Source organism: Roseovarius sp., assembly GCF_040219995.1.
Classification (GTDB): Bacteria; Pseudomonadota; Alphaproteobacteria; order Rhodobacterales; family Rhodobacteraceae; genus Roseovarius.
The window spans coordinates 1-57,671 of sequence record NZ_JAVJUC010000046.1; the positions used below are offsets into that span (position 1 = coordinate 1).

At 58.8% G+C, this 57,671-nt stretch carries 53 protein-coding genes and 5 pseudogenes (1 of these 58 running past the window's edge); 30 read left to right on the top strand and 28 right to left on the bottom strand.

Annotated elements, in window-relative coordinates:
• Positions 1-338: 338 nt before the first annotated feature.
• The gene (locus RID11_RS19815) at positions 339-1,178 is read left to right on the top strand and encodes a hypothetical protein (protein ID WP_350142024.1); all 840 of its coding nucleotides are present in this window, start codon (positions 339-341) and stop codon (positions 1,176-1,178) included.
• Here RID11_RS19815 and RID11_RS19820 read toward each other — a convergent pair.
• Complete coding sequence (locus RID11_RS19820; protein ID WP_350142025.1) at positions 1,128-2,441, bottom strand: DNA cytosine methyltransferase; 1,314 nt, start codon at positions 2,439-2,441, stop codon at positions 1,128-1,130. The two genes, RID11_RS19815 and RID11_RS19820, sit on opposite strands and share 51 nt — an antisense overlap.
• 359 nt (positions 2,442-2,800) lie before the next feature.
• Entirely contained in the window at positions 2,801-3,277 is a 477-nt protein-coding gene (locus tag RID11_RS19825) for a very short patch repair endonuclease (protein ID WP_350142026.1), read from the bottom strand.
• A 67-nt stretch (positions 3,278-3,344) separates the two neighbouring features.
• Between RID11_RS19825 and RID11_RS19830 the strand changes: the two genes are divergently transcribed.
• Complete coding sequence (locus RID11_RS19830) at positions 3,345-4,892, top strand: DNA cytosine methyltransferase (protein WP_350142027.1); 1,548 nt, start codon at positions 3,345-3,347, stop codon at positions 4,890-4,892.
• A 71-nt stretch (positions 4,893-4,963) separates the two neighbouring features.
• On the opposite strand, the gene RID11_RS19835 is transcribed toward RID11_RS19830, so the two are convergent.
• From RID11_RS19835 to RID11_RS19845, 3 genes are read right to left on the bottom strand one after another with little or no spacing between them, the layout of a single operon-like run.
• Positions 4,964-5,725: a DUF6339 family protein gene (locus RID11_RS19835; protein WP_350142028.1), complete on the bottom strand. Its 762-nt coding sequence runs from the start codon at positions 5,723-5,725 to the stop codon at positions 4,964-4,966.
• Entirely contained in the window at positions 5,722-6,558 is an 837-nt protein-coding gene (locus tag RID11_RS19840) for a hypothetical protein (protein WP_350142029.1), read from the bottom strand. The genes RID11_RS19835 and RID11_RS19840 overlap by 4 nt, the downstream gene beginning before the upstream one ends.
• Positions 6,555-8,564, bottom strand: a complete 2,010-nt coding sequence (locus tag RID11_RS19845) for a hypothetical protein (protein ID WP_350142030.1) — start codon at positions 8,562-8,564, stop codon at positions 6,555-6,557. Before RID11_RS19845 ends, RID11_RS19840 begins: the two co-directional genes overlap by 4 nt.
• 360 nt (positions 8,565-8,924) lie before the next feature.
• On the opposite strand from RID11_RS19845, the pseudogene RID11_RS19850 reads away from it, so the two are divergent.
• From RID11_RS19850 to RID11_RS19860, 3 genes and pseudogenes are all read left to right on the top strand, one after another.
• A pseudogene (locus tag RID11_RS19850) lies at positions 8,925-9,077 on the top strand (IS6 family transposase); the annotation flags it as partial.
• Positions 9,078-9,141: 64 nt separating this feature from the next.
• Positions 9,142-9,273, top strand: a pseudogene (locus tag RID11_RS19855) (IS6 family transposase); the annotation flags it as partial.
• Entirely contained in the window at positions 9,257-9,394 is a 138-nt protein-coding gene (locus RID11_RS19860) for a hypothetical protein (protein WP_350142212.1), read from the top strand. The pseudogene RID11_RS19855 and the gene RID11_RS19860, both read left to right, overlap by 17 nt.
• Positions 9,395-9,608: 214 nt before the next feature.
• Here RID11_RS19860 and tcuB read toward each other — a convergent pair whose 3' ends face one another.
• Together tcuB and tcuA are read right to left on the bottom strand one after the other, a co-directional pair.
• Positions 9,609-10,670, bottom strand: a complete 1,062-nt coding sequence (gene tcuB / locus RID11_RS19865; RefSeq protein ID WP_350142031.1) for a tricarballylate utilization 4Fe-4S protein TcuB — start codon at positions 10,668-10,670, stop codon at positions 9,609-9,611.
• Positions 10,660-12,054 carry an FAD-dependent tricarballylate dehydrogenase TcuA gene (gene tcuA / locus RID11_RS19870; RefSeq protein WP_350142032.1) on the bottom strand — a complete coding sequence of 465 codons (1,395 nt, stop codon included), beginning with the start codon at positions 12,052-12,054 and terminating at the stop codon, positions 10,660-10,662. The genes tcuB and tcuA overlap by 11 nt, the downstream gene beginning before the upstream one ends.
• An 85-nt stretch (positions 12,055-12,139) precedes the next feature.
• Here tcuA and RID11_RS19875 point away from each other — a divergent pair, with 85 nt between their 5' ends.
• Positions 12,140-13,063, top strand: a complete 924-nt coding sequence (locus RID11_RS19875) for a LysR family transcriptional regulator (protein ID WP_350142033.1) — start codon at positions 12,140-12,142, stop codon at positions 13,061-13,063.
• 164 nt (positions 13,064-13,227) lie between these two features.
• On the opposite strand, the gene RID11_RS19880 is transcribed toward RID11_RS19875, so the two are convergent.
• The 6 genes from RID11_RS19880 to RID11_RS19905 form a co-directional block, all read right to left on the bottom strand.
• A complete protein-coding gene (locus tag RID11_RS19880) occupies positions 13,228-14,094 on the bottom strand; it encodes an MBL fold metallo-hydrolase (RefSeq protein ID WP_350142034.1) in 867 nt (288 codons plus the stop codon).
• 73 nt (positions 14,095-14,167) lie between these two features.
• On the bottom strand, positions 14,168-14,500 hold the full coding sequence (locus RID11_RS19885; protein ID WP_350142035.1) for a hypothetical protein: 333 nt from the start codon (positions 14,498-14,500) through the stop codon (positions 14,168-14,170).
• A 69-nt stretch (positions 14,501-14,569) separates the two neighbouring features.
• Positions 14,570-15,880, bottom strand: coding sequence for a TRAP transporter large permease (locus tag RID11_RS19890; RefSeq protein ID WP_350142036.1), 1,311 nt, complete (start codon positions 15,878-15,880; stop codon positions 14,570-14,572).
• Positions 15,880-16,386, bottom strand: coding sequence for a TRAP transporter small permease (locus tag RID11_RS19895; protein WP_350142037.1), 507 nt, complete (start codon positions 16,384-16,386; stop codon positions 15,880-15,882). The genes RID11_RS19890 and RID11_RS19895 overlap by 1 nt, the downstream gene beginning before the upstream one ends.
• Before the next feature lie 122 nt (positions 16,387-16,508).
• Entirely contained in the window at positions 16,509-17,537 is a 1,029-nt protein-coding gene (locus tag RID11_RS19900) for a C4-dicarboxylate TRAP transporter substrate-binding protein (protein ID WP_350142038.1), read from the bottom strand.
• Between the two features lie 148 nt (positions 17,538-17,685).
• Positions 17,686-19,164, bottom strand: coding sequence for an aldehyde dehydrogenase (locus RID11_RS19905; protein WP_350142039.1), 1,479 nt, complete (start codon positions 19,162-19,164; stop codon positions 17,686-17,688).
• Between the two features lie 662 nt (positions 19,165-19,826).
• On the opposite strand from RID11_RS19905, the gene RID11_RS19910 reads away from it, so the two are divergent.
• The 7 genes and pseudogenes from RID11_RS19910 to RID11_RS20850 all read left to right on the top strand — a co-directional run.
• Positions 19,827-20,654, top strand: a complete 828-nt coding sequence (locus RID11_RS19910; RefSeq protein ID WP_350142040.1) for an N-acyl homoserine lactonase family protein — start codon at positions 19,827-19,829, stop codon at positions 20,652-20,654.
• A 16-nt stretch (positions 20,655-20,670) separates the two neighbouring features.
• The gene (locus RID11_RS19915; RefSeq protein WP_350142041.1) at positions 20,671-22,098 is read left to right on the top strand and encodes an aldehyde dehydrogenase family protein; all 1,428 of its coding nucleotides are present in this window, start codon (positions 20,671-20,673) and stop codon (positions 22,096-22,098) included.
• A gap of 72 nt (positions 22,099-22,170) precedes the next feature.
• Complete coding sequence (locus RID11_RS19920; protein WP_350142042.1) at positions 22,171-23,331, top strand: iron-containing alcohol dehydrogenase; 1,161 nt, start codon at positions 22,171-22,173, stop codon at positions 23,329-23,331.
• A gap of 64 nt (positions 23,332-23,395) precedes the next feature.
• A complete protein-coding gene (locus RID11_RS19925) occupies positions 23,396-24,487 on the top strand; it encodes an NADH:flavin oxidoreductase/NADH oxidase (protein WP_350142043.1) in 1,092 nt (363 codons plus the stop codon).
• Between the two features lie 24 nt (positions 24,488-24,511).
• Entirely contained in the window at positions 24,512-25,660 is a 1,149-nt protein-coding gene (locus tag RID11_RS19930) for an NADH:flavin oxidoreductase/NADH oxidase (protein ID WP_350142044.1), read from the top strand.
• A gap of 93 nt (positions 25,661-25,753) precedes the next feature.
• The gene (locus RID11_RS19935; RefSeq protein ID WP_350142045.1) at positions 25,754-26,809 is read left to right on the top strand and encodes a LacI family DNA-binding transcriptional regulator; all 1,056 of its coding nucleotides are present in this window, start codon (positions 25,754-25,756) and stop codon (positions 26,807-26,809) included.
• Positions 26,810-26,979: 170 nt separating this feature from the next.
• Positions 26,980-27,133 (top strand): annotated as a pseudogene (locus tag RID11_RS20850) (IS6 family transposase); the annotation flags it as partial.
• A 70-nt stretch (positions 27,134-27,203) separates the two neighbouring features.
• Here RID11_RS20850 and RID11_RS20855 read toward each other — a convergent pair.
• The 4 genes from RID11_RS20855 to RID11_RS19950 form a co-directional block, all read right to left on the bottom strand.
• Positions 27,204-27,407, bottom strand: coding sequence for a hypothetical protein (locus RID11_RS20855; RefSeq protein ID WP_502949368.1), 204 nt, complete (start codon positions 27,405-27,407; stop codon positions 27,204-27,206).
• A gap of 200 nt (positions 27,408-27,607) precedes the next feature.
• Positions 27,608-27,715: a hypothetical protein gene (locus RID11_RS20860; RefSeq protein WP_502949369.1), complete on the bottom strand. Its 108-nt coding sequence runs from the start codon at positions 27,713-27,715 to the stop codon at positions 27,608-27,610.
• 388 nt (positions 27,716-28,103) lie between these two features.
• A complete protein-coding gene (locus tag RID11_RS19945) occupies positions 28,104-28,610 on the bottom strand; it encodes a LeuD/DmdB family oxidoreductase small subunit (protein ID WP_350142046.1) in 507 nt (168 codons plus the stop codon).
• 12 nt (positions 28,611-28,622) lie between these two features.
• Positions 28,623-29,915: a 3-isopropylmalate dehydratase large subunit gene (locus RID11_RS19950; RefSeq protein ID WP_350142047.1), complete on the bottom strand. Its 1,293-nt coding sequence runs from the start codon at positions 29,913-29,915 to the stop codon at positions 28,623-28,625.
• 101 nt (positions 29,916-30,016) lie between these two features.
• On the opposite strand from RID11_RS19950, the gene RID11_RS19955 reads away from it, so the two are divergent.
• Positions 30,017-30,727: an IclR family transcriptional regulator gene (locus RID11_RS19955; RefSeq protein WP_350142048.1), complete on the top strand. Its 711-nt coding sequence runs from the start codon at positions 30,017-30,019 to the stop codon at positions 30,725-30,727.
• Positions 30,728-30,746: 19 nt separating this feature from the next.
• Here the strand turns inward: RID11_RS19955 and RID11_RS19960 are convergent, their stop codons facing one another.
• The 7 genes and pseudogenes from RID11_RS19960 to RID11_RS19990 all read right to left on the bottom strand — a co-directional run.
• A complete protein-coding gene (locus tag RID11_RS19960) occupies positions 30,747-32,399 on the bottom strand; it encodes a thiamine pyrophosphate-binding protein (RefSeq protein WP_350142050.1) in 1,653 nt (550 codons plus the stop codon).
• A 32-nt stretch (positions 32,400-32,431) separates the two neighbouring features.
• Positions 32,432-33,946, bottom strand: a complete 1,515-nt coding sequence (locus RID11_RS19965; RefSeq protein WP_350142051.1) for a tripartite tricarboxylate transporter permease — start codon at positions 33,944-33,946, stop codon at positions 32,432-32,434.
• Positions 33,947-33,949: 3 nt separating this feature from the next.
• The gene (locus tag RID11_RS19970; RefSeq protein WP_350142052.1) at positions 33,950-34,435 is read right to left on the bottom strand and encodes a tripartite tricarboxylate transporter TctB family protein; all 486 of its coding nucleotides are present in this window, start codon (positions 34,433-34,435) and stop codon (positions 33,950-33,952) included.
• A 7-nt stretch (positions 34,436-34,442) separates the two neighbouring features.
• Entirely contained in the window at positions 34,443-35,396 is a 954-nt protein-coding gene (locus RID11_RS19975; RefSeq protein WP_350142053.1) for a tripartite tricarboxylate transporter substrate binding protein, read from the bottom strand.
• 28 nt (positions 35,397-35,424) lie between these two features.
• Complete coding sequence (locus tag RID11_RS19980; RefSeq protein ID WP_350142054.1) at positions 35,425-36,105, bottom strand: RraA family protein; 681 nt, start codon at positions 36,103-36,105, stop codon at positions 35,425-35,427.
• 13 nt (positions 36,106-36,118) lie between these two features.
• Complete coding sequence (locus RID11_RS19985) at positions 36,119-37,372, bottom strand: pyridoxal phosphate-dependent aminotransferase (protein ID WP_350142055.1); 1,254 nt, start codon at positions 37,370-37,372, stop codon at positions 36,119-36,121.
• A 188-nt stretch (positions 37,373-37,560) separates the two neighbouring features.
• Positions 37,561-37,734, bottom strand: a pseudogene (locus tag RID11_RS19990) (AbrB family transcriptional regulator); the annotation flags it as partial.
• A 56-nt stretch (positions 37,735-37,790) separates the two neighbouring features.
• Here RID11_RS19990 and RID11_RS19995 point away from each other — a divergent pair.
• Positions 37,791-38,498 (top strand): annotated as a pseudogene (locus RID11_RS19995) (IS6 family transposase).
• Positions 38,499-38,565: 67 nt separating this feature from the next.
• On the opposite strand, the gene RID11_RS20000 reads toward RID11_RS19995, so the two are convergent.
• A complete protein-coding gene (locus tag RID11_RS20000) occupies positions 38,566-39,492 on the bottom strand; it encodes an SMP-30/gluconolactonase/LRE family protein (RefSeq protein WP_350142056.1) in 927 nt (308 codons plus the stop codon).
• Between the two features lie 2 nt (positions 39,493-39,494).
• Positions 39,495-40,298, bottom strand: a complete 804-nt coding sequence (locus RID11_RS20005; protein WP_350142057.1) for a GntR family transcriptional regulator — start codon at positions 40,296-40,298, stop codon at positions 39,495-39,497.
• 159 nt (positions 40,299-40,457) lie between these two features.
• On the opposite strand from RID11_RS20005, the gene RID11_RS20010 reads away from it, so the two are divergent.
• The 12 genes from RID11_RS20010 to RID11_RS20065 all read left to right on the top strand — a co-directional run bounded on the left by RID11_RS20010 (position 40,458) and on the right by RID11_RS20065 (position 50,513).
• Entirely contained in the window at positions 40,458-41,819 is a 1,362-nt protein-coding gene (locus RID11_RS20010) for an acyclic terpene utilization AtuA family protein (RefSeq protein ID WP_350142058.1), read from the top strand.
• A gap of 4 nt (positions 41,820-41,823) precedes the next feature.
• A complete protein-coding gene (locus tag RID11_RS20015) occupies positions 41,824-42,135 on the top strand; it encodes a DUF4387 domain-containing protein (RefSeq protein WP_350142059.1) in 312 nt (103 codons plus the stop codon).
• A gap of 4 nt (positions 42,136-42,139) precedes the next feature.
• Positions 42,140-42,955: an ABC transporter permease gene (locus RID11_RS20020; RefSeq protein WP_350142060.1), complete on the top strand. Its 816-nt coding sequence runs from the start codon at positions 42,140-42,142 to the stop codon at positions 42,953-42,955.
• Complete coding sequence (locus RID11_RS20025; RefSeq protein ID WP_350142061.1) at positions 42,952-43,707, top strand: ABC transporter permease; 756 nt, start codon at positions 42,952-42,954, stop codon at positions 43,705-43,707. The genes RID11_RS20020 and RID11_RS20025 overlap by 4 nt, the downstream gene beginning before the upstream one ends.
• 24 nt (positions 43,708-43,731) lie before the next feature.
• On the top strand, positions 43,732-44,775 hold the full coding sequence (locus RID11_RS20030; RefSeq protein WP_350142062.1) for an ABC transporter substrate-binding protein: 1,044 nt from the start codon (positions 43,732-43,734) through the stop codon (positions 44,773-44,775).
• Positions 44,772-45,545, top strand: a complete 774-nt coding sequence (locus tag RID11_RS20035; RefSeq protein ID WP_350142063.1) for an ABC transporter ATP-binding protein — start codon at positions 44,772-44,774, stop codon at positions 45,543-45,545. The genes RID11_RS20030 and RID11_RS20035 overlap by 4 nt, the downstream gene beginning before the upstream one ends.
• Positions 45,546-45,556: 11 nt before the next feature.
• On the top strand, positions 45,557-46,651 hold the full coding sequence (locus RID11_RS20040; protein ID WP_350142064.1) for an Ldh family oxidoreductase: 1,095 nt from the start codon (positions 45,557-45,559) through the stop codon (positions 46,649-46,651).
• Complete coding sequence (locus RID11_RS20045; protein WP_350142065.1) at positions 46,651-47,412, top strand: SDR family NAD(P)-dependent oxidoreductase; 762 nt, start codon at positions 46,651-46,653, stop codon at positions 47,410-47,412. Before RID11_RS20040 ends, RID11_RS20045 begins: the two co-directional genes overlap by 1 nt.
• Before the next feature lie 10 nt (positions 47,413-47,422).
• Positions 47,423-47,767: a putative quinol monooxygenase gene (locus RID11_RS20050; RefSeq protein WP_350142066.1), complete on the top strand. Its 345-nt coding sequence runs from the start codon at positions 47,423-47,425 to the stop codon at positions 47,765-47,767.
• A 67-nt stretch (positions 47,768-47,834) separates the two neighbouring features.
• Complete coding sequence (locus RID11_RS20055) at positions 47,835-48,158, top strand: cupin domain-containing protein (protein ID WP_350142067.1); 324 nt, start codon at positions 47,835-47,837, stop codon at positions 48,156-48,158.
• Between the two features lie 139 nt (positions 48,159-48,297).
• Positions 48,298-49,377, top strand: a complete 1,080-nt coding sequence (locus RID11_RS20060) for an AbrB family transcriptional regulator (protein WP_350142068.1) — start codon at positions 48,298-48,300, stop codon at positions 49,375-49,377.
• A 428-nt stretch (positions 49,378-49,805) separates the two neighbouring features.
• Positions 49,806-50,513 (top strand): IS6 family transposase, encoded by a 708-nt coding sequence (locus tag RID11_RS20065; RefSeq protein WP_350142069.1) that lies wholly within the window; start codon positions 49,806-49,808, stop codon positions 50,511-50,513.
• 213 nt (positions 50,514-50,726) lie between these two features.
• Here RID11_RS20065 and RID11_RS20070 read toward each other — a convergent pair whose 3' ends face one another.
• Entirely contained in the window at positions 50,727-52,163 is a 1,437-nt protein-coding gene (locus tag RID11_RS20070; protein WP_350142071.1) for an FAD-binding oxidoreductase, read from the bottom strand.
• A gap of 158 nt (positions 52,164-52,321) precedes the next feature.
• On the opposite strand from RID11_RS20070, the gene RID11_RS20075 reads away from it, so the two are divergent.
• Positions 52,322-52,690, top strand: coding sequence for a hypothetical protein (locus RID11_RS20075; RefSeq protein ID WP_350142073.1), 369 nt, complete (start codon positions 52,322-52,324; stop codon positions 52,688-52,690).
• A gap of 263 nt (positions 52,691-52,953) precedes the next feature.
• On the opposite strand, the gene RID11_RS20080 is transcribed toward RID11_RS20075, so the two are convergent.
• Complete coding sequence (locus RID11_RS20080; RefSeq protein ID WP_350142075.1) at positions 52,954-53,754, bottom strand: cyclic nucleotide-binding domain-containing protein; 801 nt, start codon at positions 53,752-53,754, stop codon at positions 52,954-52,956.
• A 306-nt stretch (positions 53,755-54,060) separates the two neighbouring features.
• Here RID11_RS20080 and RID11_RS20085 point away from each other — a divergent pair, with 306 nt between their 5' ends.
• Both RID11_RS20085 and RID11_RS20090 read left to right on the top strand, forming a co-directional pair.
• Positions 54,061-57,369, top strand: a complete 3,309-nt coding sequence (locus RID11_RS20085) for an AAA family ATPase (RefSeq protein WP_350142076.1) — start codon at positions 54,061-54,063, stop codon at positions 57,367-57,369.
• Between the two features lie 38 nt (positions 57,370-57,407).
• Positions 57,408-57,671, top strand: partial view of a flavoprotein gene (locus RID11_RS20090; RefSeq protein ID WP_350142077.1) — the beginning only. 3,342 nt of this gene lie beyond the right edge of the window; 264 of the gene's 3,606 nt are visible here — the first part of the coding sequence; the start codon lies at positions 57,408-57,410; its stop codon lies beyond the right edge, outside the window.

Below are 57,671 nucleotides of genomic sequence, written 5' to 3' on the forward strand. Positions count from 1 at the left end.
AACACCTCACCACCGCAACCGACACCCGCGCTGCGCCATCTGAAAGCTCCGCACGGATGTCGGTTGCTCCACCTGCGCCAATCGGCGTATCAAACCAAAGGGCTCCGGTTCCGGCTGGATGAAAGTTCAGTGGCAGGTCAGCCGCCCATGAGCCTTGCAGCGGATCCAAAAGCCTGCTCGCATCATGCTGGCAATGACGGAAAAGGCACGATAGTAAGGTTTCTCCGGTGCATAGGCGTACGTATCGCTATAGACAAGATCGATGCGAAAGTTATTGTTTGGTTGTGCAATGATGGACGGTGGAAGTTCAGGTCTCATCATAACGGAGACGATGAACAATGGCGTCACAGAAGACCAAGATCATCGAACACCTGTTCATGAAGCATTGGAACGCTTCAAATGGCAAGCTCGATAGAAGCCTCATGAGCCTCGACGACGTCGCGCAGGCTATCCGTGAGTGCAATGACGTCCATGGAACCACTCTGAGCGACAGGAACCCAGCCAATTTCATGAAGGATCTTCTGCGCGGCGCAAACGCGTCGAAAAACTGGCCTTCTTTCGTGGCAGCGAAGCGTTTCACAGGCATTCAAAGGACAAGCGATGGAGAGTGTTTCGAGTTCATTCCCTATCGCCAGGGCCAAACAGAGCCGTTTCCCGATGCGTTCAAGGTTCGCTCGGAAGCTCCAGACTTTCCCGTTCAGTCGATTAGTATTCCTCTTGTCACCAAGACTCTAGGACGCTCCGACGAAACTTGGTTGATCCAGACAGCTATCAATTTACGCGTCGTCGAAACGCATTTCGCAGTGGCACCGGCGTACCCATTATTGGAGCTAACCCATCTCCAAATGGGCATCAAGCTTCGCTCGACTGAAATCGACGCGCTGTTTCTTGGTAAGACCGGTGATGTGAAGAACCCTGAATCGGTTTTAGTGACTTGCGAGGCGAAACAGGACAAGGATCCGCTAATCCCAAGCCAGATCATCAATCAAGTACAAGCGGCCTTTGCGGAAGCTGAGGTCGAGACGGTAATTCCGATAGGATTACGCACCATCAAGGGGGTTGGATTCTATCTGACAGAATTCCAAGCTGTGAAACGCGCAGATGCTTCAAGATTGGAGGATCTAATACTAGCCAGTGACGCCATCTACAAGCTGTATCCCGCCGTGAAGGGTATCTGAGGCCTCTATCTCTGCCTGCTTGCGTTTCTTGGCGTTGCTTTTCATATTTCTCCGCCCGATAGGATTTCTTACCTTGAAGTACGCCGCTGCCTCCATATTGCCCATTGAGAGCAGCGCTTCGTCGCCGAGATCGATGGCCCCTGTTGGCCGCGTGCGGCGAACGCCGAGAGCCTTAATGACGGAAGTTGCGACGGCCCTAGCCAGCGGCGGTGGAACGGCGTTTCCGATCTGCCTTGCCCCATGCCATTTTGTTGCGTTTAGGCGGAACCAGTCTGGAAATCCATGAAGGCGGGCCATCTCGCGAACCGTTATGCAGCGGGCATAGGCATAATGGATCGGACGCGGGCTGGTAAACGCTCCGCGAGCAGAATCTGTCCCTGCACGTAGGGTGTTGGACACCCCATCTGATGGTAGCCTAAAAAAGCGCGAGATCGGTTCCACCCTTCCTTGCTCCGTTTCGCGAAACCGCCGGCGGGAAATATCAGTGTGTTCAGTCCTTGCGCTCGACGACAGTAAATTCGGGTTCCAGTTGCGCGGGTAGCCATATCCCCAAGCGTCATTTCCGATGCCTCTCAGCGGCTGTGCATACGCGCTTGGCTCACCGAAGGCGGTTGTCTCTACTGCATCGGACAAACGCAATTCATCGAATGTCTCAGCGTCAGGCAGGTCGCCCAAGGCGTCCTCGCAAGTTGGTCGCTTCGAGATTACTTGCGGGTAAATAGGAACTGTTCGGCCTTTCTTGGCTCCCATCAGGATCAAACGTTGCCTGTCTTGTGGAACGCCATAATCGGCGGCATTAAGAACGCGCCAGTCCTTCTGAATGTCGTAGCCTAGAGCCTCAAATTCTTCGATCAACTCGAAAAGAAACTTTCGGTGTTTTCCGACAGTCAGGCCTTTTACGTTCTCGAATACGAAGTAGGCAGCGTCCAATTCTTTGACGATACGCACAAAATCCTTGACCAGAGAGTTTCGAGGGTCGTCTAGGGCGCGCTGCCCGATAAGCGAAAAACCTTGGCAAGGAGCACCGCCAAATACGACGTCTACCGGCCGGTCGCCGATCTGCGCCGCCGCACGGATATCGTGTCCGGACACGTCCGTGACGGACTGCGGGATTACAGCACAGAGCGGGAAGTTGTACTTATGAACCGCGGCATGGACCGGGTCGAGCTCGATCGCCGCGATCACGTCGAACCCTGCTTGTTCAAAGCCGAGACTCATTCCGCCCGCGCCGGAAAATAGATCGACTCCAATCGGTCTTGACATGTCTTGCCCCCTGTCGTTTTTACACAACATATCGATGCATGTCCGATTTGACCAGCGAAACCTGGTGTTTAAGGAGCACTTCGACGAGACAAACCGCGCCGTCGATATCCCGTAAGTCGCACTGCCCACGGGCGTACGGATCCGTCGTGTTCCGCAAGAAGCTGTTGTGGCCCCAGTTGGCGCGATACACGGCGGAGAAACCACCGTGCCCCGTGGCGATGGAGGCCTGAGACGGCACGGCACTGATCAGTTGGACGTCAGTCGCGTCTGTGCCGGAATGTCTGACGACGGACACTTCGACTCCAGTCTCCTTCGGCAACTTGGAACTGGGATCGGAATTTCAATCAGCTTGAAGCACCTCATTCTGCATTTTCGCCGGCGATCACATCTGCATTCCCGATTTGGATTTCAGCTGCACTGCTTCGGAGCCAGACGGCCAAGAGATTGGCTGCGAATTCAGTCTGCTCCGGTCTCCTGAGCGCGCACTCCCAGACCGTTGCCACACGCCAGCCAGCATCAAGCAGCTGATCGTGCACCGACCTGTCCCGCGCGACATTCGCGTCGAACTTCGCCTGCCAGAACTCTGGACGCGTCGATGGAGTGGTTGTGTAGCGACACCCCTCATGGCGATGCCAGAAGCAGCCATGCACGAAGACGATAGCCCGATGTTTTGAAAGCACGAGGTCAGGCCGCCCGGGGACCGTCTTCGAATGCAGCCTGTAACGGAAGCCGCGCGCATGAAGTGCCCGCCGCAGCACCAGTTCGGGCTTCGTGTCCTTCCCCTTGATCCCGGCCATCATCCGGGAGCGGGTCTGTTTGTCTACGATATCGGTCACGTGCACCCTGGTCTTCGATCTGCAACCTAGTATACACCGACCGAACACGTTTCGTCAGGAGTCTGATTTGTCAGCCACTTTCGGCATTGTCGATCTTTTCGCCGGTCCAGGCGGACTTGGCGAGGGCTTTGCCTCCCTCGTCGAGGATGGACATGCGCCGTTCCGGATCGCCATCTCGGTCGAGAAGGAGGCATCGGCCCATCGCACCTTGACGCTGCGCGCGTTCATGCGTGAATACCACGCGCGGCACGGTTCCTTGCCTGATCAGTTCATCGATTTCCATGCGGGGCTTGTCCCCGAGCCTGATTGGTCAGCAGTCGACGCTGAAGCTTGGCAGCTTGCCATTGATGAGGCTCGTGCACTCGAACTCGGCACTGAGGCAGCTGCGACGGCGATTGACGGTGCCATCGCACAGCTGCGCAAAAACCATGACGATACGATTCTGATCGGCGGACCACCCTGTCAGGCTTATTCCCTGGTCGGGCGCGCGCGGGCCAAGGGCAAGATCGGCTATGTGCCTGAAGAGGATGAGCGGCATTACCTGTTCCGAGAGTACATCCGCGTGCTCGACAGGCTTCGGCCCGCCGCTTTCGTGATGGAAAACGTCAAGGGCATTCTGTCCTCGTCTGTTGAAAGCCGACTTGTCTTCGAGATGCTGATGGAGGACCTGTCCTCGCTTGGTACGGGCCAAGGTCATCACTACGATCTGCTGGCAGTCCGGGTGGAAGATGGAAAAGCCAGCCTGCAAGAGGCGGCGCGACCGTCTGATTTTATCGTGCGCGCTGAGGATTTCGGGGTCCCGCAACGACGCCACAGGGTGATCATCGTCGGAATTCGGTCTGACCTTGCGGACAAGGCTGCGCATGCCGGGATTGCCGCCTCGGGCCTGAAGCGAACGGTCAGTGACGTGATCGGAACTATGCCGGACCTGCGCAGCGGCATCAGTCGTGGTCGAGACGATCCATCGGCTTGGCGAAACGCGGTTGTCGAAGCGGCGAAACTCCTGGCGAGCATACATAAGGGCAAGGAGGACGGCCCGCTTAGGGAGGCGTTTTCATCCGTTTCCAAGCGAGTGAAGTTGGACGCGCCGAGCCGTCGGACGGCGTCATGCCTGCCGGATGGCTATGGCACCTCGAACAATGAACTGCTGCGGTGGCTAGAGCGGCCGAACCTGCGTGCTATTGCCCAACATGAGACGCGCGGACACATGGCCTCGGATCTGGGACGGTACCTGTTCGCCGCTGTGTTCGGGGCAGTGCGCGGCTACAGCCCGAAGGCCGCCGATTTTCCCCTCGCGCTTAGCCCGGATCATCGGAACTGGCACAGCGGCGTCTTCAACGACCGATTTCGAGTCCAGTTGGCCGATGCACCCGCGACTACAGTAACCAGCCATATCTCCAAGGATGGACATTATTTCATCCATCCTGATCCTATGCAGTGCCGCAGCCTGACCGTGCGCGAGGCGGCTCGTCTGCAGACCTTTCCCGACGACTACCTGTTTCTAGGGAACCGGACCCAGCAGTATGTCCAGGTCGGAAACGCAGTGCCGCCATTTCTTGCGAGGCAGATCGCGACCTTGCTCCACAAGCTTCTGGCACGCGAAAGCCCAGGCTAAAGGAGTCCTGCGGTCTCGCAAGCCTCCAAGTTTCCTCGTGCGCGGGGCAGAGCTCTAGGAAGTTGGTCGCCTCAAACTGCCTTCTGCGCCAAGTGTGCCTTCGCTCGGGTCGCACAGATGTCAATGAGATCATCAGCCTCGTCGTCAGACAACGCCTCGAACAGAATTCCACCACCGTCTCGGTTCAAAGCAATCATGAACTCTCTGAATGATCGCTCGCTGGAGGTAACCCAAGTGTTTTTGCGCATGGCGCGGACAACGGCTCTTGCAAGGGGTCTTCGAGCGGCAGTGTTCGTGCGTTCGACAAAGTTGCTACGGATATCCGCGGTCTTCAGGATGAGTCGCAACGCGCCTTCGGGATCATCCGGATCTGCGATACTGGCGATGTGCATGTTCCACCAAAGGCGGGATAGTGCATTGTCGTCGCGGATCGCAGTAAGACCTTGAGCAAACATGTGGATCCTGACCTGGGCGTCGAGCGGCTCACCGCTGTTCCCCGAGAGCCACCTGTCGCGCGCATAGCCAAGGCACTCGATGTGCGTCAGCCTGGCCCAGACACGCTCCTCCCGCGCGAGAGCAGGCGTCATACCGGGAAGAGCCTGAAACAGGATCAGGGAGTTGTCCACGTCGGCGGCTGCCGTCCTCGCTGTACCATCTAGAGTCGCCAGCAGGTCATGATCAACCTGAACATTGCTGGTCTCGACAGCCCAGCCGTTGTCATGCTCGAGATCAAGGAAATCGCCGGCCTCGTACCGGTCACGGTTGGTCACGATGCTCTCCTTGAGCTCGGAAAGCTTCTTTTCCGAAAGATACCTCAGCGGCAATACCGTCATCTATCTGCCTCCACTACCAACTGCTCCAGTCCGCTTGCAGGACCATCGAGAAGTTTCTGAGCGCTCTCGAGGATCGATGTATCCGTCTTGGGATCAACGCCTCGGGCATCGCAGCGGGCCGCGAACGGAGCATGCCATCGATATGACTCGTATTGATCCGCTCCATTTTGCAGCGCATCCAGGACTTCCATCACTGCTGGAAGGTATACCGAGTTCATCACCACAGGTTTTCCGGCCTTCTGCTCGCGCAAAAGCATGATGGTTTCGTGCGTCTTCTCTCCAGCGAGAATGGTGATTCGGTCCCTCTCCAGCTCAACCTGTAACGTCCCTTCCGGAATGTCCGGCGAGCGGTCCAGTTCGAAGATGCTTTCAATGGGAGCAAGCTTGGCTTGACCGACAGAGATAATGTGCTCTTCTCCAATCGCGATAATATCCCCGCGGCCCAGATCCACCGGCGGTGAAAACTCTGGGTGAATGGTTCCAGGATCCCAGCCAGCCAGCGTGTCGTTCAACCAGACGATCGGTCGCAAGGACACCCTGTTCAGCAGAACTCCGGCAGCGAAGTCGGTGCGGCCGTTGGGCCATGCCAGAGTGCGGAGTTCAGTATGATACGTATCCGCGCAGCGTACGAAGCAGCCCACTGACGCCTTGCCTGTTTCGACGAGTTGTCGGATCCCGGGTTCCGTCAGGGTGGTCTCGTGCTGAATGGAGAGCGCCCCCGTTGCGATGTTTTCGCTGAGGATGAAAGTCATGTCGAATTCACATGCGGTGAAATCCCCTGTGTCGTGCGCGAGGACCGGATGCGGATAGCGCGTTTCTTCCGAGAACCTCATGCCGGCGTTTCCTCGGCTTCTGCGCGACTCACGGCGATCAATTCGATCGGGCCATCGTATGGTTCATCGAATGAAACGGTCACCTTGCACCTTTCCCCGTCCTTTACATCGACAGTGAGAACGCCCGAACCCGGAGTGCCTGCGTCAGCAGCCGTCACGTTCAGGCCCTCGGGTGCGTTCACACCCGTGGCCTGGACCGTCAATTCGATCGGTCCTGAGGCCTCCGGAGTGAAATGAATCTCACGGGATGTAGCTGCTCCGGAACCGTCTGAACGGATCAGGTTACGCACATCGCGGAGAACAACCGGCTCGCGGTCTCCTGCCGTGCCACGACCGCCCGTGCCGCGACCGGTTCCGGAGCCGCTACCACCGCCTTTGCCACCGGACCCTGTCCCGGTCTGGCTGCGACCGCCGCGCTCACCTCCGGCAGGGCTTGATGCCTTGCGAGACTTTGATTTTCGTCGAGTGGACTCGTAGGTATATCGCTCAGGATCGTGCTCGGCGTTCGGATCGTCGGGTGTGGCAGCCTTGCCGGTTTCCGCGAAAAAACGCCCCAGCTCGTCCAAGACCACCGAGCCCTCATGCTTCACGCCAGTCGTTGACTTGATGATCTCCCTGAGTTCCTTGCCAAGGCGCTTCATGGCTGTTGCAGCATCTGCACGTTTGGCGGCGTCGGGAAGCCGTTCCGCCGAGAAGCCGTCATGCGCCGGGTTCTCAAGCCTCTTCAACGTCACACCGGCTTCAAGATCATCCGGTTCCACCATAACAATGAAGTCGCGAGATCCGCGGAATTGTTGGAGAGGATGCCCGAAGTGCTGGAGATTGTCGGTTATCAGCATCCCATTTCGTATGAATCCTACGCGGCAAGGCATGCCCTCTTCGATCAGCACTCTGACGCGCACCTTGCCAAGCTTTGGAATAGTAAGGGTTTGTTCTTCCGCATTATCTGAGACGAGACAACGATAGAGCTGTCCTGCGAAGGTCAGATCAGCTTGGTGACCTGTGCGTTCAGCTGCATCGATGATGTCTTGCTTCGAGAACAGGCCCTCGAGTGTGTTTCGGTTAATGTTGATCCTGCCGTCGTCAACTTCGAACACCATTTGCTCGCAATGAACGGCGCAAAAGAAATTCGAGACAAGCGAATACGTCATGCGTTCCGCCCAGTCTTCAGCCGCGCGAAAGCCCATGCAAAAGATCGATGTGCCGATCTCGTTGCGCCTCATCCAGTCAGGTACCAGGGTGCGATCCGTCACAGCTCGAAATCCGTGAGGATCACCCCAATAGCCCGTAGCCCTGTGCTTGATGCCCTCGGTGCTCGTGTGAGACACCAGCTTTACCTTGCCTTGAGCGGCGAAGGCCTCGCCATCTTCGCCCTTGTAAGTCGTAGCGTAAAATACGGTCTGAAGGTCCGACACTGCAAAGGACGCATTTTTCCCGATCCCGAACGAACCACCCGAGTCGACGGTGTCCTTCGCAGTAACCCCGGAAGCCTTGACAAGCGAATGGAACGGGGTCTCTTCCTCATCAGGCGGACCAACCAGGCCGGTCGTGTTGTGATCGGCTATTTCGAGCACTGGTATGTGCTTTGTGCCTATCACCTTGGATGCATTGGAGAAGAACTCACGTTCACGGTCTCGCTTCGCCTCGGCGCTGCAGGCCGCGATTGTGTCTTTCAGGATGTCATGGGACGGAAAGCTCGAGTGATCGAGGTGCAAGACATTGAAGGACATCCTGACAGGATGATCGGGTAGACCTGTGGCTGCGTCGCGACTGTTCTGTCCAGCTTCCCTGGCGCAGCTGGCATAGGGCGCGTCACGAAAGGTCTCAATTCCAGCGTCTCCGAGTCCTTGCTTCTCTCCTGCTTCGTTGGGCAAGAATTTCAAAACTGGTTCAACCATCTTCGAAGCCTTCCTTCCATCGCTGTCCTTGAAAGGGCTTTGCCTAAAGCCTGAAATCGCCGGAACCGCTGCTGTCGCCATCGCCGAAGCGTGATCGAGCCAGCTCAAGCTCCCGCTGCAGGGTCCGAAAGATCTTCTTCACGTCCTCATCGGAGTAGCTATAGGCGGACCGATTTGACAAATTTCCAATCAGCCGAATGTCCTTGAGGGCCCGGTTCACACGGCCCTCTGCTAGCCTCACGAAGCTCTCTCGCTTATCCTTCATGTCGCTGATATAGCAATATTACGCGTATGTTGCAACAGAGCGCCAACATTTCAAAAATGTTGCTTATGTGCGTGGGCTGCGCGACCTCGAGGTTTCACCGTTGGCGCTGTCCAGTCTGATGCAGATCGGCGCGAAAATCGTTATTGGGCATTGTCAGAGGAAACCGGGTTGAGACGCAATTGGCGCCGCCCTAGCCTGCCCGGATGACAAAACGCGATCCATTCAAGTACCTCAAAACCAGCCGCGAGATCATCCGCCTGGCAGTCCTGCTGTATGTCAGGTTTCCGCTTTCATTGCGGAACGTCGAGGATTTGCTCCATGAACTGGACATCGACGTCTGTCATGAAACGGTGCGCTATTGATGGCATTGTCAGAGGAAACCGGGTTGAGACACAATTGGCGCCGCCCTAGCCTGCCCGGATGACAAAACGCGATCCATTCAAGTACTTCAAAACAAGCCGCGTGATCATCCGCCTGGCAGTCATGCTGTATGTCAGATTTCCGCTTTCATTGCGGAACGTCGAGGATTTGCTCCATGAAGGAGGCGTTGATCCGGCGGGCCGCCGCACGGACATACGATGACCTTTGGCGGGGCGTTGGCAATGTCTGCGATCTCTTCACTGAGGAAGAGTGCTACAACTTCTTCAAGGCCGCAGGCTATGAAACCGATTGAACGCAACGCGCTCTAACTGAAACATTTGATCGGTTCGCCGCTAGTGAAGGCAGTGCCAAAGGAGAGCGAGTGGAAGCATCCGCTGGATACCTATGCGCCTACTATTCGCCTCCGAGATGCGCAAGGCTCGGGTCCAGCGGATGCGCTGTTACTCGAACCCGATGAAACCGGAGCGACTCAGCCACGCCATCAAAAAATGACGGCACCTCTTTACCTATCCCAGCTTTCGCTGCGCATCGCGCACCAGGGCTGCGAGGCGGAAGAACCCGTGGGCCATTTTGGAATAGGGAGTCAGCACGAAGAAGGTCAGAACAGCGCCCAAGTGCAGCGCCAGCAGCGGTTCCAGCGCGGGGGTCTTGCCAAGCGCGTAGAGCAGCAGGCCGGAGGCGCTGACCGTGAAGAGCAGCAGGATAAAGCCAAACTCGCCGCCGCGCACGTTCGGGGCCTGAAGTTCCGGCCGGGACATGGTCTTCAAGCGCAGCAGACCCAGCGTGCCAAGGCAGAGCAGGATGCCCCCAGTGACGCCGAAGAGTTTCGGCAGGGAAAAGAAGCCATAGGGCGCAGGCATGCTGAAGACATAGTGCATGATCGTCGCGACAGAGGTGGAGGCGAAGCACAGTAGGAAGCCGTACATCACCGCTTGGTGCATCGCCCGCCGTGCGTGGGAGAAACGATCCTCGTCCTGGAAATTGCAGCCATCGCCATGCCCGCCCGCAAGGTTGCGCATGGTCGCAGCAGAGCCGAAGGCGTCCTTCAGATGCGACAGGCGAATCGGCGCGCCGCCAATCCGTTTCCAGTAGCGCCGCAGGGAGATGCCCAGCGCCAGCAGCGGCAGGATAAAGGCGGGCAGGAAGATCGCCACCATTGCGTTGTGCGACAGCACGGCATAGAAACCTTCGCCACCGCCCGGCAGGTTGCGCGCGGTCAGGAACAGCAGGGAGATGCCAACGATCAGCGCCAGTGCCAGCATTGTGCCAGACCGGTGGAAGGCCCGGCCGAGCGCGGCGGGGAATGCCGCCTCTTCCCAGCTTTCCTGCCGCAGTTCAGCCAAAACGCCGGGCAGGTTCAGTTCGAACTCGTGCGGGGCGGTGTACTGGCAAGCCGAATAGCAGTTTTGGCAATTGTGGCAGAGATTGGCGAGCTGGACGAGGTCGGCCTCGGCAAAGGCGCGTTCTGCATGCATCGCCGGAAACACGGCGCAATACCCTTCGCAATAGCGGCAGGCGTTGCAGATCTGGGCCTGGCGGCCGACTTCTTCGAGGGGATTATCGTACATGGTTTGCGGCCTCCGCGCCCGCGATTCGTCCAAACACGGTGCCGATGCTCATTCCGAACCCGGCAAGGTATCCCTTGCCCAAGATCGATCCGGCCATGGTCTCGCCAGCCGCCCAGAGGTTTTCGATCGAACCGCTCTCGGTCCGGCACTGCGCCTTCTCGTCAACCTTCAGTCCGAGATAGGTGAATGTCACGCCGGTGCGCAGGCTGTAGCCGTAGAAAGGCGCTTCGGTAATCGGCCTTGCCCAGTTGGTCTTGGCCGGTTCGATGCCACTGGTGGCCACGCCGTCCTTTTCCATCGGCTGGAAGTTGGTCGCATCGCCACAGGCGGCGTTGAATTCCTCGACCGTGGCCATGAATTCCTTGGCGGGCAGGCCTATTTTCTCTGCCAGTTCCGGCAGGCTATCGGCCTTGATGGGCGGGAAAACCGATGGCATGAACAACTTGAGGGACTTTGCGTCGATGATCGCATAGCCGACCTGATCGGGCTGTGCCGCGACGAGACGCCCCCAGATAGCGTAGCGCTTGGGCCATACATCCTCGCCCTCGTCATAGAAACGCTGGCCGTTCTTGTTAACCACGACGGAAAACGGCACGCAGTCAAGCCGGGTGACAATGCCACCATCATATTTCGGCGCGCGCCCGTCGATGGCGACCGCGTGGCACTGGGTTGGGTCTCCGACCGAGGAAACGCCCTGATCCAGCAGGTCGCGCAGCACGGTGCCCCGGTTATAGGGCGTGCCGCGGATCAGGAAGTTGCGGGCGGGCGGGCCCCAGGCATCGGCGAGCCAGTCGATATCCGCCTGGAAGCCGCCGGAGGCGACGATGACCGCGCGCGGCACGATGCTGCGCTGCTCTCCGTCGAGCTCATAATCCACCCGGGTCACGCGTCTGCCGTCGAGTTTTACATGGGTTACCGGCGCGTTATAACGCACCTCTACCCCAAGCGACTCGGCAGTGCGGTAATAAGCGTTCACCAACGATTTTCCCCCGCCCATAAAGAAGGCGTTCGTACGGGCAAGCGACAGGGTGCCAGACAGGGAAGGCTGAAAATGGACGCCATGGGCCTCCATCCAAGGCAGGCATTCCTCGGACCGGCGAATGACCATGCGGGCCAGATTTTCGTCGGTCTGGCCACCGGTCACCTGCAAAAGGTCGTCGAAATATTCCTCTTCGCTATAGCAGTCGACCAGCACCGAAAGCGGGCCTTCGTGCTTGCAGCGGAAGTTCCGCGTGTGGCGGGAGTTGCCGCCTCGGTAGTCTTTCGGCGCGGTTTCGAGGATGATGACCTTCGCACCCGCCTCGGCGGCTGTGATCGCGGCACAAAGCGCGGCGTTCCCCCCCCCGATGATCGCGATGTCGTGGCGCTTGTCTTGCTGGCCCATTCGCATGCTCCTTAGGACTGTACGTGTTATATTATCGCTCCCGATCTCGATTGATAAATGCAAATGAATGTAGGATTATGCCGCCATGCGCATAAATTTCGATTTCGCCGATCTTGAGGCCTTCCTAGTCTTGTCCGAAACCGGCTCCTTCGTGGTGGCGGCGGCACATCTTGGAGTATCGCAATCTGCCCTCACCCGGCGGATCCGAAAGCTGGAGGAGACGCTCGGCGCGCAGCTGTTCGACCGCACCACGCGCTCCGTCCGGATGACTCTCGCCGCCAAGCGCCTGCGCTCCCGCGCGCAAGGGCTGGTGGACGAAGCGCGGGAGACGATGCGCGAGATGAAGGATGACACGGCCGAGTTCAGCTTTCAGAACCGGGCCATAGTCACTGTCGCGGCAGTGCCAAGCACGATCGCGCGGGTGGTGATCCCAGCGGTGGGGCTATTCTCCGCCGGGCGAAACGAGGCACGGGTGCGCATCCTCGACCTTCTGGCGAACGAGGTGGCCGAGGCGGTAGAGGACGGACAGGCTGATTTCGGCGTCTCCTCTTGGGCCGCGCCGGACGGGGCGTTGCTGTTCGAGCCATTCTTCGAAGACCGCGTAGTGCTGGTCGTGCCCCCCGATCATCCGCTAGCCCAAGCCTCCGGCGCGCTGAAATGGGGGGCGCTGTCCGGCCAGCGGCTGATTCTGCCGAGCCAAGGCAGCGGCAACCGCGCGTTGATTGACCGCGCGCTCGCGCCGGAGGCTCTGTCCCTATTCTGGAGTTACGAGGTACCCCGAACCTCCACCGCGCTGGAACTGGTGCGCGCTGGGCTGGGCGTTGCCGCCCTGCCCTTGTCGGCGGTGCCGGTGGCCGATGGTTCGCGCCTTGCGATCCGCCCGCTCAGCTCCCCCGCCGTGGCACGGAGAATCGGGCTTGTCTACCGCCGTAACGGCGCCATTCCTCCCGCCGCTGCCCGGCTGCGCGATCTAATCGTTCCCGAGGCGCACCGTTGGGCTGAGGTCTGACCCAAACGCCGACACGCTCGCCGGGAACTTGAATGTTACGCACGGCGAGCGCACAATTCCCAGCGTCGGCGGCCACGCCCCGGGCCCGCCACTTTCCTAGGCTGCATGACGCGTCGCGCGCCTTCAATGCCGCCCGGGAGGCGGAGGCTGCGCTGTTGCGCCAGTCAGAGAATCGGGTTCCAGGGCGCGGCGAAGAAGCGGTAGCCGTCATCCTCTCGCCCGATATGACCGAAGCCCGGGAAGTCGAGATGCATGCCACCGACCAAGGTCTCCTCTGTAACTGCGATTTCTAGAAGGCGGCGGCGCATCGCAGCAGCGGCAGCCTCATCACTGTCGAAATCCAGCGTCACATGCGGAAAGCGGATCTGGATGTGCGGCACATGCACCGTGTCGCCCCAGATCAGCAGCGAGTCGTCCCCGTCGGCGACGAGATAGGCCGTATGCCCCGGAGTGTGGCCGGCGGAGGGCACCGGCGTGATACCAGGGAAAACCTCGCCTGTGCCCGTGAAGGGCCTGAGCTGGTCGCCATAGGCCCTCAGCTGCTCGCGCGCCGCGCGGAAATACCGCTCCCTCTTGCGCTCAGGCGCGGCGGCCATCGCGGAATCGTCCTGCCAGTGGCGCATCTCCGCATCTGCTAGCGCGATCTCCGAAGCCGGGAAGACGCGGCTGCCGTCCGCATCGGTCAGACCGTTGGAATGGTCGGGGTGCATATGGGTCAACAGCACGGTCTCGATATCATTGATGTTAACACCGGCGGCGGCCAGATGCGCCGGCAGAAATCCCAGCGTCGCGCCCATCGTGTGCCCTGCTCCGGCTTCGATCAGCGCGATGCGCCCCTTGCTGCGTACGAGGTAGGAATTGACCGAGATACGTGGCGGCGATTGAAGGTAAGCGGACCTCATATGCGCATCGCCCTCTTCCGGCGTGATGCCGTGGAATATCTCATAATTGGTGTCGAGATACCCGTCGCAGATCGCGGTGACGGTGATCTCACCCACTTGGTGATGATAGATACTTGGAACCTGTTGCATATCTTTCTGCCCTCGATAGGTCCCCACCGCGCCTCCCTGCGGCTCAGACCCTGTCTTGTGATGTCTTTTCGGATCAGTGGCGAGCGAATATGTGTTTACCCTCGTAGGCAAAGCAGCGGATGCGGACCTTGGCACCAAACGCCGTGCCAAAGGCAACCTCCAGCTTCTCCATAAACTCGCCCATCAGCTGTGGCGTGCGATGCCCGCCGGAGCGCAGCTTGACCTCAATATAACCGGGGTTGCCGATGGCGTGCTTTCCCGTCTGGATGAAGATCACGTGGACCTTGTCCGGCTCCGCGCGGATCAGATCGATGCACAGCGAATTGCAGGTTGCAAGGAAGATTTCATATGTCTCATCGGACTGCGCAAGCGTGGCTTCGGGTGCAAAAATAGTGACGTTGGGCATGGCAAATCCTCGCGTTGGAAGCGGCAGTCTGGAAAAGTTCCGGCGGCGCAGGGGCGCGGCCGGAACGTATTATCGGATCATCAGCTCGGGAAGATAGAGCGTCAGCGCTGGGATCGCTAGCAGCACCGCCAGAACCATCACCTCCATAATCACGAAGGGGATGACGCCGTAATAAGCCTGCTTGGTGTTGATCTGTCCCTGTGACGATCCCACCACCGCGAATATGTTTATCCCCACCGGTGGCGTCATACATGACAGCTCGATCAGCTTGACCATGATGATGGCAAACCAGATCGGGTCATAGCCGAGGCCGACGACCAGCGGGTGCACGATGGGCACGGTCATGACCATCATCGAGATCGGGTCCATCAGCATGCCGAGCACGAGATAGACCAGGACCAAAGCTGCAATGACCATCCACGGCTCGAAGCCGCTAGCGGATACGAAATCCAGCAGGTTGTCGACGAAGCCGGTCACCAGCAGAAGCCGCGAGAAGGCGGTGCCGCCCATGACGATGAAGAACAGCGCCGAGGTGATGACCGCCGTGTCGGCGAAACATGTCATAATCGCGCCGCCCGGCAGACGCCGCAGCATCAGCCCGACGATTAGCACGGCCAGCGCGCCAACCGCACCAGCAGCAGATGGGGATACAAGCCCCGAATAGATGCCGCCCACAACGATGAAGGACACGATGCCGATCGGCCAGACGGTCTTCAGGCTGCCGATTTTCTCGCGCATCGTGAAGCTGCGTACCGAGGGCGGGGCCCATCGAGGACGAACCCGCACCATCAGGGCGATCCCTGCCAGGTAGATGCCGCCGGTCAGCACGCCCGGAATGATCCCGGCCAGCAGAAGCTGGCCCACGGATTCCGATGTCAAAACACCATAGAGAACAATGGTGATCGAGGGCGGGATCATTGCGGCGAAAGTGCCGGCTCCGATGATACAGCCCGCCGCTATACCACGGTCATACTTAAGGGCGATCATCTCCGGCAGGGCGATCCGGGTAAAAAGCGCGGCCCCCACGATGGTGGAGCCGTTCACTGCTCCAAAGGCCGCCGCGGCGATCGTCGTCGCCATGTAGAGCCCGCCACGCACGCGCGCGAGCCACATGTTCGCTGCCTGGTAGATATCCCTGATGATACCGGTCGCTCCGGCTAACATCCCCATGAAAACGAACATCGGGATAGCGGCAAATGTATAATTCCCGGCAACGCTATAGGGCAGCGTCGTGAACGTGGTAAGCGTGTAGTTTCCGCCGACGGACAGCATCATGCCCGACGCGGAAACGAGGATCATCGACACGGCAACTGGCAGGCCAAAGGCCATTAAGCCGAGCATGACAAAGATTGAACACAAGGCGATCAACGTCGGATCCATCACAGATTTTCCATTGTATTGTTCTGGGCCTGGTCCGGCGCGTTTCTGACCGGGCCATTTGCTTGCGGATCAAAGCCGAAGATCGCGCGCACCAGTTCCCTGGCCGCTTCGGTCACGGCGACGCCAAGGCCGATCGTGGTAAAGAGCTTCGCGAGCCAGATCGGCACGCGCAGGAAGCCAGCGGAGACATCGTTGTGACGCCAAGCAGTCATCGCCCCGATACCGGAGCGCCATAGCAGAAAGACCAGAACTGCCAGCATCGCGGTCAGGATCACGAATGTGGCGAATTTCTTGAGCCGGGGGCCGTAGCCATTGCTGAACACGTCTACGACAACATGTCCCCCGGTGCGTTGCAGGTAGGCAAGCGCGGAGAAGATCGCCACCGCAAGCAGCGCCTCGCTGATTTCAACCGCGCCGATAAACGGCGAGTTGAAGAAGGCTCTACCTGCGGTGTCGATCACGCCGATAACGAGAATGACAAAAATGCAAATGCCCGACATGATCATCGCGGCCGTCACTAGGTAACCAATTAGGGTTTCGACGAACCAGAGGGGACCGGTCCCGCGAGGTTTTCGCGGGACCGGGTTGTTAAGCCCGTTGCTCTTGTCGGGCGCTGATTCGGAAGTCATTAGTCGTTTCCAAGCACACTTCTGATTTCTGCGACGGTGCTTTCAGCAGCTTCGCACATCTCCATACCGCACATGGATTCTGCCCATGCATCAAGCATGTTCGGAACGACTGCATGGACCTTGTCCATATCCTGGAACTCGATGAATTCCACGCCAAGTTCGGCCGCTTCTTCCATCGTTGCTTCTTCCAAGCGTGCAAAGCTTTCTTTTTCAAAGGCTTCAGCCACGGCGGCGGCTTCAGAAACAGCCGCCTTGAACTCGTCCGACCAGCCTTCATAAGTGTCGTAAGAGACAAAGCTGGAATAGGCCGCGATCGCGCCGAGGTTGATGTCGCTCCAGTATTTCGCGACTTCGCCAATTTTCAGGAAGCCCGCACCTTCGATCGACAGGTAGGCGCAATCGAGGCTGCCGCGTTGCAAACCTTCATAGACTTCGACCATGCCGATATTCACCGGAACGGCACCCAGTTGTTCGAACATTTTCGGGGGCCATTCGCCGAAGGTACGCACGCGCAGGCCTTCGATATCCTCGATCTTGCGGACCGGGGTCGTGCATTGCAGGCGGTAGGGTGGCAGACCGTGGAAGAGGATTGGATAGACGTTGTTGTTCTTCAGCTCTTCCTGAAAGTAGGGGTTTTCCATCGCCAGCTGCTGCTGGACTTCCATCGCGACGATCGGATCCATGAAGGTCAGCGGGATCGAATTTACGAGGCTCATGAGTGGCATCTGGCCGGGAAAGTAGGCAGGCACGAAGCTGCCTACGTCGACGGCCTTGTTGGCGGTCAATTCCAGCAGCTCGGTGCCGCTGCCCATGGCGCCGGCCCAGTAGAAGCGGGTGCTCAGTTCACCATCGGTGCGCTTTTCCAGTTCTTCCGCGAACAGCTTGTCGGCCTGCGACGCGCCCCAGGCTTCTGCCGAGAAGTGCGCCCAGCGCCAGGTGCCGCTCGGATCTTCGGCCGATGCGGGTACCGCTGCGGCTGCAGTGACGGCGCACAGCGCGGCCCCTGCGATTTGCTTGATGTACATCATGTTCTCCTCCTTGGTTACTTTCTGAGTTAAAAAGTTGACTTGCTTCGTTTGGTCTTTGGGTTGTGTCGGGCCGCTCTCGGCAGATCTTGCCTCCTCCCGCGACCCAGCACCGTTAGACCGTTGATGTCGCTGATGGTGTCCTCGATCCTCAGTACTTCCGGATAAATGGGTTGGGCATCTTCAGCTCTGTCGAAATCCAGACGCTCTTAGCCTCCATGTATTCGCGCACCGCCTCGACACCGCCTTCACGGCCGATGCCGCTGTGCTTGAAGCCACCGAACGGCGTGGTGTAGCTGGTCGAACGGTAGTTGTTCACCCAGACCGTCCCGGCCTTTAGCCGCTCGGTCATGTACATGGCTCGGTGCAGGCTGCTGGTCCAGACGCCGGCGGCCAGGCCGAAGCGGATATCGTTGGCGATCCGCAACGCGTCGTCTTCATCGGTGAAGCGCAGTACCGACAGGACCGGGCCGAACACCTCTTCCTGCGCGATTCGCATGTCGTTGGTGACATCGGAAAAGATCGTCGGCTCGACGAACTGACCGGCGCCATACGCCTCGCCGGTTAGGCGGTTGCCCCCGGCGACGCAGCGCGCGCCTTCCTTCTTGGCGATGTCGATATAGGACAGGACCTTCTCGAACTGCGGCAGGGTCGCCACTGGGCCGATCTCGGTCGAGGGATCTGATGGATCGCCGACCTTGGCCGCGCTGGTGATTTTGACCAGCTTCTCGATGAATTTATCATGGATGCTGTCCTGCAGCAGCAGGCGCGAGCCGGCCATGCAGGTCTGCCCACCGGCAGAGAAGATACCGGTGATGACACCGTTCACCGCGTTGTCGATATCGGCGTCGTCGAACACGATGTTCGGTGATTTGCCGCCCAGCTCGAGCGAGACTGGCTTCAGGCCTGCAGCCGCCGCGGCATAGACCTTGCGACCACCCTCGTCGCCGCCGGTGAAGGCGACGCGCGCCACGTCCTGATGACGCACCAGCGGATCGCCGCAATCCACGCCGAAGCCGGTCAGCACGTTGAACACACCCGCGGGCACGCCCGCCTCGACAAACAACTCCGCCAAGTCGAGCAGCGAGGCCGGGGTGAACTCGGACGGTTTGCAGATCATCGTGTTGCCCGCCGCCAGCGCCGGTCCTGCCTTCCATGCGGTCAGCAGCAGCGAGGAGTTCCACGGCGTGATACTCGCCACGACCCCCATCGGCTCGTACTTAACGTAGTTGAACACCTTGGGCTTGTCGTTCGGAATGACCGCGCCTTGGATCTTATCGGCGAGACCGCCGTAGTAATAGAAATACTTGGCGACATAACGGACTTGGCCCATCACTTCGCTCTTCAGCTTGCCGTTGTCACGGCACTCAACCTCAGCCAGCTTGTCGGCATTCGCGTCAATCAGCTCGCCGACCTTGTAAAGCAGCATGCCCCGATCGCTTGCGGACATCTGGCCCCAAGGGCCGTCTAACGCCGCCTTGGCGGATGCAACGGCGCGATTCACGTCGGCCTGCGTCGCCTGCGGCACACGCGCCCAAGGCACGCCGGTGAACGGATCGAGCGTCTCGAACGTGCCGCCTTCGGCCGCGTCAACGAATTCGTTCCCAATAAAAAGCTGGTAGGTCTTCATTTATTCTTTCCTTGTTGCATCTCGGCGAGACACTCTTTCGTTTCCCTGAAGCGCAAGATCAAAAGACATCATGGCAAGCGGTCATTACACTTTGGAACCCACCCCACACCTGCTGATTTCCCAAGAAGGCAACCCCAGCACAGCCCACCACAGCGCACATGCGAGACCTACGCAAAACAGCACCTGACGGCTGATTCGATATCTGATCAAATGCCTGCAAGCCCCCCCCCTGCTCTTGTCGTAATTGCGGCCTCATTAACGCTTACAACGCTTCTCGTAATGTAATTTTTGAAACGTTTCAACCCAAAATTCAGTACATTCATGGCTTGAGAACTTTTCTATTCTCGAGTGAGTCTCCTATATGCGCATAAAAACTGCGCACTGTAAAAACACCATTATAATGTTGAATTATATGATATTTATTAGGTTTAAGATGGTAAGATGCAAAGCTATGGAACCTCTGGCCGTTTTTCAGAAAGGGGACTTGACACATATCAAAAATAGGTATTTCGAGTATTATATGAACTGTTTCATCTTTATGGCTGCACTACAGATTCTGCGCGGCCCCGCACTTGGCGTGGCTCGAGATCATACCGAAGAGGTAGGCAAGGACGGCTCGGTAGTGGAAGATGTGAGCTGATGACAGATCAGGGAGGAAAGACATGACTTCTGAAAGAAACGGGCTGAATTCGCCGGAATTCAAGCTCTTTATGATCCTTTACGCAGAGAGCCCAGCGAACCGCCCAGCCTCGCATAACTTCGTGTCGCCGGTCGATTTCCACGACACTGACATGCCACTCGATTTCTTCTCGTGGGTCGCCGTGGGCGGCGACAAGGTGGTACTGATCGACAGCGGCTGCGACGAGGAAACCTGCCGCAGGCGGGGTCACAACTTCATCCGCAGCCCGATCGACGGACTGGCCAGCCTTGGCATCAAGCCGACCGATGTGACCGACGTGATCGTCACCCATATGCACTGGGATCATCTTGGAAACCTTCCGGAATTTCCCAGTGCGATGCTGCATGTCCACAAGACAGAGATGGCCCATGCCACCGGCTGCGCCATGTGCCATGAACCGCTGCGCCGCCCCTATGACGTGGATCAGGTCTGCGACGTGATCCGCGCGCTTTACGCCGACCGGGCAAGCTTTACCGAATCCGTCACCAACATCGTGCCGGGCCTGCGAGTGCACCCAGTGGGCGGCCATGCGCCCGGCCTGCAGATCGTCGAGGTCAGCACCGCGCGCGGCCAAGTCGTGCTGGCCTCCGACGCGATGCATTTCTACCGGAACGGCGAATTGCAGAACCCTTACCCGGTGGTTGTCGACGTGCGGGAATATCTCGATGGGCTGAAATACCTGCAGGCACTCGCCCCCAGCCCTGAACATATTATTCCAGGGCATGACCCACAGTTGCGCTCCGAATATCCCGAAGTTCCGGGAACCACGGGCATTTGGGACCTGTCCCTGCCTCCGCTAGCCTCGAAATAAACATCCAGGAATGAAAATGAACGACGCGAACCGTCCGTATCCCCTTCTGATCAACGGCGAATGGATCGAAACCTCCGAAAGCTTCCCCGTCTTGGACAAGTTTTCCGGGGAGACTTTCGCCCATGTGTGCAAAGCCGATGAAGTACTTGCCAACCGCGCCATCAAACTGTCGGAAGAGGCGCTGGAGGCCGGCGCGCCGCCGCCCTACGCCCGGGCGGAGGTGCTCTACAGCGCCGCGCGGCTAATCGAGGGCTATCGAGACCGCATGGTCGAGGCGATGGTTAGCGAGGCCGGTTTCACCACCATGGACGCCGGCACAGAAGTGTCGCGGGCCAAGCTGACGCTGGAACTGTCGGCCGAGACCGCCAAGCATTTTGCAGGTCACGTGGTGCCCTTCGGCGCACACCCCGGCTCGGAAAACCGCATCGGCTTCACCGTGCGTGACCCGATCGGCGTGGTTTGCGCGATCACGCCCTTCAACTCGCCCCTGAACACCGTGCTGCACAAGGTCGGCCCGAGCTTCGCGGCGGGCAACCCGACCGTGCTCAAGCCCTCCTCGCTGACCCCGGTGACGGCAAACATCATGGGCGAACTGCTGGTCGAAGCCGGGATGCCCGCGGGCTTCCTGCAGATCATCCACGGCAGCGGCGGCCTTGGCGAAGTGCTGCTGAAGAACCAGACCGTGGCCTTCTACACTTTCACCGGCAGCACACGCGTTGGGCGTATCATCCAGTCCCATGCCGGGCTGCGCCGCACCCAGATGGAGCTGGGCTCCATTGCCTCCACCATCGTGTGCGATGATTCGGACCTGTCGGTCGCCGTGCCGAAGATCGCCAATGCTGGGCTGCGCAAGGCGGGCCAGGTCTGCACCTCGGTGCAGCGGCTCTACGTGCAGGATTCGATCTATGACCAGGTGCTCAAAGAGCTGGTAGAAGTGGCCAAGACCATCGTTGCCGGCGATCCGCGCAACCCCGAAACCAAGTGCGGCCCGCTGATCAGTCTCGACGCAGCCAAGCGCGGCGAGGAATGGATCAAGTCCGCCGTTGCCGCCGGCGCCAAACTGCATTGCGGCGGCACTCGGAACGGCAGCGTCATCGACCCGGCAATCCTTACCGACATGCCCGAAACCGAACAGGCATGGTGCAAAGAGGCCTTCGCGCCGCTGATCGTGCTACGCCGCTTCTCCGATTTTGAAGAGGCGATCAAAGGGGCCAACGACACGCCCTTTGGCCTGGCCGCTGGGGTGTTCACCACCAACATGCAGCGCGCCATGCTAGCTATGAAGTGCCTGCGCTTCGGCACCGTGCAGATCAACGAAACCTCCTCGGCGCGTGCGGATCTCATGCCGTTTGGCGGCGTCAAGGAAAGCGGATTCGGCAAGGAGGGCCCCTCCTACGCCGCCAACGAGATGTCGATTGAACGTCTGATCGTCCTGAACCCGTGAACCCCACCCATGACCGTTAAACCGCAGCCTGGGTGAACAGCCATGGGCGGCCCAGAAGGAAATAGATCTCAGATGCTTCTTTCCACCTCATCCTATTACTGCCCGACCAAGACCATCCTCGGGAATGGCTGCTATCGCCAGATCCCCGAGCTGCTTGCGGATTTCTCCGCCAGCAAGGTGCTTCTCGTCGTCGACCCCGCTCTGGCCGAAACCGGTTACGTGAAGGATATCCGCGAAATGCTGACCCAGAGGTGCGTGACCTTCGAGACCTTCACCGATATCGAGCCCGATCCCGGCGCCCACTCCGTGGCAGACGCGCTGGAGATCAGCGGAAAGCTGGAGGCGGAGCTGGTCCTCGCCATTGGCGGTGGCTCCACCATCGACGTGGCGAAGGCGGTCGCGATCGTCAGCACCAATGGCGGGCGCATCCATGATTACGAGGGGATCGAGAAATTCTCGATCGACCCGCTGCCACTGATTGCCATGCCAACCACAGCTGGCACCGGCTCCGAAGTGTCGGGCTCTTGCGTGATCACCGACAAAGAGCGCGGCACGAAGATGTCGATCCGCCACCCAAGGCTAAACCCGGCGCGGGTCGCCCTGCTGGATCCGCAAGCACTGCAAAGCCTGCCGCCGCATGTCGCGTCGCATTCGGGCCTCGACGCCTTCGTACATGCGTTCGAATCCTATATCTCGCGCAATTCCAACCCGTTCAGCGACGCGGTCACGCTGCATGCGATCCGGATGATCTCGCATAACCTGCGCCAGCACGTGGCCAATCCGGCCAATACCGAAGCTGCTCTAGAAATGCTCTGCGGCTCGGCCCTGGCTGGGATGGCATTTGGCCAAACCGGACTCGGCAACGTCCACTGCATGGCGCGCTTCATCGGCGCGCGCTACCACATCTCGCACGGGCTCTCGAATGCGCTCTGCCTGCCGGTAGTGGCGCAGTTCAACATGATCTCCAGCCCCGAGCGCTACCGCGACGTGGCGCAGGCGATGGGCTGCAACATCGAGAACCTGAGCCTGATGGAAGCGGCCAATGCTGCGGTAGCGGCGATCACCGAACTCTGTCACGACCTGGGCATCCCGAGCCACCTGTCGGAGATCGGCGTGAAAGAGGAGGACATCCCCGAACTCGCCAAGCTCTGCATCGGCGCGGGTTACAACAAGTGGAACCCGCGTCTAACCTCGGAAAAGGACTTCGTTGCCCTGTTCAAAGAAGCACTCTGAGCGCAACCGGAGGGATAACCTGCGGCGCGACAAGGTGTGCGCCGGGGCCAGCCAAGGAGGAAACATGACCGATCTTTTGTTCGAACCGGTATCGCTGGGCGCGCTTGAACTGCCGAACCGGGTTGTCGTCTCGCCCATGGCACAATACTCGTCCGAGGGCGACGGCAAGGCCACCGACTGGCACCTAATGCACTACGGCAATCTCAGCGTGGGCGGCGCCGCGCTGGTCATCCTCGAGGCGACGGCGGTTCTTCCCGAAGGGCGGGTATCGCCCCGCTGCCTCGGCATCTGGGACGACGCACATATCGAGGGGCTGAAACGCATCGTTGATTTCGCCCGCCGCCCGAAGGGTGCGATGATGGGCATCCAGCTGGCACATGCCGGGCGCAAGGCCTCGGTCGCACCGCCTTGGCAGGGCGGGGACGCACTGCTGCCAAGCGACGGCGGCTGGGACATCTGGGGCGCAAGCGATTGCCCCTTCCCGGGCCGTGTTGCCCCGATCATGCCTGACGAAGATGACTTGGAGAACATCGCCCAAGCCTATCTTGCCGCGCTGCGCCGGGCCAAGCTGGCCGGATTCGACCTGATCGAGCTGCATTGCGCGCATGGCTATTTCCTGAACAACTTCCTTTCTCCACTTAGCAACACCCGCAACGACAAGTGGGGCGGCAATATCGAGGGGCGGATGCGTTATCCGCTGGAAATCTTCCGCCGCCTGCGCGCCGCATGGCCGAAGGACCGCGCACTTGGCGTGCGGATATCAGGCACTGACTGGGTCGAGGGCGGATGGACTGTCGAGGATTCCGTGATCTTTGCCCGCGCGCTCAAGGCTGCGGGCTGCGATTACGTTGCCCTGTCCAGCGGCGGCTCCTCCCCCGACCAGACGATCACCGTCGGCCCCGGCTACCAGGTGCCACTCTCGGCCAAGGTCAAGCGCGAGGCGGATATCCCGACCATCGCCGTCGGCATGCTGTCGGAACCGGAACTGGCCAACAACGTGCTGGTGCAGGGCGATGCCGACCTTATCGCCATTGGCCGGGGCATGCTGTTCAATCCCCGCTGGGCCTGGCACGCCTGTCAGACACTCGAGGGCACAATGCGTGTCATCGATCAGTATCTTCGTTGCCATCCCTCGATGCGGAACCTGCCGCGTTAAGAACTCCGAAAGGACCCCTCCCAGATGTCGACCATTCCCCACGTTTTCACGCCCTTCCAAATGCGTGACTTGGAACTCAAGAACCGTATCGTAATGTCGCCAATGGCCATGTACATCTCCGACGAGGGCGAGGTGAACGACTTCCATCGCCTGCATTACCACAAGATCGCCATGGGCGGTGCCTCGCTGGTGATGGTCGAACAGACCGCCGTGCACCGCGAAGGCCGGATCACCAATGGCTGCCTCGGGCTTTGGCATGACGGCCAGATCCCCGGGATGAAGACTCTGGTGGATGGCGTCAAGGCCAACGGCGCGCGTGCAGGCATCCAGATCAGCCATGGTGGTCGCAAGGCCAGCGCACAACGCGCATGGCAGGGCAACGGCCCACTGACCGAAGACGATATAGCCCGCGGCGAAGAGTCATGGCAGCCCGAAGGGCCGAGCAATTTCCCCTTTGCCGAAGGCTGGCCCACCCCCCGGCAGATGACGCTTGAGGACATCGCGCGCCTGCGCAAGCAGTTCAGCGACACCGCGCGCCGCGCTATCATGGCCGGATTCGATCTGATCGAAATCCACATGGCGCATGGCTACCTGCTGCAAAGCTTCCTGACGCCGCTGGCCAACCACCGCACCGATCAGTATGGCGGCACGCTAGAGAACCGGATGCGCCTGCCTCTGGAGATCGCCGAGGACCTTCGCGCGCTGATGCCCGAGGGTATGCCGCTTCTGGCACGCCTGTCTTGCACCGACTGGATCGAGGGCGGCTGGACGATGGAGGACAGCCTCGTCCTGGCCCGCAAACTGAAGGCCCGCGGCTTGGACCTGGTGGACTGCTCCTCCGGCGGGAACCTCGTGCGCGGCGCGACCAATTCCAGCCTTGCGCGGGGCCCCGGATACCAGGTGCCCTTTGCCGACCAGATCCGGTCAGAGGCCAAAATCCCAACCATGGCGGTGGGCATGATCCACACCGGCACGCAGGCCGAGGCCATCCTGGCCGAGGGCAAGGCCGATCTTGTCGCCATCGGCCGCCGCATCCTTTATGATCCGTTCTGGACGCTGCACGCGGCGCAGGAACTGGGGCATGATCTCAGTTTCGAGAATTGGCCGCAGCCTTATGGTTGGTGGCTAGAGAAATGGGCCCGCTCGATCCGGGCTGAAGGTGACTCGGTCTGATCCGCTTGCATGGCACGGACCTACACAATCGACAGGTCTGACAGTATAGCCAAAAAGCGCCCGGAAGAAACAGGGTCGCCAAGGGGGAAACGCATGGAGAACGATAAAAATAATGACGGTGACAAGATCAATATAAGGAAGAAACGCCTGACGGTACACGACGTAGCTCAGCATGCAGGCGTCTCCACCGGTACAGTCTCCCGCGTAATCAACGACGTGCCAGGCGTCGGTGCGGATGTGGCCCGCCGCGTGCAAACCGCAATCGAAGAATTGGGCTGGCAGCCGAATATCGCTGCTCAGAACATTCGGTCCTCCGCCTCGCGAATGATCGGCTTCATATTCTCGGATATCCGCAACCCGCTTTACGCAACTATGACTAAGGGAGCCGAAGAGGTGTTCGGTCCACGCGGTTATCTGCTGGTATCGTCCAGTTCGGACGGGCGGATGGAGCGAGAGGTCGACTTGATCGATCTTTACCGCCGCCGACGCGCCGATGGGCTGATCTTGTCAATCACAGACGAAAGCAATCAGGAGGTGCGCACAGCGATCTCCCGCTCGGGCATTTCCTTCGTCATGCTGGAACGGTCATTGGATGGCGAGGCAACATCGATAAGCGCCGATCATTACGGTGGTACCCTACAGGCCGTGGAACATCTAATGGAAATGGGCCACCGCCGGATCGCAATGATCACCGGCGGGCGCGGCACGCTGGTGATGCGCGAACGACTGCGGGCACTAGAGGACGGCATGGCTTCAGGCAAACTGGATGTCGACCCGGATCTACTAAGGCTTGACAGCTTCGATGCCGAATACGGCTACCATCAGGTCCAGATGCTGATGGGCAAGAAGAATCCACCCACGGCGATGCTCTGCCTCGGCGTCCGGCTTTTGCCGGGAGTCGTTTCCGGATTGCAGAGCATGGGTAAAACCTTTCCCGGCGATATTTCTCTAATCTGCAGCAACGACACCGAGACCGCCCGCATCCTGACGCCGCCGATCACCGCGATCCGCTACGATGCGCATATGCTGGGTAAAATGGCGGCGGACAGCCTGCTGGATCAGATCAGCCGGACGGACGGCAAACTGGAAGTGAAGAAATTTGAGATTCCAACAGAGCTGGTCCTGCGCGATTCCGTCCGACGGATCTGATCTGCAGGTAGTGTGAGAGCGATGAGCTTGCGATCGAAATTGCCGCCCTCTACCCTGCTTAAATGATTACGCCCAACCAGTTCCGTTGGTCATGTCAGAAGAACTTGGCTTGTGTGCATTGTCAGAAGGATGAACTTGCGACCGACGCCACCGGCCCCTACCCTTCCTGAATGACCAAACTTAACCCATTCCGCTACTTTCGAACCAGCCGTGAGATTATCCGCCTGACTTTGATGATGTATGGGCGTTTCCCGCTCTCATTGCGCAACGTCGAAGACCTTCTCCATGAGCGCGGTATCGATGTCAGCCACGAGTCCGTCCGGTTTTGGTGGATGCAATTTGGCCCGCTATTCGCCTCCGAGATCCGCAAAGCCAAGGCCCAGCGGTTGCGCTGCTACTCGAACTGGCAATGGCATCTCGACGAGGTTTTCATGAAGATTAACGGCAACCCGGTCCAGCAGAGTAGCCGAAGCATCTGGATGTAAAGGCTGCTCAGCACATCGTCGAAACCATCGGCGGGGTTGGTCCCACCGAACAGGGCCTGAAGGAGGTCAGCGCCCGTGGCGCCGTCTTCGATCTCGACGTTCAACACCTTCATGAACACGTCCCAGTTACCCAAGACCGGTCGTCGTCGACGCGCGAGAAGCGGGCATGATTAACCTCGAACAGGTAAAACGGCATGACGGTGCCGAAGATGCGACCAGGATGGCCAACCAGTTCCTGGCCCGCCTTGGAGAGCTAGAACTTCCCCTTGTAGTGCCGCACAATCTTTAGCTCGATCATCACGTCCTGCAGAGCCTAGAACGGGCCAAAGTCGATCTCGTTCTGCACCTTGTTGATGTCGAAAAGGTCATCTTCGGTGTAGCCTGGCCAGTCGAACTCGCGCGCCGCCCAATGCACGAACACCCGCTTGAAGGCTTCGACGGCGTCAGCCCTATTCCACCATGCTCGGTGATGAAGGCGAAGGTCTTTCCCAGCGCCCGCACCATTGGCGAATGCGCCAGCACGAGGGCGGTATCGTCTATCTGGCGGAGTTCGATCAAATCATCCCCCTTGCTGGCTTTATAGGTAACAAATTGCCTACTCCACGCCATGAGCATCGAACAATTTTCAGAAGAACGAAGCTATCAACCTGTCCACTGCTTCATTGCCCGCCTCGTTGGCTAGTGAAAACTCCGCGCCTCCAAAACGGAAGACTTCATATCCTCGGATCCGCAGTGCGCGATCGGCCTCGACCGGGTGCGTTTGGAGGCTTAGGTGTGTTTAGGGAGACCTCATTCATATTGATAGAGCGCTATTCGAAGCCTCCTTTTGCCATCAAGTAACTCATCAATCCACCGTGAGACAGCATGTTGAGCATGAAGTCGGGCATACCCCCTGCCGCAACCGGCTTGCATCGACTGGATTGAACGAACAGAGCGCCATATTGCAGCTTCACCGCTATCTCATCGCCGTCCTCTAGACACATGGCGTTAGCTTGGCAGAGCAGCAATCCATTGTTTAGGGCATTGCGCCTGAAGGTGCGGGAGAAACTCTTGGCGATGACGGCTTTGACGCCGGCGGCCTGCAGAACGGTGACCGCCACCTCCATCGCAGACCCGCAGCCGAAATTGGTGCCGGCAACCAGGATCGTCTCCGCCTCCATCGCGTCGTAGAAACCGGGGGCGATATCCTCGAAGAGGAAGGCCCGCAGGATATCTGGGTCTATCGTCTCTTTCTTGCGATGCGACGGAACGATGTAATCAGTGTTGATGTCATCTCCGAGAACGCGAGCGCTGCCCGAGGCGAGTGTATCGGTCATGTCAGCTCTCCTTTAGGCTCGTTTACCAAAGCCGCCGCGCACGGCAGCATGCGCGCAAGATATGGACGAGGCGAGATATATCTCTGCCGCGGCGTTGCCCATTCGGCCCCTGAAATTGCGATTGGCGCTCGAGATGATCTTTTGGCCGTTCGAGGGGATCGTGCCGCACGTTCCGCAGCAGGCACCACATCCGGGCAGCTCAATCCTGGCCCCGAAGGCCCGGAACTGATCCAGCATTCCGATACGTTTCATCTCGCTGTATATCTGGCCCGAAGCCGGCGTCACAACCACCTGCACGCGGTCGCTGAGATGCCCCGCCTTCGTGATGACCTCCAGCGCCTCCTCGTAGTCGCGCATCCTGCCGCCGGTGCAGGTGCCGAGATAGACGACATCGACCGGCGTAAAGGGCTGATCGTCAAGATCGGTCACGTTGTCCACGCGGTGCGGCAGAGCGATCTGCGGTGTTAGCGAAGACAGATCCACCTCTACCACCCGCGCCGCGTGCGCGCCCTCGTCGGCGGCGATCGGCACGTAGTCCCCGACGCCGATGTGCTGCATCCAGTCCTCGAGCACGGCGTCGAAGGGAAAGATGCCTGCCTTGGCACCGATTTCGACCGCCATGTTCGACAGCACGATACGGTCGTCCATGTCCATCGTGGCCACGCCCGGCCCGCCAAATTCAAGAGCCATGTAATTGGCGCCATCCGCCCCCATACGCCGGGCCAGAACCAGCGCCACATCCTTGGCCGAAACACCCGGCGGAAGACGGCCCGTCAGATGGACATGAATTGTCTTGGGAACTTCCAGCCACAGCTGCCCGCAAAACATAACGCCTGCCAGATCTGACGATCCGATCCCGGTGCCAAAGCAATTCAGCGCGCCATAGGAGGTCGCATGCGAATCTGCGCCGACCACTAGTCGCCCCGGTGCCGCGATCCCCTCCTCGATGAGGAGCTGATGCCCGATCCCGTCGCCGACGTCGAATAGGCGAATACCTTGCTCATGCGCAAACTTACGCGCCTTCGCCTGAAGCGCCAAGGCATTCGGGCCCGAGCTTATGCCGTAGTGATCCATGGCAAAGAGCAGCTGCGCGGCATCGGAGACGGTCTCGCGACCCATCTTGGCCAGATAGTCGATCGCCATGGGAATCGAGCCATCGGTCCCCATCGCGTGGCTCGGTGTGCATATGGCGATGTCGCCCGCGCATACATCTTTGCCTGCGGCCCGGCTGAGCAGTTTTTCCGCCATCGTTCTCGGGTGATCCACGTCCGTGCCTTTCGGGTCTTTTTTCGGGGGAGGGCGCATTCGATACGCGTCGTGCAGCGCGCCCAATTTGGGTGACAATACTATAACACTATTATACGAGCTTAACCGAGCAAGATGACGAAGTTGGAGTGACCATTATCATGGCCAAAAGCCGGGATACAGAAGGGGTCGAAAGGCCCGTGGCCGCCGCCGAGCGATCCTTGCGCATTCTCGATGCGTTTGTGGCCGAGCACCGCCCGCTGACCCTGAGCGATCTGGCCGATGCAACCGGATTGTTCAAGAGCGTGATCCTGCGGTACATGATATCCTTCGAGAAGCTTTCCTATGTGCGCAAGTTGGCCGACGGTCGGTATCAGCTTTCGGTCAAGGCCTTTCAACTGGGCCGCGCCTTCGAGAACTCGCTCGACCAGCGCGAATTGATCGAGGCGACGATGGCGCAATTGCGGGATACGACCGGCGAAAGTGTTTTCTTTTACGTCCGCGAAGGCGACAACCGGATGTGTCTTATGGGTGTGGATTCGCCGCAATCTCTGCGTGTCAACCGCAAGGTCGGTGTTCTGGTACCGATGGACACGACCTCGATCAGCCAAGTTCTCAACGACTTCGCCGAGGGCGCGCCCGAAGGTCTGACGCGGGCCGCAGACTTGGCGAGATATTCGGTGGGTGCCTATGATCCGTTGACCTCGTCGGTCTCGGTCCCGGTGTTCGACCGAAATGGCACTCTTGTCGGCGCTATTGCCGTCTCCGGTCCGATTGGTCGCTTCGATGCGCAAAACCCCGAGAACCTCGAGCATATCGCTACGATGGTTCAGCGCCTTTCCTCCATGCTCGGCTTTTCGCACAAGGCCTGAGTTTGCCGTGAGGCGTCTTTCAGTCATGCCGCTTGGCGGGGTGGTTCTGGCGCATGATCGGCGAGGAGACTAGGTCGCTGACATGAAAATCCCAAAGTGCGCTTTGCTGGCCCGTGTCGAAAGTATCTAGATCACTGGCGAGCGTCGAGAGATCTGTGAAGACCTTGCCTTCGAGGCCGAACCCGCGCGCGACCGCGCCCAGGTCTCCCCTACCATGCACCGCGCCGCCATCATGCAGCCCTTCGCTGCGCAGTTTGTGAATCTCGGATCCGTAGGCCCCATCGTTGAGAATGCAGATCAGGAGCTTGAACCCGTGGCGACGGATGGTCTCCAGCTCCTGCGCGTGCATCAGCAGACTGCCATCGCCGTCGATGAGGACAACCGTATTGTCGCGGCGCGCGGCAGCGACGCCGATGGCGTAAGAGACGCCGTTACCGATCGCACCGAACTCGCGGATCACATGGAAATTACGCGCCTGCCAGCCCCGCATCTGGGCCGAGAAATACGAGCAATGCCCGGAGGAATTGACCATTTCCCAATGCTTGGGCAGCACGTCTTGCAGGCCCGCGATGACGTCGCGCGGATCGAGATAGCCATCAACAGGGAATTCCGCGTCGTCGGCCTGCGCGTTCGCAATCCGCTCGCGCAGGGCATCGCTGCGCCAGTTGGACGGGCTCACGCCGCGCCCCTCCAGTGCCCCAATGAGCTTTTGCACCGCCACCTTGGCATCGCCTTGCAGGACATGATCGGCGACGACCGCGCCTTGGTTGATCCCTTTCGGCGCAAGATCGATTTGCAGCACCTTGGCCGCACCAAAGAGCTTGCCCGCGTCCCGCATGTGCTGTGTCAGGCTTGCGCCCACCGCGATGATCAGATCCACCTCGGCGAAAAGCTCGCGCGCCAAGGGCGATGAGAAACCGCCAGCAACACCCAGATCGAAGGGATGGTCGACGAATAGGCCCCGCACGGGAAGTGTGGTCGCCACAAGTGCGCCGCACTGGTCGGCCAGCGCCGCGCATGCTTCGGACGCCCCCGCGCGCATCGCGCCCTTTCCGGCAATCAGCACGATCTTTTGGGCGGCCGCGACAAGGTCGGCGGCCACAATTACGGCCTCGGGGGCAGGATGCAGCCGAGCGGATTTCGGCATGACCTGCTGCGAGGGAACATACTCCTCAGATCCGGTCCATTCTTGGTGCTGAAGGTCCATGGGAATTCCGACGACGACTGGCTTCTGATGCAGGCGCGCCGATAGGAACGCCTCGCGCAGCTTGCCCGCCATCTGCCCCTGAGTGTGTATGGGTATGTAGTCCGCACCGAGAGCACGGACGACCGGCGCCTGATCGAGTTGCTGATTGTACCACGCTTTGCCTAGCGGGCTTTCCCCCGCAAAGATCACCATCGGAATCGAGGCCCGCACCGCCGCCGGCAAGGCAGTGGCAAGCTGCGTGACACCCGGCCCGCAGGTCACCGAGCAAAAGCCCAGATCGCCGGTGGCACGCGCGTAGGACATCGCCATCGAGCAGGCACAATGCTCGTGACGAACATGGATCGACTCGACACCAAGCGCGTCGAGACTGTCGGCGAAATACATGTTGGCATCGCCCAGAAGCGTGAAATGGCATGACACCCCCTCCTGCGCAACTATCTGCGCGAGCCGTTCATGTAGCTGCATGTTGTCCTCCTGCGTGTGCGTAATTGTGGTTTTTATTTCAGTTTCGGGTCGATTCGGGCCCGGCGGCCCATCAGCATCCGAACCACTGGCAGCAGGAGCACGAGCGCGATTAGGGCGATAAGGATCATCGACACCGTGCTGCTGGCAATTGACAGAACATCCCCGCGAGAAATGATAAGCGCAAGGCGCAGTTGCTGCTCAGCCATCGGGCCAAGGATGACGCCCAGCACGATCGGTGCCAGCGGGAACCCGGTGCGCTGCAGGATGTATCCCAACAGACCGAAGCCGATGAGTGCGTAGATATCAAACACGCTGTTCTGAATAGAATAGACGCCGATCACCGAGAGGCTGATCACGATGGGCGCGATCAGCGATTGCGGGAGGCGCAGCACCGGAGCAAAGACGCGCACCGCGATCGTACCGCCAAGGAGCGGCAAAATGGCTGCCGTGAGGATCATCTGCAGGATGAAGGCATATACCAGCACCGGCTCAGACCGGAAGAGACCCGGCCCAGGCTGAAGTCCATGGACGAGGAACGCGCCCATGATGACCGCTGCGACGGCATTGCCCGGCACGCCGAGTGTCAGCGTCGGGATGAGCGCAGAAGCATTATCAGCGTTGTTGCCGCATTCCGAGGCGGCAACACCCTTATAGTTGCCCTTGCCGAAGCTTTCGGGATCTTTGTCGGCGCGCTTGGTCTCGTTATAGCTCAGGAACGCGGCCATTGTGCCGCCCACGCCGGGCAGAATGCCGATGACGATTCCGATCATCGAGGAGCGCGCCCAAGTCGGGAAGAGGCTCGGCCAGTCCGTAAAGCGGTGTTCGGATTCTTTGATCGCCGTCCGGGCCGCGTCGATCTGCTGGGAGATCGCGGTCTGCGCGAGCTCGATGGCGGGCGGCAGGCCGTAGAGACCGGCGAGCAGGACGATGAAGTTGAAACCGCCGGTTAGGTAATAGATGTCGAGCGTGAAGCGCTCGTGCCCCGAGACGCTGTCGATGCCGATCGTGCCTATCAGCAGGCCGAGACCGCTGGAGATCAGACCCTTGAGCGGGTCCGCGCCCAACAGGATCGCGATGCTGCACATGCCGAAAAGGGCGACCCAGAAATACTCGGCCGGTCCAAAGAGAAGCGTGACGGTCGCCAGCGGCGGTGCCAGCAGCAGGAGTGAGAACCCGCTGGCCACGCCACCCACCGCAGACGACCAGGCCGATATGCGAAGCGCGTTACCCGCCTCGCCCCGCTTGGCCAGCGGAACGCCGTCGAATGTCGTCGGAATAGACGAGGATGTGCCAGGAATACCCAGCAGAATGGCCGGAATCGCACCGCCGTAGATGCCGCCATTATAGATGCCGGCGACCATACCCAACGCCACCATCGGCTCCATCGTGAAGGTCAGCGGTATGAGAATGGCGATGCCCATCGTCGCCGTGAGCCCCGGCAGCGCGCCGATCAGGATCCCGCCCACGACGCCGACGCCCATTGCGGCCAAGTTCTGCCACATCAGAATTTCGCGAATGGCAGCAAAGAGAATGTCGATGATGGACATGGGCTAGCCCCAGAAAATTTCTTGCGGAAGGGGGCGCGCGAAAAGCGCAACGAAGACCAGCCACGTCGCCAAGAGAAACACGAATGACACGAGCGCATTCAGCCAATGGCTGCGCAGCCCGATCAGATACGCGACAAGTGGTATGTAGACGATGCTGGAGGTGAAAAAGCCGATCTTCCCGACGGCCACCGCGTAGAGGATGGTGGGCAGCAGAAACGCGAGGAACGCGGTCCAGGACGAAACAACGGGCTGATCCGCGACCTTGCCGCCGAGCCTGAACCCCCGCAGGAAAAGAAGCACGGCCAGAGTGGCAACCACGATCAGCACGAGACGCGGATACATCTGCGCCTCGAACGCGCTGATCGCGTTCGCATCCCACCAGAACACGGCGACGACACACATCAGAATGGCAGCTGATACCTGATCTCTCAGGCCTTCGCGCCCCCCGGAGATGGTCTCCGAGGGGCTATTGGTCTGGCGGTCGGTCATGACCGGATTACCGCCACGGGTTGGTTTCCCAGAGCTTGCCGATCCGGGTGTTCACCTCAGAGAGATACTCGGTGTATTCAGCCTTGTTCATGTAGTTCAGCGGAAGGCTCTGTTCCTCGGCCGCCTTCAGAAACTCCGGGTCCTCGAGGGTTTTCTCGATGGCCTCGCCTATCTTCGAGACAATCTCGTCCGGTGTGCCCTTGGGTGCCGCGAAGCCGCGATCCGAGCCGCTGTAGATCTCATAGCCTTGTTCGGCGAATGTCGGAATGTCGGGGAAGAGCTCGAGCCGCTCGCTCGACATGACGCCCAGGATCTTGGTCGCCTTGTCTTCCGAACCAATGCCCGATGCCTCGCCCGCACCGACGACTAGACCGGCGATGTGACCGCCCAGAAGAGCGGTCGCCGCCGGCGGGATGCCTGGGAAGGGAACCTGCGTTACTTCGGTCTCGGTCATGTCGAGAAAACCCTCAAGGCTCAGATGCATGGAGCCGCCATATCCCTGATGACCAATGGTTAGCGCGCTGGGGGCTGCCTTCGCCTCGGCGACGAAATCATCGAGCGAGCCGATGGTGCTGTCGCCCGGCACGCTTAGTGTCGCGGGATCGGTCACCAGGTTGGCGATCGGCGCGAAGCTATCGAAGCTATAGCGGGTCTCGCGCTCGTAGGGCAGCGTGATGAAGGCAGGCGCGTTCATGAAGCCGATAGTGTAGCCATCGGGATCGGCATTGGCCGTTTCGGTGAAGCCGTACTCGCCGCCCGGCCCCGGCTTATTGACCACAACGAAGCTGGCACCCTCGATGTATTTCTCGAGGAAAGGCGCCATGGTGCGCGCGAGAATATCGGTGCCGCCGCCAGCCGAGTATCCGACGACGAGGGTGATTGGCTTGTCGCCCGGCCAGTCGGCCAGCGCGACACCCGGTGCCAGCGCAAGAGCGGCGGCAAGGATGACTGATTTTTGCATTTTTTTACCTTCCTGTTGTTTGTGGTTCTTAGGAGTCGATCTCTACGATGCAGCCTTTCTCTTTCAGCGTTCTGTCGACCCAGGATCGGTCCATCCCGCCGACCAGGGTCTGCTGCATCTGCTTGTCTTCAGCCGCGGCCTTCTTGACCGCCGCCTCATGGATGGCATTCGCCTCGGCGCGGGGAATGGCAACGACGCCATCTTCATCCCCGAGGATCAAATCGCCTGCGGCAACGATCATACCGCTAAGCGCAATCTGCGCATTCACGGTGCCCGGCCCGTCTTTGTAGGGGCCGCGGTGGCTAATGCCGGTCGAGAAGACCGGATAATCGCCTGCCCGAATGGCTCCGGCGTCGCGGATCGCACCGTAAATCACCATGCCCGCGATGCCGCGATAGCGCGCATGGGCAACCATCAACTCGCCAACGACGGCATTGGTTACGTCGCCATCCGCATCAACCACGATGACATCACCTGGCTCGGCAACGTCTATGGCCTTGTGGATCATGAGATTGTCGCCGGCCCGCGTCTTGACCGTCACAGCCGGCCCGGCAAGCACGCCGCCGCCATGTCGCGCTTGAAGGAGCGGCCCGCCGCCGGATAGCCGGCTCATCACGTCCGAGACATTGGCGACCGGGAGTGCTCTGAAAGCCTCGACCAGCTCGGGCGAGACGCGGCCGGGATGTGCGTGAACGTGAAATCCAATCATCTTGCGGCGCTCCTCAGCTCAAACCGTTGCAGAACGTCGTGATGCGCATGCAGGCATCCCGAAGCTGCGCCTCGGAGGAGGCATAGGAGACCCGGAAATGCCCTGGCAATCCGAAGGCCGCGCCGTAAACGACGGCAACCCCCTCTTCTTCCAGCAGCACCTCGGAGAAATCCTGATCGCTCCCGATCTTGCGGCCGCCTTTTGTCGTCTTGCCGAATGTGCCGGCGCAGCCAGGATAGACGTAGAAGGCGCCATCGGGCACGAGGCATTCCAGCCCCTTCGCCTCACGCAGCATCCCAACCACCAGATCGCGCCGCTCGCGGAACGACGCTCGGCGTTCGGCCAGGAAATCCTGCGGCCCTGTCAGAGCGGCAACCGCCGCCCACTGCGCGATGGAATTCGCGCCCGAGGTGGTCTGCCCCTGGATCTTGGTCATGGCCTTGATGAGATGCGCAGGACCGCCGCAATAGCCGATGCGCCAGCCCGTCATCGCATAAGCCTTGGAGACGCCATTCATCGTCAGAACGCGGTCCTTCAGTTGCGGCGCAACCTCGGCCAGCGTCGAAAACGCGGTGTCGGAATAGATCAGGTGTTCATAGATATCGTCGCTCAGCACGTGGACGCGCGGATGGCGCTCCAGAACCCCGGCGATCCGCTCAAGCGCATCTCGCGAGTAAACGGCGCCAGAGGGGTTGCAGGGAGAGTTGAGCATCACCCATTTCGTTCGCGGCGTGATTGCGGCCTCCAGATCCTCGGCGGTCAGCAGAAATCCCGTGGCTGCCTCGGCCTGCACCACCACCGGCGTGCCGCCGCAGAACGAGACCAGCTCGGGGTAGGATACCCAATAGGGCGCCGGAATGATGACCTCGTCGCCCTCATCGATGGTGGCCATCATGGCGTTCGCGATCACCTGCTTGCCGCCGGTTGAAACCATCACCTCGTCATCCGCGTAGTACAGTCCGTTCTCGGTGCTGAACTTGCCTCGCACGGCCTGTTTCAGCTCTGGGATGCCGGCCACGGGCGCATACTTCGTATGCCCTGCCTTCATCGCATCGATGGCGGCGGCGATGATGTTCTCGGGCGTGGGGAAATCCGGCTCTCCCGCGCTGAGCGCAACGATGTCGCGGCCCCGCGCCTTTAGGTCGCGCGCCTTCTGCGAGGTCGTGTTCGTCGCCGAGGGCTTGAGCCGCGTGGCCGCCCCCGAGAGCAGGTCAGAGGCACCTTCCGGCGCCGCCGCATGAGATTTGGTGTTCAATGCCGTCGCCATCAGTTCAACCCGTCCAGAATTCAGTGGCACGCCTTCATTCCAGACTGGAAGAAATTCATTATGCCGTTATGACTTTTTCATCATAGAATTATGTTTTTCCTCGTGTCAACACTCATTTCGGTTCGAAACTTGGGTGGCATGGCTGCGGTAGCTCGCGCCCGAATGATCAGGGAAGAGTTTGGATAGCTCTACGCGCGCTGCTTTTTAGACAATGAAAACAGCAGCTTTGCGGCAAGAGGCGCGCAGGTGATCACAAGGAACATCCGCAACAGGTGGTCGACGATCACGTAACCCAGATCGGCGCCAACTACGATTGTCAAAACCGTCATCTCTGCCTGCCCACCCGGAGCGAAGGCCAGAAATGGCATTGTCAGAGTGATGAACTTGCGACCGACGCCACCGGCCCCTACCCTTCCCAATGACCAAACCGAACCCATTCCGCTACTTTCGAACCAGCTGTGAGATTATCCGCCTGGCGGTGATGATGTATGGGCGTTTCCCGCTCTCATTGCGTAATGTCGAAGACCTTCTCCATGAGCGCGGTATCGATGTCACCCACGAGTCCGTCCGGTTTTGGTAGATGCGATTTGGCCCGCTATTCGCCTCCGATATCGGCAAGGCCAGGGTCCAGCGGATGCACTGTTACTCGGACTGGCAATGGCATCTCGATGAGGTCATTGTGAAGATCAACGGCAAGACCCATTACATGTGGCGCACCGTCGATCACGAAGGCGAGGTGCTCGATGCCTTCGTCACCAAGCGCCGTAACCGCAACGCAGCATTGAAATTCCTAAGAAAGTTGATGAAGCGCTACGGTCGGCCGGAAAAGATCGTCACTGACAACCTGCGCTCGTACGGCGCCGCAATGAAAGAAATCGGGAACTTGGATCGGCAGCGCACGGGTCGCTGGTTAAACAATCGCGCCGAGAATGCACACCTGCCTTTCCGACGAAGAGAGCGCGCCATGTCCCGCTTCCGCCGCATGCGAAGTTTGCAGAAATTCACCGCCGTCCGCTCTTCTGTCTTCAACCTCTTCAATCAGGAACGCAGCCCCTCGAGCAGACAGATCTTCAAGCAAAACCGCGCCGCCGCTCTGGCCGAGTGGCGCAAGCTGTACGTGGCCTGAAGGACAGCTGCACTGTCCAAGCTGAGACGAAGTTCGTTTCTGTCTGACACCTCCTTTTAACAGCCTGTTAGTCGTCCAAATGATGAGAATACATAAGCTGGCCAGGCGTTGTCAGTCGCGCACGCAAGATGCAGCCTGTCTCGGATTCCGTGATATAGAGGTCCCGGTTCCGATCTCCGCCGTATGCGATGTTGGTCGTCGACAGTCCCTCACTGGATTGCACCCGGTAGAGCGGCTGGCCGAGGCGGTCTAAAATCCAGACGACCCCGAGACCACAATGAGCGATGGCTAGGCCGCCCTCTGTATTCATGGCGAGTCCGTCCGGCCCGGCAAGACCTCCGGAAAGGTTTACGAATGCGGCGACTTTCGACGTCGTACCATCCGCGTGCAAGGGCAACCGCCAGACCTGATTGGCTCGCGTGACCGCAACAAGGAGCGCGCTTTCGTCCGGGGTCAGCACAAGGCCGTTCGGGCTTGGCACATTGTCGACAAGAAGGTCTATCTGCCCATCGTCCCGCAGGCGATACACCCGCCCGCTAGGGTCCTGCAGCCCCGTTTGGCCTTGGTCCGTGAAGTAGAGATCGCCATTACTACCGAAAACCAGATCGTTGACTCCTTTCAGTCCCTCGCGCTTGATTTTCTGGATGACGGGATGGATCGAGCCGGTTTCAGGATCGAAACGCATAATTCCGAGCCGGTGGTCCGCGATAAAGATGCTGCCATCCTTGTGGATCTTCAGGCCGTTAGGCCAGCCGTCATACTCCACCGCGACAGACCATGTAGCCTCAGGGGAGACCTTTAAAATCCTGCCATAAGGAATATCTACGACATATAGGTTCCCATGTGTGTCAAAAGATGGGCCCTCGAGGAAGGAATGCAGCCTTGATGCTCCTTTCCCGAACCGCCACCCCGAATCCCGGTCCGTAATCCTGAGTTCGTCTGGAAGACGCGCAAACACTTCCGCTTCCACGGTCTTAGGCACTTTGTAAAACAAATTTATCCCCCCCTTTTCTTTGCCTCTTCAATCGGAATAACCGTTTTCGCCAAGCCGGAACTCTTACCCAAGAAATACTCAGTTCGAATGTCACCCGGAAACAGTGACTTCCCGCACATGAGGACGTGGCCACAATCATTAATGTGCCAGTTGTCACGAACAATCAGAGCGCTCCCAACCGGTGTAGATAACTGCTCTGCGAATTCCTCGGTTGCGATGATCGCTGAAACGAGAACACGGATCGTGGGAATCTGTTGTTCTACGATCTGACTGACGAACTTGTGCGCAGAACGAGAGAGCATCATGTCGCCGGTGATATGGCGGCCGATGTCCGGATGTATGTATCTCAGTTCCAGGCATACGGGGCGCCCATCGATTATCCGGAGACGGTCAAGGAAAAATACGTCCGTCCCCTCATCGACCCCGAGGTCCCGCGAAACTTCTGCAGGAGCGGCGACGAGTTTGAGAGAAGGGTTGCGATAGGCGACGCTCTTACCTTCCATAGCTACCTGCTCTTCGAATGAAAGACACTCGCGCGTGTCGATTGGAAACTTGTCTAGACGAGTCGTGGCAACAAAGCTTCCCCGACCGACTTCGCGGATAATAGCATCCTCGAAGACGAGCTCCGATAGGGCATGACGGACAGTGGAGCGGGTTGTGTTGAACCGCTGGCACAGTTCACTTTCCGATGGAAGGAGATCACCGGGCTTGTACTGACCAGACGCGATTTTGCCCTTAATTTCGTCCTTAATTCTTAAGTACAGGTGTGAATTTGCTGCGACGGGCCTCTTTTTTCGGCCAGACATGCGTTCTCCGGTCTTCGCTGTCTTATTTCTGGTCGGCATTGACATATGGTTGTTTATACCTTTAGCCTTGCTTGTGTAGTCAGATTATTGCGCGGAACACGAGCTTGTGGCAAGTGTTAAGTCAAATATTCAGATTTGCTGGCGAGGGGAGCGATAAACTTGAATGAATTTCGAATGCTGTCGACCAGTGGTATACTTGGCTACGGATTCCCTGAAGCCTCGCTCGCGGCGGGGCTCGCGCGCAAGCCCCATGTCATTGGGGTCGATGGTGGGTCGGTTGATCCGGGTCCGCATTACCTCGGGTCGGGAAAGCCGTTCTGTTCACCTGGGGCGATACGGCGCGACCTGCGCCTAATGCTCAATGCGGCTATTTCAACCGGGGCAAAACTCGTTATTGGCACCTGCGGTGGCGCAGGCGGTGCACCGCACCTTGAGCTTGTAGCGCAGATGGCCCGCGAGATTGCCGAAGAGGATGGACTTGCCTTCAAGCTGGCGCTCATCCATGCTGAGCAGTCATCGGAGAGCATTCTGGGGCACGTAGGTAGCGGCAAAATTGCCGCATTGGGTGGTGTCCCTGATCTTTCGGAAGACGTAGTGACGGGAGCGGTCCGGATTGTTGGGATGATGGGGCCCGAGCCGATCATGAAGGCGCTCGATGAAGGGGCCCAAGTGGTCCTTGCGGGACGGGCGAGTGATCCGGCGCCTTGGGCGGCGTGTGCGATTAATGCCGGGTTTCCTCCAGCCCCAAGCTGGTATGCCGGAAAAATGCTTGAATGCGGTGCGACGCCTGCAATTCCGAAGGGGCACGATTGCATCCTCGTGACGGTTCGGGAAGATGGTGTGGAGTGCGAGCCTGCCAACCCGGCCCGCCGCTGCACGCCTCTTTCGATCGCGAACCATAGCCTCCACGAGAACGCCAGCCCGATCTTTCACCTTGAGCCAGGAGGGCTTTTGGACACGTCGGCCTGCACGTTCGAGGCAGTCTCGGATCGCACCGTTGTAGTACGTGGAATGACCTGGGTCGCGAGAGAGTACACCGTCAAGCTGGAGGCGGCTGAACTGGTCGGCTATCGCGCGTTCACGGTTTGTGGCACTCGGGATCCCGGTCTCATAGGGATCATCGACACGTTTCTCCAAACGGTCCGCCAGAACACCGCGGACAAATCTGCCGATCTAGGAATTTTGCCGACGGATTACGTCCTCTCGATCAGGGTCTACGGAGCGAACGGGGTCATGGGCTCTCGGGAGCCAAAAAGGAATTCGGTTGGACACGAACTAGGCTTTCTCGTGGATGTGGTAGCGAGTGAGCAGAGCGTCGCAAACGCCGTTTTGGCTTTAGCGCGCACTCAGATGCTTCATACTGATTTCGATGGCCGCCTTTGCCGCGAAGGCAACATGGCGTTCCCCTTCTCGCCATCCGACCAAGAGGGCGGTGCCGTCTACCGCTTTTCGATGCACCACACCCTGAGCCTCGACGACCCTTGCGAGATTTTCCCTGTCGAATATGAAATGGTGGGATAAGAGCATGGCATTAATCCGCGATATCGCGACGGTTTGTAAAAGCAAGAACGCGGGCCCGTTTGAACTCACGCTTGACGTGGTTTTTGACGATGCGGAAACGTATCGGAAGGTCAAGGCAACGGGGGTCCTCAGTGCGGATCTCTTCGCAACCCTCTATTCCGTGAGTCCTAATGCAGTGCAATTCACCGAATACGACGCGGGGCTAGCCTTTAAGGCTACTCTTCCGAGGTTAGTTTCCGCTGGCGACATTGGCGACACCGACGTCTACGGTGCCCAGCAGCATGCGCCTCTTCTCGACGTCGATATTCCGGTCTGAGCATATGGAAAATGCACGCATCGAGACAATAAAGATCACGCAACGCTCTTCTCGAGTGGCAGATTTCCTATCTGGCAACAAAGTTCTGGGACTCTTTTCGGTCCTGATAGGTCTCACAGCTTGGGAGATGACGGCATCGCAATTTCACAAAATGGTCCTGCCACCTCCGAGCGACGTGTTGGCAAGGTTCTTTGACACCGATTTCCTGTCAACGCTGATGCCAAGTCTCGCAAATTCGCTCATAGCATTTGCTGTTGGGTTCGGCTTGGCGCTTCTGGTCGCGATCCCGCTCGGCATTGTGCTAGGAAGATCGCAATTGCTTTACAGGATGTTCGACCCTCTTATCAGCGCGATATACGCTATCCCTCCGGTCGCCTTCGTACCATTTCTGATCATCTGGTTCGGCCTCTTCTTCGAAGGCCGTGTAGCCCTGATTTTCATGATGTGTGTTTTTGATATCTTGGTCGTCATTGTTGCAGGCGCACGCGATGTTAGCAGCAAGCTTGTCGATGTTGGGCGTTCTTTTGGGGCCAGCAGAAGCCAGATACTCAGGCTCGTGGTCTTCCCCGCGATCTCTCCTTTCCTCATCGCAAGTCTGCGTGTGGGCTCGGCTCGAGCGATCAACGGGATGATTACCGCAGAGCTATTCTTTGCCGCCGTCAATCTCGGCATGGTCATGAAGCGATCTGCTCAGGCCTTCGACACCGCATCGGCTATGGCAGTAGTCGTGACAATTTGCATCGTCGGTTTGTTGGCTCAAACGGCTATCCACCGGCTTGAGGATCATGTCCTACGCTGGCAGCCGCGGAGATCGACATGACACGCTTGCGCCGCATGTCCCTCCCGCTTGTCGGTTTCGCGATGTTCCTGTTGATCTGGGAGGTGACAGGCCAAAGTCTTGGCAATGCCCTTCTGGCCCCACCGTCTTCGGTCGCGCATACATATGTCGACCTTCTGTTAGAAGGCGCTATGCTCGCGGAGCTCTTTACCTCGCTTCGACAGATGATGATCGGTTTCCTTTTGGCCTGTTTCATTGGCATGCCAATCGGCGTCGCAATGGGCCGTTCGCGAGTTTCGGACGCCATGTTCCGCCCTTGGGTGAGTATGTTCGTTGTCACCTCCACGGCGGCTTTAATCCCGGTTTTGATTTTACTTCTTGGAACTGGTCTTGCCTTGCGGAGCAGCGTCGTGTTCCTAGCGGCAGTCTGGTATATCATTCTTACAACATACAATGGGGCAAAGGGTATAAGCCCAAGCTTGATCGCCACTGCGCGCTCGTTCTCGGCTAGTAGGGGCCAGATTTTCTGGAAGATTATCCTGCCTGCTATCTATCCTTATCTGATCACAGGTGCCCGAATAGGGCTAGTTCATGCGATCCGTGCGATGGTGATGGCGGAAATGTTCGTCATCGTCGGCTATGGAGGGCTAATAAATCGCACCGGGCTAGATGTTGATACGTCTGCCCTGCTGAGCCTGCTGCTCACCCTAATGATCGTAAGTCTGCTCGCCAACTGGACTTTGTTCCAGGCGGGAAGGCTGCTCGCGCCTTGGTACGAGCAGCGAGGTAGTTGAACCAAACAACTAAGGGAGAAGAAAATGACCGTACTTACGAGACGTCGTGCGCTGCAACTCATGGGCGTAGCCGGGGGGAGCGGCTTGCTGATGCACGGGGCCGGGCCACTGTCGGCACAGCAGGGGCGCGCTCTGCAGGCTAATATCTTGGGGTTCACACTGGGCATTCACGTGCCCGCAATCATGGCGTTAAACGAGGGAATGGAGGAGCTTGGATACAGCGCCTCGGACATGGTGCGCCTTGAGTCGATGCAAGCTGTGACGCAAGGGATTGTCGCCGGTTCTTCGGAAGTCGGTGAAGGTGACGTTGTGTCGGCGCTCACCGCGTCCGAAGCGGGTGCTGATATCCGACTGACAGGGCTTGTCTACAACAATACCAGCCAAGTCCTCGTGGTGAACCGTGACATCATCCAGTCCTTCGAGGACTTAAAGAAACCTGAGGCCACTATCGCCATTAATTCGCGAGGTGATTTCATCTATATCATGCTGAGCGGTGTGTTCGATCGGAACGGAATCGACATCGAACAAGACACGACCCTTGTAGAGGTCGGCGGGTCCGGTTCCCGTATGCGCGCTCTCCTTGCTGGGCGGGTCGCTGCGGTTCCGGTGCATTTCGACCAAGCGGTCGAAATCGCAAAGGAAGGCAATTTCGAGGTCATGGTCGAGCCAGGCAAGCTATTCGATCCATGGCTATCGGAGGCTTGGCTAGTCAATGGTTCGTGGCTCGACAACGACGAGAACCGTCGCATTCTCGTTGACCTTCAGAAGGCGACGATCACCTCATTCCGCCGGGCGAATGCAGACCTCGGCTACTACGCTGACGGATACCGCAAATACGCGACCGTGAAAGGAGCGCAGGAAGCCAAAGACGAAGATCTTGAATGGGCATGGTCACAATTGTCGAGCGAGATCCAAGCATGGCCTAACGACGGTGGCTTCAGAAGGGAATATTTCGAGCGCCTTATCCCGGTCTACGAAAAGGCCGGTGCGCTCCAGGGAACTCTAGACCTCGACAACGCAGTCGATACGAGTTTCGTCGAAACCGCACTGAAAGAACTTGACTCGTGACGAAGACAAAACTTTCGATACGAGACGTATCCAAGGCATACCGGCGGGACGGAGACGTCCTGCCGGTTTTGGAAGCATTCAGCCTCGATGTTCCGGATCTCGAGTTTCTTGTGCTTCTCGGACCGTCAGGCTGCGGCAAGTCCACGCTGCTTCGGATTGTTGACGGTATCGAGGCTGCCGACAGCGGAAACATCATCCTAGACGACAAGGACGTGACCGGCAGGACCGGAGACGGCCGAGGCATGGTTTTCCAGAGTTTCGAACTCTTCCCATGGCGAACGACGCTCGACAACGTGGCTTTCGGGCTTGAGGTCACCGGAGTGAGCAAGACGGAGCGCTACGAAATTGCGCGGGAGTGTATCAATCTCGTTGACCTGTCTTCGTTCCAGAACGCGTATCCGCACGAACTTTCGGGCGGGATGCAACAGCGCGTAGGAATCGCGCGCGCGCTGGCAATCAACCCCAGTATCCTGTTAATGGACGAGCCTTACGGCGCGCTGGACGTACAGACGCGTGACCTGCTTCAGGACGAGTTGCTCAGCATCTGGGAACGCGAACGTAAAACGGTGATCTTCGTGACGCATTCAATTGAGGAGGCAATCTACCTTGCCGACCGGATCGTTGTGATGTCGCCGAGACCAGGACGCATCCAGATGATACAGGAAGTGCCTTTCGAACGTCCCCGGAGAGAGGAGATGAAGACATCTCCTGAATTTCTCGAACTTAGACGCGAAATATGGCAAACACTGAAGGAAGGAATTACGGTTTGAATAGGGACGCCATGAAACCTCATGAGCCGTCAATGCGGTACACCTCGGCCAAGGCGCTGCTCGAATTTGTATCCGCGCTATTTGAACACGCTGGGCTTTCGGGCGCGAATGCTTTCATCGTGGCGGATAATCTGGTCTGTGCGAACCTCCGTGGCAACGACACGCACGGTGTTTTTCGGGCCCCGACCTACCTGGCACGGGTCCGCGAACGGTTGTCGGTAGCGAACCCCGAGATTTCCGTCACGAAAACGGCTTTCGCCGCGGCGCTCGTGGATGGAGGCAACGGGATGGGCGCGGTTGTGGGGACGCGCGCTATGCAGGAAGCGATCACAATTGCCGAGAAAAGCGGCACAGCGCTCGTCTCAGTGAGGAATTCTGGCCATTACGGAATGGCGGCATACTATGTAATGCAGGCACTTGAGCGCGACATGATCGCGATGGCATTCACCAATTCGTCACCGGCCTTTCCCCCATGGGGCGGGCGAAAACCGTTTTTCGGAACAAGCCCTCTCGCGGTGGCGGTGCCATCCGGCGAAGCTCCCCCATACGTGCTAGACATGGCGATGAGTGTGCTGGCCCGGGGCAATGTATATATTGCCGCTCAGTCGGGCGCCTCTATACCGGCAGGATTGGCACTCGATTCGGAGGGCCGTCCAACCACCGATCCCAAGGCACTGATTGATGGCGGAACGATGCTGCCTTTTGGGGGTGTGAAAGGGGCGGGATTGTCGATGTTAATGGATATTTTTGGCGGCGTACTTTCAGGGGCAGAATTCGGCGGAAGGGTTGGCAATCCCCATATGGATTTCGACCGCCCTCAAAATGTCGGACACCTGTTCCTGTGCTTCCGCCCGGACCTCTTCATGCCGATGAGTGAGTTCAGGAACCGGATGGACGAGCTTGTGGCCCGCGTCAAGCAACAGCCTTTGGCAGACGGCTTCGACGAGATTCTAATCCCGGGCGAACGCGAAGCACGCTGTGCGCGGCAACGCGAGACGGCGGGAATTCCGCTCACCTCCGACGTCCTTGAGAGACTTGAAGAGGAAGCCGCTGTGGCAGGGGTGGGTCGGCTCGAGACGACGTCTCGACCGCTGACAGCAACCTGATGGGGGAGGCGAAGAGCTCGGCCATCATCACCGGTGCCGGTAACGGCCTCGGGCGTGCCATGGCTCAAAGGCTCGCCGGTCTGGATATGGAGCTATTTCTCGTTGATTTAGACGGTCAAGCTCTGCGCGAGACTAAGGAAATCTGCGGCGATGTCGATTCTGCCACGCTTTTCGAGGCGGATGTCAGAGACGAGTCGCTCGCGGAAACGCTGTTCCATGCGATCGATGCGCGACTAGGCAAACTCGATATCCTTATCAATAATGCCGCGCTGATCGCGGACACTCCTGTTGGCGCTACAGCGGCCGAGGCTTGGCGCAGCATTCTGGAAACGAACCTCACCGCACCGTTTTTCTGGTCGCAGCGGGCAGCAAAAATTATGAGGCGAAAGCAGTTCGGACGGATCATCAATATATCGTCACATGCCGCGCATCTGGGTACTACCGGACGCAGCGCGTATGCGGCCTCCAAGGCGGGGCTAGAGGCGCTGACCCGTACGATGGCGGTTGAACTGGCGCCTGACGGCATCACGGTCAACGCGGTCGCACCTGGCGCGATAGAAACTGAAAGGTCGCGTTTAGGGCACAATAAACAGCGTCGAAGCGCTTGGGAGAAAGCTATTCCTATGAAACGCTATGGTACCCCGGACAATGTTGCGGAGATTGTCGCGCTTCTGTGCAGTGTGAAAGCGAACTACGTCACTGGGGAAACGATACGTGTCGACGGTGGCTTCTGCGTGTCTGGGCTGATGCTCGACCGATGAGGCGTAGTGGTTGTTCGAACGTGATCCCTCGTGGCCTTTGTGGGGAGTGCAGAGTTTGCTTGTTATAACCGTACTGTTTCGTATCAAACTTACGCAATATGGCCGCTTTGTTCGGGAGGTTCATGAGAATGCGCGGCTGTCACTCGAGAAGGAGCATGAATGCTACAGGTTTGATGTGTCTTGTGCGCCAGAACGTAACGAGGTTTTTCTTTATGAGATTTATGCGGACGCGACCGCCTTCGATTTGCACAAGAATATGTCCCACTACCTTGAATTCTCGGCGGTTACTAAGCCTTGGATCGAAGAGAAGAACGTGCGCCGCTTTTACATGAGAAAGGATAACAAGGATGGGTAAAAGTACTGTTAGCAGATATGCCGAGAGGCCACGCCATGAACGAGGAGGTGGCGCCTGGTCAGTCCAGATGATCATGCCCGAGACTGGTGCACGCGGCCTCATCAACGGATTCACGACGATCCCCCCCAATGGAGGTATACCGCTCCATTACCACAATTGTGAGGAAAGCGTACTGGTTGTCTCCGGCAGCGCGATTGCTGAAATCGAAGGCAGGAATTTCGAAGTGGACACCTCGGACGTGGTCTGGATCGAAGCGGGCATTCCTCACAGATTTCTAAACCCATCGACCGAAACGCCGCTCCGGATATTCTGGACATACGCTTCCGCTGAAGCATCGCGAACAATCGTGGTAACAGGCGAGGAACGCCGCGTTGTCTCTGAAGGTAAATGATCTCTGGGTTGCTGAGCCGAGCGCAACTTCGCACCTGCAATGGATCAACGAGGCGCCCCTCCGTTCGCTACGGTGAGGTAAGAATGAAACACTGCGACTCTGAGCACTTCGTAGGGCAGCCAACTAAAGTGCAACAAAGATGAAGTCACCCATATCGGAAAGGCGTGTCCTTCATCTCGCTACGATCTATGCCGGGGCACTGGTGTTCGGGATGATCGCGCACTGGATGCGATTTCCGCTTCCCTGGATGATCGGGGCGATGGTGTTCGCCGCGACCGTGCGCATGGCCGACTGGCCATTGCAGGTGCCGGGTCAGACTCGCCAGGTTGGCCAGGTTCTCGTGGCTACCTCCGTGGGTCTATCCTTTACCCCGGAAGCGGTCGGCGCTATGGGCGCGCTACTGATCCCGATGATTGGCTCGGCGATCCTAACGATCGTAATCGGCTTCGTGGTGGCTGCCTTCCTGATGCGCATTACCCGTACGGACGTCATCACGGCCGTTCTGTCCTCCATTCCGATAGGCCCTGTTGAGAGCGCCGCACTTGCGGTCCGGCACAAGGTACTTCCTGGCCCGGTTGTCTTTGCCCAGACATTGAGAATTGTACTGTTGGTGATCTTGATCCCTCCTGCCATTGTCGCGTTGGATGGATCCGTCAAGGACCCGGTTGCCGCGCTTAGCCGCATGGAATGGACCCCGTCAGGCTCAATGCTCCTTGCCGTCGCTGGCGTTGCGGGCGCGCTAGTGGCGCGCTCGGTCCGGCTGGCCAATCCGTTCTTCGTGGGTTCTCTGGGAGGGGCTGCGCTGGCCGCCGCGTTCAGCTTTCCAATCACTGCTTACCCATATCCGATGCTTGTCCTTGCGCAGGTATTCCTGGGGGTCTGGCTCGGCGCGGTATTCGACCGCGATCTGTTTCGCCGCGCCCGTGGGTTTATCCCAGGCTCGATCTTGGCATCCTTGCTACTCGTTACGCTCTGCGTCAGTATGGGGCTCGGCCTTACATGGTTAACTGGCGAGACTTGGCAGGTCATGCTACTGTCTACGGCACCGGGAAGCGTGACCGAAATGGCGCTGACCGCAAAGATCCTCGAGGACGGGCTGGCGGTGGTTACGGCGTTTCACGTCGTCCGCATTTTCATCATCCTGCCGCTATCGAGCTCCATCATCAGCGTGACGGCGCGTTTGGCGAAACGCGCTGATTTGCGAACCAAGAAAAAATGACTTGTGCAGAGGTGGGAAAGCCGACGTTCTGGAGGGAAAAATATGCGGCAATCTTGAAAATATGGCGATTTTACAAATGATTTAGGCCCAACGTATAGCTTCTGGTGGTAGGAGGTTGTCGCTGAGTAAGGTAGGCCTTTAATTATTCCGTTGGTCTTGTCAGACGAACTTGGCTTGAGCCCTTGCAAGCTGCCTCCTACTCTCCCCGCATGACAAAACGTGACCCGTTCAAGTACTTCAAGACCAGCCGCGAGATCATCCGCTTGTACGGCGGCCAACCGCATTTATGTTCACGAGCGTCTTGTCAGAGCAAATATAGTTGAACCTGCTGAGAACGTGGCGGCCCGAGGATCAGTATCTACGGTTCGACCGGGGGTGTCAGAGCAACCTGAGTTGAGATCGGTTATTCGCTGCCCTACCCTGCCCCCATGGAAAAATGTGACCCGTTCAAGTACTTCAAAACCAGCCCTGAGATCATCCGCCTGGCGGTCATGATGTACGTGCGTTTTCCGCTATCGCTGCGCAACGTCGAGGACCTGCTCCACGAACGCGGCATAGATATCAGCCATGAATCCGTCCGCTTTTGGTGGAACAGATTTGGCCCGAAATTCGCCTCGGAAATCCGACGCTGCCGAATTCAGCGAATGCGGGCCTGGTCGAACTGGCAATGGCATCTGGACGAGGTGTTCGTCAAAATCAACGGCGAGATCCACTACATGTGGCGCGCTGTCGATCACGAGGGCGAAGTGCTGGACGCCTTTGTTTCAAAGCGGCGAGATCGCAAGGCCGCGTTGAAATTCCTCAGAAAATTGATGAAACGCTATGGTCGGCCCGAACATGTCGTGACCGACAAACTACGATCCTATAGCGCCGCCATGAGGGAAGTCGGCAATGCTGACCGCCAGATGACCGGACGCTGGCTGAACAATCGCGCCGAGAATTCGCATCAGCCGTTCCGACGACGAGAACGCGCCATGGCACGCTTCCGGCGCCTGCGAAGTCTGCAAAAATTCGCCGCCGTTCATTCTTCAGTTTTCAACCACTTCAATTCGGAACGAAGCCTCTCCAGCCGACAGATTTTCAAGCAAAACCGAGCCGCTGCTCTTGCCGAGTGGCGCGGTCTTTGCATGGCATAAAAGGCAGCCACCCTGACCTAGCTGAGACGAGTTCGAATTCGTCTGACATCACCGCCATGCGACCCCAATCCATAAATTTTTAATAGCATCAGCGCCTTGGGTGGGGCACCGAAACATAAACCACACACAAAAAAACAGCGCTGAATGCGATAGGTATTTGTCCGTGTTCACTCTCCATTAAGCGGAACCGTTAAACCGGTCCACCCGGAGCAACTATTGCGCCGCTTGGGAGGGCATCTCAGGCAGGATGTTGTGGTTCAGCCTGAAAAAATTCTCCGGATCATAGGTCGCCTTTATGCTGCGGAGCCTTTCGAGGTTTCCACCATAAGCATCGGCAAGTCGGCCCTCCTCGTCGTCGGGCATGAAGTTGACGTAGACGCTGGGGGCCGCATCTGCAGCGGTCTTGTCAAAAAGATCTCGCGCCCATTCGATGCACGCCTTGTCTTTTGCCGTCTCACTCCAACGCGTATGCACATTCATGGTGAAATGCGCCGCACGCTGCGGGAAGGCAGTTGCATCATTGGCAACGCGCGCCATCGCGCCGCCCACATGCGCAATGAAGACTTCGCACTGCGGACCTGGCAAGGCATTGATCGATTTGAGGATCGTATCAATGGTACGATCGGTGAGTTCGATGAAATCCCGGCTTTTCCAGTAATTGCGCTCTCCCGGCGTCAAAAGCGGATCGAAGGCGGCCTGCCAGCCAACAAACGGATGTGGGCTGATCACATCGACGATGGGTGAGCCGAGCGCTCGAAGCCCAGCCATCGCAGCCTCGCCGTCTTTCATGTCACCAGCATAGCAGGCAGCGAAGATAAGCACCTCCTTGCCGTGCCATTCCTCAGGCAAAAAAGGTAGCGGCGGGGCCTTGCGTATGACCGACCAGACGGTGAGTTCGTCGGGAGCATTCGCACAGATGTTTCGGAATTGCTTTAGCAGGTCCGGAGCATCCGAGACGGGGTGAATGACCAGACCAGATAAAACCTCGGGCCCCACCGGATGGAGGCGGAACTCGAACGATGAAACTACACCGAAATTGCCGCCGCCGCCCCGCAGCGCCCAGAACAGTTGCGGGTTCTCGGTATCGCTTGCACGGACGATACTGCCGTCGGCAGTGACAACATCAGCCGAGATCAGGTTGTCGATTGTCATCCCGAATTTTCGCGTGATCCAACCAAAACCACCGCCCAATGTCAGGCCCGCGATCCCCGTGGTCGAATTCACGCCGACGGGAAGGGCCAGTCCGTGAACCTGCGTCTCCCTATCAACATCCGCCAGCAAGGCCCCGGCTTCGACCCGGGCGGTCCGGGTCGCCGGATCAACATGAACAGAGCGCATAAGAGACAGGTCCAACATCATTGCGCCGTCCTCGACCGCCAACCCCGCGATTTGGTGGCCACCGCCGCGCACCGACATCAGGATGGCGTTATCACGGGCGAACTTGACGGCGGCGCGGATGTCACTGGTCCCGAGTGCCCGTACGACAAGACCCGGGCTTCGGTCGATCATTCCGTTCCAAATGGTCCTGGCCTCATCAAAGCCGTGGTCGCCCAGAGTGGCGGTGTAGCCGCGAAGTGCGCTATCAAGCGTCTCGCGCGTCTCGGCATCCACCATTTTGGTGCAACCGTCCAAACCTTTCAGTTCATTCATGGCTGTCATGGCGTCCTCCCTGTTTTGGATCTTCAAGTGTCCGACCGTTCGCCGGACCCTACAGGTCAGGATGCTGATTCTTCTCTAGCTCAACCAGTGTTCAAACTGGACCGGTCGGGTCAAGAATATCGACTGGATACATTGTAGCGCCTGGTGCCATGACCTGGGTCGCGCGAGATTTTCACGGCCTGTGCGCTGGCACTGGTCCACGAGGTGACTTGCGGCGGCTGTCGTCACTCATCGCGCATGTGACTCTGGCCCCGCAGGATTTGAAGGACTTCATGCGCCAGATCTCCGTGCCACGTGACAACCCCGCCGAAGCCACCGCCTATGCCGCGTTAATGCATGAGGCAGACCACCTTATGCGCTTGATCGAGCAGGCCGAGCGTCGCGGCTTCGTCCGAGTTCTGCAACATGACTTGGTCACACAGGGGCCGACGGGCTGGTTTGCTGCCGGCCTCTCGCCCTCCCGGGCGCTGGACCGTACCAGCATCAACACGCAGATGGCGCGTATGGTGAGATGCTGAGCACTACCGTCTTCCATAGGGAACAAATGAAAGGGACTGCAATGAAAAGGGCGAAAAACGCGATGAAGAGGCTCAGCATGATGTCCTGTACTTCAAAATCCGATCGGCACGAAATGACCTTTGGTCAATGACACAGACAAGTGCCGGCCCGATGCGATAAAAGACAACGGAGGGTCAAGTTCGGACAAGGGTGTTTGCTGGGCCGGCCTCCGCAGCCATGTACGGGTCTGCTTGGGTCAGGGTGGCCTGTAGAGCGGTTAGCGTCAATCTGCTGCGGCTTTTGCCGACCAGCGCGCATTCGCTGACATCAGCTTGCGACCGGTGTCGCGGCTCATACCCTTGCTCAGCAGAATGCGAAAATCCGGGTCACGTGCGTTCAGGCGTCGCAGCGCATCGCCCGAAATCACAAAAAGGCGCGACGGGATTGCGATCCGAACCGTGGCAGAGGCCTCTCCACCGGTCAAAACATTCATCTCGCCGATCAATCCCGAGGTGATCGTACAAATGACCTGACCGCCGGATATGACCTGCACCTCGCCATCCGCCAGAAAGTAAAGGTTGGCGACCGGCGTGCCCTCTTCGGTCAGGATGGAACCTTCAGCGGCGTCGATCCAATTGCCCCGATTCAGAAAACGGCGGGCCATCGGGCGCGGCATGTCCGTAAAGACCTGCTGCAACATGGCCTCTTCTTCTGCCGAAAATCGCACATGGCCATTGATCCATGCAAGACGCGCTATGCCCATCAGGCTTATGACGATCCACGATACCTGTATGATGGCCGAAGACAGGTTGAACGCCACGGTCAGGCTGATCAGAACCAGGCTGGAGGCGCAAAGGTTCAGGATCGCGTAGGTATATCCGCCGCCGCGCAGAATGCCCGCCTGGAGCAGTGCATAGGATCCCAGATAGACCACCACGCCCGCAAGCCCGGCCGCGTTGAACACCTGATCCGTCAGGAAATATTCCATGTCTCTGACTCCACCAGCATTATCCAGCCCTACAACATGGGACGTGATGGGACCAACAGGAATCATTGGCCGCCAAGCAGCACTTTCATGTGGCATTTCTCCCGGAAACCCACTGAAATTTATCAGGTATCTGCATAGGGATTACGGCGTTACAATCCGTTCGGAAGTTCGGTGTCCTGTCGTGGTTCTTCTTGCCGCGCCACGCGCCTCATTCCGCTGCAGCGCCAGACCACAGCGCACAAGTCCCCTCCATCCCGTGACAGACAGTTTCAAGAACCTTTTCTCAACCGGAAGTAGTTGCCGGAACGCGCTACACAATGTCCGACTCCGCCCCGAAAAATCTTTACTTGCTGCATATGGAAACTACACTGCGGCGACATTATGAACCCTAAGGATCGAAAGATGACCGAGCTTGAGAGCATGCTCGATGAGCTGGGATTTCACCAATACTATTCCTTGTTTCAAGACAATGATATTGACCTGACCCTCGTCGCGGATCTCAGCCTTGATGAACTCAAGGAAATCGGCATCGCCTCACTCGGACACCGCAAGAAATTATATGCAAGGTTTCAGACGCTTGCCGCATCGAACGCGGCCACAGACACGTCTTCAAACGAAACTGCGGACGCCGGGTTAGAAGCCGAGCGCAGGAATGTAACGACCGTATTCGCAGATCTGAACGATTACACGGCCCTCTCGCGCGACCTTGATACCGAGGACATGCACGATGTCCTGTCCTGCTTCTACGAAAGTCTGAACGAAATCGTTGTGCGGATGGGCGGCACCATCGACGGCCATAGAGGGGATTGCGTCATCGCCGTCTTCGGCGCCCCGGTGTCTTATGGCAACGACACCGAACGTGCGCTGCGCGCGGCCTCTGAGATGCATCGCGCGATGGATGAAATATCTCACCGTTTCGGACGGGAGTTGACCATTCACGTTGGGGCTGCGGTTGGCAATGTCCTGTTCTCAAGACGCGGATACGGTCATCGCAAGGACGTAGATTTCACGCTGACCGGCGATACCGTGAACCTTGCCTCTCGGCTGGCGGACCGGGCAGGCCGCCGGGAGACGCTGATCGACCACCTGATCTATCGCTCGCTCAGCCACAAGATCGTCTGCGATACGCCCTTGTCCCTGGAGGTCAAGGGATATGATGTGCCGATCCTCGCACATCGCTATATCGGGTTTCGCGAAACGACCGAGGTGAAACCGCTGGTCGGGCGGGATCGCGAAATGGCGGTGATGCGGAGCGCGCTTGCAGGCTGCGTCGAGCGTAGCACGGGCGAGACGATTTATGTGCGGGGCGACGCGGGGCTTGGCAAGACCCACCTTCTGCAGGCGACGAGATTCGCGGCGGACGAGGCGGGGTTTGAGACGCACACGGCGCAGTTTCTGGATTTCGGATCGGGCAACACGCATGACCCGATCGAAAAACTCGTCAAAAGCATGTGCGGCCTGCGAGACCGCGCGCGGCAGTCCGCCATCATGGTAACGGTTTCGAAACTCGTCGAGGCAGAGGTGCTCACACAGGCCACCGCGATCTTTGCGGTGCAGATGCTTGGCGGGAAGCTTGACCGTGATATGTCGCTGATGCTGAGCGCGATGAGCGACGATGCACGGACCGAAAGTTATCGCGAAACGCTGCGGCGGCTATTGCGTCATTTTTCCGCACAAAGACCCCAACTCATCCTTGTCGAAGACATCCACTGGGCCGACCCTGACGCCCTGCCAATGGTCGATTTGCTGATCGAGGAAAGTAAGATCAATCCTATCCTGCTTCTGATCACATCGAGGATGGAGGGGATGGTGATGGAGGTCACGCTTGCCCCCATCGACAGTTCTGCACGGGTCAGATGCATGACGCTCGAGGCGCTGACAGAATCCGAGGCACTTGCTCTGGCCCAGAAAACCCTGCGCGTCACCGAGGAGTTGATCGAGGAATGCGTCGAGAAGGCCCAGGGCAATCCGCTGTTCCTGGTGCAGATGCTGGCGCATGCAACCGACTCCAACGGCCGTCTTCCGAGTTCGATCCAGAGCCTGATCCAGGCAAGATTTGACCGGCTCGGACCCGTCGACAAAAAAATCCTTCAGGCTGCGGCCATCTTTGGCCAGAGGTTTGCCATGGCTGCGGTGACCCGCATTTCCGGCATCAGCGTCTATGACGAAAAGCCGCTGGTCGAAGCGGCGCTGATCAAGCCGACCGATGACGGGTATCTGTTCGCGCATGCGCTGATCCGCGAAGCGATCCTTCAGACCATTTTGCGCAACGACTTTCGCGCTCTGCACAAGGCCGCCGCGCGCTGGTATGCCACGCAGGATCGCAGGCTCTATGCCCAGCATCTCGCCGCCGCGATGGACCCAGAGGCCCCTGAGGCGTTTCTCGAAGTTGCACAGGATGCGCGAGAGCGCTTCCAGCGAGAAGAGGCACTGCGGCTTGCTGATGCGGGTCTTAGCTGTGCGCCGGACACACAGACCAAGGGGGCGTTGCTGCGGGTCAAGGCCGATGCGTTGCGCGATGCAGGGCAGAACGACGCGTCCATCGAGTGTTTTAGGTCGGCGCGGGATTGTGCGCAGACACCGCTTGAAATCTGCCAGTCGGAAATCGGTATCGCGTCGGCCATGCGCATTCTCGACCAGATAGATGACGCCTACAGCGTGCTGGACCACGCTCAGGATATCGCGGAAGAGGCTGGGCTGATCGCCGAGTTGAGCACCATTCACTACCTTCGCGGCAGCCTGCATTTTCCGCGCGGTGATCTGGACGGCTGCGAGGCAGAACACACCACGTCACTCGATTACGCTCGACGCGCCGACCTGCCAAGGCGTCAGGCACTTGCGCTCAGCGGCCTGGGGGATGCCGCATATGCACAGGGCCGCATGTTCTCGGCCCATGACGTCATCGAGAAATGCCTAGCCCTTTGCCAAGAGCATGATCTGGTCGATGTCGAAAGCGCCAATCTTTTCATGCTGGCAACCGCCAAGATCTATATGAACGAAACCGAGACCGCGCTGGATTATGCACTACGATCGGCGGATCTCGCGGCACAACTCGGGATGCACCGGCCCGAGATCGTCTCGCGCCTGACCGCCGGATGGATTCTCACGTCGATGGCGCGTTTCGAGGACGCACGTTTCGAGATTCAATCAGGTCTGGATCTGGCGACGAAGATCGGCGCATTGCGCTTTGAGCCGTTCCTTGAAGAGACCAACGCGCGCATCGCGTTTTATGAAGGTAAACGGACAGAGGCCGCCGCGATTGCCGAAAACGCGCTGCGCAAGCTGCGCGATCTGGGTGCCGAGACCTTTATCGGCCCTTGGGTCATGTCCACGGTCGGATTGACGACACCGGATGCGACCCGGCGCAAGACGGTTCTCGCCGAGGCGGAGGCCCTGCTGGCAAAAGGATGCGTCGGACATAACTATTTCAGGTTCTATCGAAACGCGATGCAGGCCTGTCTCAACGCGGGTGAGCATGACGAGGCAGCGCGCTTTGCCGACGCACTGGAGACCTACGCAGGCGAAGAACCAACACCGTGGTCGGATTTTCACATCGCCCGGACTCGGGCGATGCTCGATGTCGCCTGCGGTCGCGCAGATGAAGAGACGTTGAAAGACATCATCCGCAGCGCGCAGGACGCCGCGTTGTTCAATTCTGTGCCGACCATCACCGGTCCCGGCTCTGTATCTGTAACGAGTGATATAACGTGAGATTTTTAACCTGACCCCAACCGGAGGCTATGCATTTTATGTCCGAGATTTCCATCACCCCCGAAACACCTGCAACCCCGCTGACCGCCGCACAGTGGGACATCGTTCTCGGTGCGCTTCCCGATACGCTGTCCGACAAGGCACCCCAAGCTCTGATGAAGCGGTTCAAGGCGCACAGTTTCACGGATGAGACAGTCCTGCCCGCTACCGGACTTTATATCGTGCTGACGGGGGACGTTGCGCTGTCGCATAAGCAGGACGTGCTGGCCACCGCCAAGCCGGGTGACTACTTTTACGAAGAG

Coding starts and splice junctions, on each gene's coding strand:
- RID11_RS19815 (WP_350142024.1), top strand. CDS start 339: ATGGCGTCACAGAAGACCAAGATCATCGAACACCTGTTCATGAAGCAT.
- RID11_RS19820 (WP_350142025.1), bottom strand. CDS start 2,441: ATGTCAAGACCGATTGGAGTCGATCTATTTTCCGGCGCGGGCGGAATG.
- RID11_RS19835 (WP_350142028.1), bottom strand. CDS start 5,725: ATGACGGTATTGCCGCTGAGGTATCTTTCGGAAAAGAAGCTTTCCGAG.
- RID11_RS19840 (WP_350142029.1), bottom strand. CDS start 6,558: ATGAGGTTCTCGGAAGAAACGCGCTATCCGCATCCGGTCCTCGCGCAC.
- RID11_RS19860 (WP_350142212.1), top strand. CDS start 9,257: ATGAAGGAGGCGTTGATCCGGCGGGCCGCCGCACGGACATACGATGAC.
- tcuB (WP_350142031.1), bottom strand. CDS start 10,670: ATGTACGATAATCCCCTCGAAGAAGTCGGCCGCCAGGCCCAGATCTGC.
- tcuA (WP_350142032.1), bottom strand. CDS start 12,054: ATGGGCCAGCAAGACAAGCGCCACGACATCGCGATCATCGGGGGGGGG.
- RID11_RS19875 (WP_350142033.1), top strand. CDS start 12,140: ATGCGCATAAATTTCGATTTCGCCGATCTTGAGGCCTTCCTAGTCTTG.
- RID11_RS19880 (WP_350142034.1), bottom strand. CDS start 14,094: ATGCAACAGGTTCCAAGTATCTATCATCACCAAGTGGGTGAGATCACC.
- RID11_RS19885 (WP_350142035.1), bottom strand. CDS start 14,500: ATGCCCAACGTCACTATTTTTGCACCCGAAGCCACGCTTGCGCAGTCC.
- RID11_RS19890 (WP_350142036.1), bottom strand. CDS start 15,880: ATGGATCCGACGTTGATCGCCTTGTGTTCAATCTTTGTCATGCTCGGC.
- RID11_RS19895 (WP_350142037.1), bottom strand. CDS start 16,386: ATGATCATGTCGGGCATTTGCATTTTTGTCATTCTCGTTATCGGCGTG.
- RID11_RS19900 (WP_350142038.1), bottom strand. CDS start 17,537: ATGATGTACATCAAGCAAATCGCAGGGGCCGCGCTGTGCGCCGTCACT.
- RID11_RS19905 (WP_350142039.1), bottom strand. CDS start 19,164: ATGAAGACCTACCAGCTTTTTATTGGGAACGAATTCGTTGACGCGGCC.
- RID11_RS19910 (WP_350142040.1), top strand. CDS start 19,827: ATGACTTCTGAAAGAAACGGGCTGAATTCGCCGGAATTCAAGCTCTTT.
- RID11_RS19915 (WP_350142041.1), top strand. CDS start 20,671: ATGAACGACGCGAACCGTCCGTATCCCCTTCTGATCAACGGCGAATGG.
- RID11_RS19920 (WP_350142042.1), top strand. CDS start 22,171: ATGCTTCTTTCCACCTCATCCTATTACTGCCCGACCAAGACCATCCTC.
- RID11_RS19925 (WP_350142043.1), top strand. CDS start 23,396: ATGACCGATCTTTTGTTCGAACCGGTATCGCTGGGCGCGCTTGAACTG.
- RID11_RS19930 (WP_350142044.1), top strand. CDS start 24,512: ATGTCGACCATTCCCCACGTTTTCACGCCCTTCCAAATGCGTGACTTG.
- RID11_RS19935 (WP_350142045.1), top strand. CDS start 25,754: ATGGAGAACGATAAAAATAATGACGGTGACAAGATCAATATAAGGAAG.
- RID11_RS20855 (WP_502949368.1), bottom strand. CDS start 27,407: ATGAAGGTGTTGAACGTCGAGATCGAAGACGGCGCCACGGGCGCTGAC.
- RID11_RS19945 (WP_350142046.1), bottom strand. CDS start 28,610: ATGACCGATACACTCGCCTCGGGCAGCGCTCGCGTTCTCGGAGATGAC.
- RID11_RS19950 (WP_350142047.1), bottom strand. CDS start 29,915: ATGCGCCCTCCCCCGAAAAAAGACCCGAAAGGCACGGACGTGGATCAC.
- RID11_RS19955 (WP_350142048.1), top strand. CDS start 30,017: ATGGCCAAAAGCCGGGATACAGAAGGGGTCGAAAGGCCCGTGGCCGCC.
- RID11_RS19960 (WP_350142050.1), bottom strand. CDS start 32,399: ATGCAGCTACATGAACGGCTCGCGCAGATAGTTGCGCAGGAGGGGGTG.
- RID11_RS19965 (WP_350142051.1), bottom strand. CDS start 33,946: ATGTCCATCATCGACATTCTCTTTGCTGCCATTCGCGAAATTCTGATG.
- RID11_RS19970 (WP_350142052.1), bottom strand. CDS start 34,435: ATGACCGACCGCCAGACCAATAGCCCCTCGGAGACCATCTCCGGGGGG.
- RID11_RS19975 (WP_350142053.1), bottom strand. CDS start 35,396: ATGCAAAAATCAGTCATCCTTGCCGCCGCTCTTGCGCTGGCACCGGGT.
- RID11_RS19980 (WP_350142054.1), bottom strand. CDS start 36,105: ATGATTGGATTTCACGTTCACGCACATCCCGGCCGCGTCTCGCCCGAG.
- RID11_RS19985 (WP_350142055.1), bottom strand. CDS start 37,372: ATGGCGACGGCATTGAACACCAAATCTCATGCGGCGGCGCCGGAAGGT.
- RID11_RS20005 (WP_350142057.1), bottom strand. CDS start 40,298: ATGTCTGGCCGAAAAAAGAGGCCCGTCGCAGCAAATTCACACCTGTAC.
- RID11_RS20015 (WP_350142059.1), top strand. CDS start 41,824: ATGGCATTAATCCGCGATATCGCGACGGTTTGTAAAAGCAAGAACGCG.
- RID11_RS20020 (WP_350142060.1), top strand. CDS start 42,140: ATGGAAAATGCACGCATCGAGACAATAAAGATCACGCAACGCTCTTCT.
- RID11_RS20025 (WP_350142061.1), top strand. CDS start 42,952: ATGACACGCTTGCGCCGCATGTCCCTCCCGCTTGTCGGTTTCGCGATG.
- RID11_RS20030 (WP_350142062.1), top strand. CDS start 43,732: ATGACCGTACTTACGAGACGTCGTGCGCTGCAACTCATGGGCGTAGCC.
- RID11_RS20040 (WP_350142064.1), top strand. CDS start 45,557: ATGAAACCTCATGAGCCGTCAATGCGGTACACCTCGGCCAAGGCGCTG.
- RID11_RS20045 (WP_350142065.1), top strand. CDS start 46,651: ATGGGGGAGGCGAAGAGCTCGGCCATCATCACCGGTGCCGGTAACGGC.
- RID11_RS20055 (WP_350142067.1), top strand. CDS start 47,835: ATGATCATGCCCGAGACTGGTGCACGCGGCCTCATCAACGGATTCACG.
- RID11_RS20060 (WP_350142068.1), top strand. CDS start 48,298: ATGAAGTCACCCATATCGGAAAGGCGTGTCCTTCATCTCGCTACGATC.
- RID11_RS20065 (WP_350142069.1), top strand. CDS start 49,806: ATGGAAAAATGTGACCCGTTCAAGTACTTCAAAACCAGCCCTGAGATC.
- RID11_RS20070 (WP_350142071.1), bottom strand. CDS start 52,163: ATGAATGAACTGAAAGGTTTGGACGGTTGCACCAAAATGGTGGATGCC.
- RID11_RS20075 (WP_350142073.1), top strand. CDS start 52,322: ATGACCTGGGTCGCGCGAGATTTTCACGGCCTGTGCGCTGGCACTGGT.
- RID11_RS20080 (WP_350142075.1), bottom strand. CDS start 53,754: ATGCCACATGAAAGTGCTGCTTGGCGGCCAATGATTCCTGTTGGTCCC.
- RID11_RS20085 (WP_350142076.1), top strand. CDS start 54,061: ATGACCGAGCTTGAGAGCATGCTCGATGAGCTGGGATTTCACCAATAC.